The sequence below is a fragment of the Lentibacillus sp. genome (assembly GCF_035301925.1).
Classification (GTDB): Bacteria; Bacillota; Bacilli; order Bacillales; family Amphibacillaceae; genus Lentibacillus.
This window is the reverse complement of sequence record NZ_DATGTI010000084.1, coordinates 1-56,522: the sequence shown is the minus strand read 5'-3', so window position 1 is coordinate 56,522 and position 56,522 is coordinate 1. Positions and strand designations below refer to the sequence as shown.

General features: G+C 43.7%; 71 protein-coding genes, 1 rRNA gene and 2 other annotated features. Of the genes, 69 read left to right on the top strand and 3 right to left on the bottom strand.

All coding sequences use genetic code 11. The features are described from left to right. The first annotated feature begins 222 nt into the window (after nt 1-222). The 66 genes from rrf (at nt 223) to rpsI (ending at nt 52,865) form a co-directional block, all read left to right on the top strand. Nucleotides 223-338: ribosomal RNA gene (gene rrf / locus VK080_RS07415) — 5S ribosomal RNA — on the top strand. 415 nt (nt 339-753) lie between these two features. Further along, complete coding sequence (locus VK080_RS07410) at nt 754-1,449, top strand: MgtC/SapB family protein (RefSeq protein ID WP_324224132.1); 696 nt, start codon at nt 754-756, stop codon at nt 1,447-1,449. A gap of 278 nt (nt 1,450-1,727) precedes the next feature. After that, nucleotides 1,728-2,195 carry a CtsR family transcriptional regulator gene (locus VK080_RS07405; RefSeq protein WP_324224131.1) on the top strand — a complete coding sequence of 156 codons (468 nt, stop codon included), beginning with the start codon at nt 1,728-1,730 and terminating at the stop codon, nt 2,193-2,195. Between the two features lie 17 nt (nt 2,196-2,212). Then, entirely contained in the window at nt 2,213-2,740 is a 528-nt protein-coding gene (locus tag VK080_RS07400; protein WP_324224130.1) for a UvrB/UvrC motif-containing protein, read from the top strand. Then, nucleotides 2,737-3,801 carry a protein arginine kinase gene (locus VK080_RS07395; RefSeq protein ID WP_324224129.1) on the top strand — a complete coding sequence of 355 codons (1,065 nt, stop codon included), beginning with the start codon at nt 2,737-2,739 and terminating at the stop codon, nt 3,799-3,801. The genes VK080_RS07400 and VK080_RS07395 overlap by 4 nt, the downstream gene beginning before the upstream one ends. Nucleotides 3,802-3,817: 16 nt before the next feature. Further along, on the top strand, nt 3,818-6,247 hold the full coding sequence (gene clpC, locus VK080_RS07390; RefSeq protein ID WP_324224128.1) for an ATP-dependent protease ATP-binding subunit ClpC: 2,430 nt from the start codon (nt 3,818-3,820) through the stop codon (nt 6,245-6,247). Nucleotides 6,248-6,456: 209 nt separating this feature from the next. Further along, nucleotides 6,457-7,830 carry a DNA repair protein RadA gene (gene radA / locus VK080_RS07385; protein WP_324224127.1) on the top strand — a complete coding sequence of 458 codons (1,374 nt, stop codon included), beginning with the start codon at nt 6,457-6,459 and terminating at the stop codon, nt 7,828-7,830. 198 nt (nt 7,831-8,028) lie between these two features. Continuing rightward, nucleotides 8,029-9,126: a PIN/TRAM domain-containing protein gene (locus VK080_RS07380; protein WP_324224134.1), complete on the top strand. Its 1,098-nt coding sequence runs from the start codon at nt 8,029-8,031 to the stop codon at nt 9,124-9,126. 113 nt (nt 9,127-9,239) lie between these two features. Beyond that, the gene (gltX, locus tag VK080_RS07375) at nt 9,240-10,709 is read left to right on the top strand and encodes a glutamate--tRNA ligase (RefSeq protein WP_324224126.1); all 1,470 of its coding nucleotides are present in this window, start codon (nt 9,240-9,242) and stop codon (nt 10,707-10,709) included. Nucleotides 10,710-10,766: 57 nt separating this feature from the next. Next, nucleotides 10,767-10,987, top strand: a binding site (T-box leader). A gap of 120 nt (nt 10,988-11,107) precedes the next feature. Beyond that, on the top strand, nt 11,108-11,776 hold the full coding sequence (cysE, locus tag VK080_RS07370; protein WP_324224125.1) for a serine O-acetyltransferase: 669 nt from the start codon (nt 11,108-11,110) through the stop codon (nt 11,774-11,776). Beyond that, the gene (gene cysS, locus VK080_RS07365; protein ID WP_324224124.1) at nt 11,757-13,169 is read left to right on the top strand and encodes a cysteine--tRNA ligase; all 1,413 of its coding nucleotides are present in this window, start codon (nt 11,757-11,759) and stop codon (nt 13,167-13,169) included. The genes cysE and cysS overlap by 20 nt, the downstream gene beginning before the upstream one ends. Further along, nucleotides 13,159-13,557 carry a Mini-ribonuclease 3 gene (locus VK080_RS07360; RefSeq protein ID WP_324224123.1) on the top strand — a complete coding sequence of 133 codons (399 nt, stop codon included), beginning with the start codon at nt 13,159-13,161 and terminating at the stop codon, nt 13,555-13,557. Before cysS ends, VK080_RS07360 begins: the two co-directional genes overlap by 11 nt. 2 nt (nt 13,558-13,559) lie before the next feature. Beyond that, complete coding sequence (rlmB, locus tag VK080_RS07355) at nt 13,560-14,309, top strand: 23S rRNA (guanosine(2251)-2'-O)-methyltransferase RlmB (protein ID WP_324224122.1); 750 nt, start codon at nt 13,560-13,562, stop codon at nt 14,307-14,309. Continuing rightward, on the top strand, nt 14,306-14,815 hold the full coding sequence (locus tag VK080_RS07350; protein ID WP_324224121.1) for an NYN domain-containing protein: 510 nt from the start codon (nt 14,306-14,308) through the stop codon (nt 14,813-14,815). Before rlmB ends, VK080_RS07350 begins: the two co-directional genes overlap by 4 nt. A 215-nt stretch (nt 14,816-15,030) precedes the next feature. Further along, nucleotides 15,031-15,684, top strand: a complete 654-nt coding sequence (gene sigH, locus VK080_RS07345; protein WP_324224120.1) for an RNA polymerase sporulation sigma factor SigH — start codon at nt 15,031-15,033, stop codon at nt 15,682-15,684. A gap of 67 nt (nt 15,685-15,751) precedes the next feature. Continuing rightward, complete coding sequence (rpmG, locus tag VK080_RS07340; RefSeq protein ID WP_324224119.1) at nt 15,752-15,901, top strand: 50S ribosomal protein L33; 150 nt, start codon at nt 15,752-15,754, stop codon at nt 15,899-15,901. Between the two features lie 36 nt (nt 15,902-15,937). Further along, entirely contained in the window at nt 15,938-16,114 is a 177-nt protein-coding gene (gene secE, locus VK080_RS07335) for a preprotein translocase subunit SecE (protein ID WP_324224118.1), read from the top strand. Between the two features lie 196 nt (nt 16,115-16,310). Next, nucleotides 16,311-16,844 (top strand): transcription termination/antitermination protein NusG, encoded by a 534-nt coding sequence (gene nusG / locus VK080_RS07330; protein ID WP_324224117.1) that lies wholly within the window; start codon nt 16,311-16,313, stop codon nt 16,842-16,844. Between the two features lie 270 nt (nt 16,845-17,114). Continuing rightward, complete coding sequence (rplK, locus tag VK080_RS07325) at nt 17,115-17,540, top strand: 50S ribosomal protein L11 (protein WP_324224116.1); 426 nt, start codon at nt 17,115-17,117, stop codon at nt 17,538-17,540. A gap of 161 nt (nt 17,541-17,701) precedes the next feature. Continuing rightward, the gene (rplA, locus tag VK080_RS07320; protein WP_324224115.1) at nt 17,702-18,397 is read left to right on the top strand and encodes a 50S ribosomal protein L1; all 696 of its coding nucleotides are present in this window, start codon (nt 17,702-17,704) and stop codon (nt 18,395-18,397) included. A gap of 91 nt (nt 18,398-18,488) precedes the next feature. Continuing rightward, nucleotides 18,489-18,637, top strand: a sequence feature (ribosomal protein L10 leader region). A gap of 31 nt (nt 18,638-18,668) precedes the next feature. Continuing rightward, entirely contained in the window at nt 18,669-19,175 is a 507-nt protein-coding gene (gene rplJ / locus VK080_RS07315; RefSeq protein ID WP_324224114.1) for a 50S ribosomal protein L10, read from the top strand. A 50-nt stretch (nt 19,176-19,225) separates the two neighbouring features. Next, entirely contained in the window at nt 19,226-19,591 is a 366-nt protein-coding gene (gene rplL / locus VK080_RS07310; RefSeq protein ID WP_324224113.1) for a 50S ribosomal protein L7/L12, read from the top strand. 229 nt (nt 19,592-19,820) lie between these two features. Beyond that, entirely contained in the window at nt 19,821-20,420 is a 600-nt protein-coding gene (locus VK080_RS07305; protein ID WP_324224112.1) for a class I SAM-dependent methyltransferase, read from the top strand. Between the two features lie 403 nt (nt 20,421-20,823). Then, a complete protein-coding gene (gene rpoB / locus VK080_RS07300; protein WP_324224111.1) occupies nt 20,824-24,360 on the top strand; it encodes a DNA-directed RNA polymerase subunit beta in 3,537 nt (1,178 codons plus the stop codon). A 111-nt stretch (nt 24,361-24,471) separates the two neighbouring features. After that, nucleotides 24,472-28,095, top strand: a complete 3,624-nt coding sequence (gene rpoC / locus VK080_RS07295) for a DNA-directed RNA polymerase subunit beta' (protein ID WP_324224110.1) — start codon at nt 24,472-24,474, stop codon at nt 28,093-28,095. A 295-nt stretch (nt 28,096-28,390) separates the two neighbouring features. Further along, nucleotides 28,391-28,642, top strand: a complete 252-nt coding sequence (locus VK080_RS07290; protein ID WP_324224109.1) for a 50S ribosomal protein L7ae-like protein — start codon at nt 28,391-28,393, stop codon at nt 28,640-28,642. Nucleotides 28,643-28,781: 139 nt separating this feature from the next. Then, nucleotides 28,782-29,201, top strand: coding sequence for a 30S ribosomal protein S12 (rpsL, locus tag VK080_RS07285; protein WP_324224108.1), 420 nt, complete (start codon nt 28,782-28,784; stop codon nt 29,199-29,201). A 39-nt stretch (nt 29,202-29,240) separates the two neighbouring features. Beyond that, nucleotides 29,241-29,711, top strand: coding sequence for a 30S ribosomal protein S7 (gene rpsG / locus VK080_RS07280; protein ID WP_324224107.1), 471 nt, complete (start codon nt 29,241-29,243; stop codon nt 29,709-29,711). Nucleotides 29,712-29,752: 41 nt separating this feature from the next. Beyond that, on the top strand, nt 29,753-31,831 hold the full coding sequence (gene fusA / locus VK080_RS07275; protein WP_324224106.1) for an elongation factor G: 2,079 nt from the start codon (nt 29,753-29,755) through the stop codon (nt 31,829-31,831). Nucleotides 31,832-31,952: 121 nt separating this feature from the next. Next, nucleotides 31,953-33,143 carry an elongation factor Tu gene (gene tuf, locus VK080_RS07270; RefSeq protein ID WP_324224105.1) on the top strand — a complete coding sequence of 397 codons (1,191 nt, stop codon included), beginning with the start codon at nt 31,953-31,955 and terminating at the stop codon, nt 33,141-33,143. A gap of 347 nt (nt 33,144-33,490) precedes the next feature. After that, nucleotides 33,491-33,799: a 30S ribosomal protein S10 gene (gene rpsJ / locus VK080_RS07265; RefSeq protein ID WP_176448903.1), complete on the top strand. Its 309-nt coding sequence runs from the start codon at nt 33,491-33,493 to the stop codon at nt 33,797-33,799. A 29-nt stretch (nt 33,800-33,828) separates the two neighbouring features. Beyond that, nucleotides 33,829-34,458: a 50S ribosomal protein L3 gene (gene rplC / locus VK080_RS07260; protein ID WP_324224104.1), complete on the top strand. Its 630-nt coding sequence runs from the start codon at nt 33,829-33,831 to the stop codon at nt 34,456-34,458. 26 nt (nt 34,459-34,484) lie between these two features. Continuing rightward, nucleotides 34,485-35,111 (top strand): 50S ribosomal protein L4, encoded by a 627-nt coding sequence (rplD, locus tag VK080_RS07255; RefSeq protein WP_324224103.1) that lies wholly within the window; start codon nt 34,485-34,487, stop codon nt 35,109-35,111. Beyond that, entirely contained in the window at nt 35,108-35,395 is a 288-nt protein-coding gene (gene rplW, locus VK080_RS07250; RefSeq protein ID WP_324224102.1) for a 50S ribosomal protein L23, read from the top strand. Before rplD ends, rplW begins: the two co-directional genes overlap by 4 nt. Before the next feature lie 28 nt (nt 35,396-35,423). Then, nucleotides 35,424-36,254 carry a 50S ribosomal protein L2 gene (rplB, locus tag VK080_RS07245; RefSeq protein WP_324224101.1) on the top strand — a complete coding sequence of 277 codons (831 nt, stop codon included), beginning with the start codon at nt 35,424-35,426 and terminating at the stop codon, nt 36,252-36,254. 57 nt (nt 36,255-36,311) lie between these two features. Beyond that, entirely contained in the window at nt 36,312-36,590 is a 279-nt protein-coding gene (rpsS, locus tag VK080_RS07240; protein WP_324224100.1) for a 30S ribosomal protein S19, read from the top strand. A gap of 18 nt (nt 36,591-36,608) precedes the next feature. Beyond that, a complete protein-coding gene (gene rplV, locus VK080_RS07235; RefSeq protein ID WP_324224099.1) occupies nt 36,609-36,950 on the top strand; it encodes a 50S ribosomal protein L22 in 342 nt (113 codons plus the stop codon). A 3-nt stretch (nt 36,951-36,953) separates the two neighbouring features. Then, on the top strand, nt 36,954-37,595 hold the full coding sequence (gene rpsC / locus VK080_RS07230) for a 30S ribosomal protein S3 (RefSeq protein ID WP_324224098.1): 642 nt from the start codon (nt 36,954-36,956) through the stop codon (nt 37,593-37,595). 18 nt (nt 37,596-37,613) lie between these two features. Then, nucleotides 37,614-38,048, top strand: coding sequence for a 50S ribosomal protein L16 (rplP, locus tag VK080_RS07225; RefSeq protein ID WP_324224097.1), 435 nt, complete (start codon nt 37,614-37,616; stop codon nt 38,046-38,048). Further along, a complete protein-coding gene (gene rpmC, locus VK080_RS07220) occupies nt 38,038-38,238 on the top strand; it encodes a 50S ribosomal protein L29 (RefSeq protein WP_324224096.1) in 201 nt (66 codons plus the stop codon). Before rplP ends, rpmC begins: the two co-directional genes overlap by 11 nt. Before the next feature lie 23 nt (nt 38,239-38,261). After that, on the top strand, nt 38,262-38,525 hold the full coding sequence (rpsQ, locus tag VK080_RS07215) for a 30S ribosomal protein S17 (RefSeq protein WP_324224095.1): 264 nt from the start codon (nt 38,262-38,264) through the stop codon (nt 38,523-38,525). A gap of 43 nt (nt 38,526-38,568) precedes the next feature. After that, on the top strand, nt 38,569-38,937 hold the full coding sequence (gene rplN / locus VK080_RS07210; RefSeq protein ID WP_324224094.1) for a 50S ribosomal protein L14: 369 nt from the start codon (nt 38,569-38,571) through the stop codon (nt 38,935-38,937). Between the two features lie 37 nt (nt 38,938-38,974). After that, on the top strand, nt 38,975-39,286 hold the full coding sequence (gene rplX, locus VK080_RS07205; protein ID WP_324224093.1) for a 50S ribosomal protein L24: 312 nt from the start codon (nt 38,975-38,977) through the stop codon (nt 39,284-39,286). A 27-nt stretch (nt 39,287-39,313) separates the two neighbouring features. After that, the gene (gene rplE / locus VK080_RS07200; protein WP_324224092.1) at nt 39,314-39,853 is read left to right on the top strand and encodes a 50S ribosomal protein L5; all 540 of its coding nucleotides are present in this window, start codon (nt 39,314-39,316) and stop codon (nt 39,851-39,853) included. Nucleotides 39,854-39,869: 16 nt separating this feature from the next. Next, nucleotides 39,870-40,055 carry a type Z 30S ribosomal protein S14 gene (locus tag VK080_RS07195; RefSeq protein WP_324224091.1) on the top strand — a complete coding sequence of 62 codons (186 nt, stop codon included), beginning with the start codon at nt 39,870-39,872 and terminating at the stop codon, nt 40,053-40,055. A 30-nt stretch (nt 40,056-40,085) separates the two neighbouring features. After that, complete coding sequence (rpsH, locus tag VK080_RS07190) at nt 40,086-40,484, top strand: 30S ribosomal protein S8 (RefSeq protein ID WP_324224090.1); 399 nt, start codon at nt 40,086-40,088, stop codon at nt 40,482-40,484. Between the two features lie 31 nt (nt 40,485-40,515). Continuing rightward, nucleotides 40,516-41,052 carry a 50S ribosomal protein L6 gene (gene rplF, locus VK080_RS07185; RefSeq protein WP_324224089.1) on the top strand — a complete coding sequence of 179 codons (537 nt, stop codon included), beginning with the start codon at nt 40,516-40,518 and terminating at the stop codon, nt 41,050-41,052. A 32-nt stretch (nt 41,053-41,084) separates the two neighbouring features. Further along, complete coding sequence (gene rplR, locus VK080_RS07180) at nt 41,085-41,447, top strand: 50S ribosomal protein L18 (protein ID WP_324224088.1); 363 nt, start codon at nt 41,085-41,087, stop codon at nt 41,445-41,447. A 24-nt stretch (nt 41,448-41,471) separates the two neighbouring features. Further along, the gene (gene rpsE / locus VK080_RS07175; protein ID WP_324224087.1) at nt 41,472-41,975 is read left to right on the top strand and encodes a 30S ribosomal protein S5; all 504 of its coding nucleotides are present in this window, start codon (nt 41,472-41,474) and stop codon (nt 41,973-41,975) included. Nucleotides 41,976-41,988: 13 nt separating this feature from the next. Further along, complete coding sequence (gene rpmD, locus VK080_RS07170; RefSeq protein WP_324224086.1) at nt 41,989-42,171, top strand: 50S ribosomal protein L30; 183 nt, start codon at nt 41,989-41,991, stop codon at nt 42,169-42,171. A gap of 30 nt (nt 42,172-42,201) precedes the next feature. Beyond that, entirely contained in the window at nt 42,202-42,642 is a 441-nt protein-coding gene (gene rplO / locus VK080_RS07165; RefSeq protein ID WP_324224085.1) for a 50S ribosomal protein L15, read from the top strand. Next, on the top strand, nt 42,642-43,934 hold the full coding sequence (gene secY, locus VK080_RS07160; protein WP_324224084.1) for a preprotein translocase subunit SecY: 1,293 nt from the start codon (nt 42,642-42,644) through the stop codon (nt 43,932-43,934). The genes rplO and secY overlap by 1 nt, the downstream gene beginning before the upstream one ends. Before the next feature lie 33 nt (nt 43,935-43,967). After that, nucleotides 43,968-44,612, top strand: coding sequence for an adenylate kinase (locus tag VK080_RS07155; protein WP_324224083.1), 645 nt, complete (start codon nt 43,968-43,970; stop codon nt 44,610-44,612). 169 nt (nt 44,613-44,781) lie between these two features. Then, entirely contained in the window at nt 44,782-45,102 is a 321-nt protein-coding gene (locus VK080_RS07150) for a KOW domain-containing RNA-binding protein (RefSeq protein WP_324224082.1), read from the top strand. Then, on the top strand, nt 45,095-45,313 hold the full coding sequence (gene infA, locus VK080_RS07145) for a translation initiation factor IF-1 (protein ID WP_010529010.1): 219 nt from the start codon (nt 45,095-45,097) through the stop codon (nt 45,311-45,313). Before VK080_RS07150 ends, infA begins: the two co-directional genes overlap by 8 nt. Before the next feature lie 38 nt (nt 45,314-45,351). Then, the gene (gene rpmJ, locus VK080_RS07140) at nt 45,352-45,465 is read left to right on the top strand and encodes a 50S ribosomal protein L36 (RefSeq protein ID WP_068446074.1); all 114 of its coding nucleotides are present in this window, start codon (nt 45,352-45,354) and stop codon (nt 45,463-45,465) included. Between the two features lie 25 nt (nt 45,466-45,490). Continuing rightward, entirely contained in the window at nt 45,491-45,856 is a 366-nt protein-coding gene (rpsM, locus tag VK080_RS07135; RefSeq protein WP_324224081.1) for a 30S ribosomal protein S13, read from the top strand. A gap of 21 nt (nt 45,857-45,877) precedes the next feature. Further along, complete coding sequence (gene rpsK / locus VK080_RS07130) at nt 45,878-46,270, top strand: 30S ribosomal protein S11 (RefSeq protein WP_324224080.1); 393 nt, start codon at nt 45,878-45,880, stop codon at nt 46,268-46,270. 266 nt (nt 46,271-46,536) lie between these two features. Further along, entirely contained in the window at nt 46,537-47,481 is a 945-nt protein-coding gene (locus tag VK080_RS07125; RefSeq protein ID WP_324224079.1) for a DNA-directed RNA polymerase subunit alpha, read from the top strand. Between the two features lie 44 nt (nt 47,482-47,525). Beyond that, nucleotides 47,526-47,879: a 50S ribosomal protein L17 gene (rplQ, locus tag VK080_RS07120; protein WP_324224078.1), complete on the top strand. Its 354-nt coding sequence runs from the start codon at nt 47,526-47,528 to the stop codon at nt 47,877-47,879. A 462-nt stretch (nt 47,880-48,341) separates the two neighbouring features. Beyond that, nucleotides 48,342-49,181 carry an energy-coupling factor ABC transporter ATP-binding protein gene (locus tag VK080_RS07115; protein ID WP_324224077.1) on the top strand — a complete coding sequence of 280 codons (840 nt, stop codon included), beginning with the start codon at nt 48,342-48,344 and terminating at the stop codon, nt 49,179-49,181. Continuing rightward, on the top strand, nt 49,157-50,029 hold the full coding sequence (locus VK080_RS07110) for an energy-coupling factor ABC transporter ATP-binding protein (RefSeq protein WP_324224076.1): 873 nt from the start codon (nt 49,157-49,159) through the stop codon (nt 50,027-50,029). Before VK080_RS07115 ends, VK080_RS07110 begins: the two co-directional genes overlap by 25 nt. Next, on the top strand, nt 50,022-50,822 hold the full coding sequence (locus VK080_RS07105; protein WP_324224075.1) for an energy-coupling factor transporter transmembrane protein EcfT: 801 nt from the start codon (nt 50,022-50,024) through the stop codon (nt 50,820-50,822). Before VK080_RS07110 ends, VK080_RS07105 begins: the two co-directional genes overlap by 8 nt. A 15-nt stretch (nt 50,823-50,837) precedes the next feature. Further along, a complete protein-coding gene (truA, locus tag VK080_RS07100) occupies nt 50,838-51,596 on the top strand; it encodes a tRNA pseudouridine(38-40) synthase TruA (RefSeq protein WP_324224133.1) in 759 nt (252 codons plus the stop codon). A 418-nt stretch (nt 51,597-52,014) separates the two neighbouring features. Further along, the gene (gene rplM, locus VK080_RS07095; protein ID WP_324224074.1) at nt 52,015-52,452 is read left to right on the top strand and encodes a 50S ribosomal protein L13; all 438 of its coding nucleotides are present in this window, start codon (nt 52,015-52,017) and stop codon (nt 52,450-52,452) included. A 20-nt stretch (nt 52,453-52,472) separates the two neighbouring features. Further along, the gene (gene rpsI / locus VK080_RS07090) at nt 52,473-52,865 is read left to right on the top strand and encodes a 30S ribosomal protein S9 (RefSeq protein WP_324224073.1); all 393 of its coding nucleotides are present in this window, start codon (nt 52,473-52,475) and stop codon (nt 52,863-52,865) included. Between the two features lie 147 nt (nt 52,866-53,012). Here rpsI and VK080_RS07085 read toward each other — a convergent pair whose 3' ends face one another. The 3 genes from VK080_RS07085 to VK080_RS07075 form a co-directional block, all read right to left on the bottom strand. Continuing rightward, entirely contained in the window at nt 53,013-54,035 is a 1,023-nt protein-coding gene (locus VK080_RS07085; RefSeq protein ID WP_324224072.1) for a tyrosine-type recombinase/integrase, read from the bottom strand. 142 nt (nt 54,036-54,177) lie between these two features. Beyond that, nucleotides 54,178-54,627, bottom strand: a complete 450-nt coding sequence (locus tag VK080_RS07080) for an ImmA/IrrE family metallo-endopeptidase (protein ID WP_324224071.1) — start codon at nt 54,625-54,627, stop codon at nt 54,178-54,180. 8 nt (nt 54,628-54,635) lie between these two features. Continuing rightward, nucleotides 54,636-55,106: a helix-turn-helix transcriptional regulator gene (locus tag VK080_RS07075; RefSeq protein ID WP_324224070.1), complete on the bottom strand. Its 471-nt coding sequence runs from the start codon at nt 55,104-55,106 to the stop codon at nt 54,636-54,638. A gap of 176 nt (nt 55,107-55,282) precedes the next feature. On the opposite strand from VK080_RS07075, the gene VK080_RS07070 reads away from it, so the two are divergent. The 3 genes from VK080_RS07070 to VK080_RS07060 form a co-directional block, all read left to right on the top strand. Further along, nucleotides 55,283-55,513: a helix-turn-helix transcriptional regulator gene (locus VK080_RS07070; protein WP_324224069.1), complete on the top strand. Its 231-nt coding sequence runs from the start codon at nt 55,283-55,285 to the stop codon at nt 55,511-55,513. A 39-nt stretch (nt 55,514-55,552) separates the two neighbouring features. Beyond that, entirely contained in the window at nt 55,553-55,762 is a 210-nt protein-coding gene (locus VK080_RS07065; RefSeq protein WP_010529026.1) for a hypothetical protein, read from the top strand. Between the two features lie 13 nt (nt 55,763-55,775). Next, nucleotides 55,776-56,522, top strand: a 747-nt coding sequence (locus VK080_RS07060) for a DnaD domain protein (RefSeq protein WP_324224068.1), incomplete at its 3' end; no start/stop codon positions are given.

The window sequence follows — 56,522 nt, the reverse complement described above, 5'->3', positions numbered from 1 at the left end:
GATAGGTCCGGGGTGGAAGCGTGGTGACACGTGAAGCTGACGGATACTAATCGATCGAGGACTTAACCAAAGCTTAATAGTGTTTGAATGACCGCTCTTATTTAGTTTTGAGGGTGCAAATTAAATTTACCCTTGCATTTTTCATAAAAAATGCCTATAATAATTCTTGTCCCGAAAATAACAGGTCCTGAAAGGACCACAGAATAACATGCATCAGAGAAGTCTGGCAGCAATAGCGGAGAGGACACACCTGTTCCCATGCCGAACACAGCAGTTAAGCTCTCCAGCGCCGATGGTAGTTGGGGTTTTACCCCTGCAAGAGTAGGACGCCGCCAGGCATGACAAAAGAGGCTGAGCCAAAATAAATTGGATCAGCCTCTTTATCTTTCTATTATGGGAGTCCGTCCATTTATTAATATGGAACAATGGCTTAAATCGTTTTATTAACAGTTAGGATAAAAGAAAAAACGAATAGCTGCAAAGTAATTATGTCATCAGCCTACTTTATACACGATTAAATCATAGGAATTGATGTGACATCGCTACATATTCGTCAGCACTCTTGTCGATGTATCGAATTTTAGCCGGATATTTGTGTTATAGTAACATTAATACACGCCAAGTCTTCCTCATATACTTCTGGAATATCCTCGGAAATTAGTCAACAAATCCCTATCACTTTTGATATGTTTGTTTATGTCAACGACATGTTTTTAGAGTAATCGAATAAATAGCGGGAGGGAGGTTAACTAAATGATTGACTATTTAGATGGATTAATTAGCGATCATTTTAATATTATGATGATACGTATTTTAACCGCTTTAGTCTTGTCCGGACTGATTGGGTTTGAACGGGAATTAAAGAACCATTCTGCAGGGTTCAGGACACATATACTGGTTGGTGTCGGCGCATGTTTGATGATGCTGCTGTCCTTATATGGCTTTGAAGCATTTATTGAATTATATGATAACATCCGTTTCGATCCGGCCCGGATTCCTTCTTACGTTATAAGCGGCATCGGTTTTTTGGGTGCTGGTACAATTATCGTTAATGGTATGACCATTCGCGGCTTGACCACGGCTGCCTCCATTTGGACGGTTGCCGGGCTTGGTCTTGTTGTTGGGGCTGGTATGTACGCTGCAGCTGTTTTTACAACATTCATTATCTTATTAAGTCTTATCTTTTTAAATAACTTTGAAAAATTATTCAGGAAGGAAAAATCTCATCGCATTGAAATAACAGCTCTTCCTGGATTAAAACTTGATCATATCGTTTCAGCCATTGAGTCCTATTCGCTGGCGATTAAACAAGTGGAAATTGAGCGGATTGACGATGAGATGCGCCATATTGTCGTTAAAATTGAACCGAACAAAAATTTAGACTGGATAGCTCTTTTTGAGGATATATCTAAAATTGAATTTGTCAAAAATATATCGGAACGGCAATAATAAAGTGAATGCTTATACCTGACTGCAAATTAGGTATCATATTATGAGGCTCGCATCCGCGTTATTTTGCGCTATTCCTTATTACAGATTATACCGGTTCTGTTATGGACGTAAGGATGTTTCATTTCTTTTCAAGTTGTCCAAGCTAATGATAAGATTCACTTGCATCTTTGCATGTATAACGTATAATATAAGTATAGTCAAAGTTAGTCAAAGTCAAAGCACTAAACGCTCAAATCGAAATACAAGAACATCAATGATGAAGAGGATGAGGGGATATGCGTAATATTTCTGATATCATTGAACAGCATTTAAAACAGATTTTGGAGTCTGCCGGCAAGGATATGATTGATATTAAGCGAAGTGAATTAGCTGAAGAGTTTCAATGTGTACCATCACAAATCAATTATGTGATTAAAACACGTTTTACTGTGGAAAAAGGATATATAGTGGAAAGTAAACGAGGCGGCGGCGGGTATATTCGGATTATACGCGTTAAACATCAGGATAAAGCGGCACTAATCGATGATATCATAGACATGATTAATCCGAATGTTTCGCAGCAGGCAGCGTTGGATGTGCTTGAGCGGCTGCTTGAAGAGGAACTTATTACGAAACGTGAAGTAAAAATCATGTTAAGTGCCATAGACAGGGAGACGCTTGCATTTCAGCTGCCATTGCGTGATGAAGTACGCTCACGTATTTTAACATCAATGCTAACAACACTGAAGTATTTAAACAAGTAATCAAGGGGGGAGCTAACGTGGAATGCCAGGAATGCCACAAGCGACCGGCAACACTTCATTTCACACAGGTTATCAATGGCGAAAAAGAAGAGGTATACGTGTGTGAAGTCTGCGCAAAAGAAAAAGGTTATATGAGTTATCCGGAAGAAGGGTATTCATTGCACCACTTATTATCCGGATTGTTTAATTCAACGTTTGAAAGTCCAAAAAACACTTCCAGCCAGCAGACGAAGGAATTGCAATGCCCAAAGTGTGACATGACTCTTTCAGAATTTAAGCGGGTCGGCAAGTTTGGCTGTCCATCCTGCTATGAGACGTTTTCGGATAATCTTGACCCCGTTTTCAGCCGTGTTCATAGCGGCAATACAAAGCATTATGGCAAAATACCTGCACGCATTGGCGGGAACATGCGCATCAAAAGGCAAGTTGATGCCTATAAGGAAGAGCTGCAGCGATTGATTAAAAATGAAGCTTTTGAAGAAGCCGCTACTGTCCGGGACAAAATCAAGGAATTAGAAGAACAAACGCGGGGTGATGACACATGACATTGCAGCACTTTATGAAGGAGGCCATCAGTCCATGGATGCGTGAAGACGGACCCGACAGTGATATCGTGTTAAGCAGCAGGATCCGTCTGGCACGAAACTTCGCCCAATATACGTTCCCGATTCTGGCCAATGAATCTGATTTGCAGTATATCAGCGATTTCATCCGTCGGGAGTATGAGCATCAATCTTTCCAGGACTACCAAGATTTTGCCTTTATCCCGATTCAGGATTTGACTCCTGTGGAAAGACGTGTTTTAGTTGAGAAACATTTGATAAGTCCGCATTTGGCAGAAAAAAATCATGTTTCAGCAGTCCTTATATCTAAAAATGAACAGGTTTCGATCATGGTTAATGAAGAGGATCACCTGCGCATACAGCTTTATTATCCAGGATTTCAGCTGAATAAGGCATTACAAAAAGTGTTCGACCTGGATGATTGGCTGGAAGAGAAAATTGATTATGCATTTGACGAAGAGCGCGGGTATTTAACCGGTTGTCCGACTAATGTTGGGACTGGTATGCGCGCATCTGTCATGATGCATCTGCCCGCTCTGTCCTGGACCCAGCGGATCAGCCGGATGATACCGGCCATTAACCATCTTGGTCTGGTTGTCCGCGGTATTTACGGGGAAGGCAGCCAAGCGACGGGGAATGTTTTTCAAATATCCAATCAAATAACACTCGGAAAATCAGAAGAGGACATCGTGGAAGATCTGCAAAGTGTTGTCCGCGAGCTTATTGAACATGAACGCACAGCAAGAAAACACATTATGGCACAGTCGCCAACAAGACTGGAAGACCGGATTTACCGTTCTTACGGTGTATTGACATTCAGCCGGATCATCGAATCAAAAGAAGCGGCCAAATGTCTGTCTGATGTCCGGCTCGGAATAGATTTGGGAATCATTGAAAATGTATCGCGAAACATATTGAATGAATTGATGGTGCTTACACAGCCCGGTTTCCTGCAGCAGTATGCGAACAAGACATTGACACCTAATGAACGGGATGTATTAAGGGCGTCACTTATTCGCGAACGGATGCAATTAGAGAACTAGGTGGGAGGAATCGTATATGATGTTTGGACGGTTTACAGAACGAGCGCAAAAAGTATTGGCGTTGTCTCAGGAAGAAGCAGTCAGACTTGGACACAATAATATTGGGACAGAACATATCTTGCTGGGACTTGTCCGTGAAGGGAATGGTATAGCAGCTAAAGCACTCGAGTCACTAGGTTTGGAAGTTTCCAAAATTCAACGGGAAGTGGAAAAGTTGATTGGCACCGGAAAACAGCCGATGCAAACAATCCATTATACACCACGTGCCAAAAAAGTTGTTGAATTATCGCAGGATGAAGCACGCAAACTCGGTCATTCATATGTCGGGACAGAACATATCCTGCTGGGTTTGATACGTGAAGGAGAAGGTGTTGCAGCGCGTGTGCTCAATAACCTCGGTGTCAGTCTCAATAAAGCACGCCAGCAAGTGTTGCAGCTTCTGGGAAGCAATGAGTCACAGGCAGGACGACATAACCGCGGCGCTCAGTCATCAAATGCCAACACACCAACGCTTGATTCATTGGCACGGGATCTGACTGAAAGTGCGAAAGAAGGTAACGTTGACCCGGTTATTGGTCGCAGTCAGGAAATTGAGCGGGTCATCCAAGTGTTAAGCCGACGGACGAAAAATAATCCGGTGTTGATTGGTGAACCCGGTGTTGGTAAAACAGCTGTTGCGGAAGGTCTTGCCCAACAAATTGTAAACAACGAAATCCCGGAGATTTTGCGCGATAAGCGGGTGATGACTCTTGATATGGGAACGGTTGTTGCCGGAACAAAATACCGGGGTGAGTTTGAGGACCGTCTTAAAAAGGTGATGGAAGAAATTCGCCAGGCGTCCAACATCATCTTGTTTATTGATGAACTGCATACACTGATCGGTGCAGGTGGTGCAGAAGGGGCGATTGATGCCTCCAATATTTTAAAACCGGCATTGTCCCGGGGAGAACTGCAATGTATTGGTGCCACAACGCTTGATGAATACCGTAAATATATCGAAAAAGATGCAGCACTTGAGCGCCGTTTCCAGCCGATCCAGGTTGATGAGCCAACGATGGAAGAAACAATAAAGATTTTAAAGGGACTGCGTGACCGGTATGAAGCCCATCATCGGGTAACCATTACGGATGAAGCCATTGAAGCAGCAACAAACTTATCAGACCGGTATATCACCGACCGTTTTCTGCCCGATAAGGCAATTGACCTGATTGATGAGGCCGGTTCAAAAGTTCGTCTGCGCTCCTATACGGTGCCACCAAACTTAAAAGAGCTTGAACAGAAACTTGATGATGTGCGCAAAGAAAAGGATTCCGCCGTTCAAAGCCAGGAATTCGAAAAAGCTGCTTCATTACGTGATTCCGAACAGCGCTTGCGTGAGGAATTGGATGAGACGAAAAAGGAATGGAAAGAAAAGCAAGGTCAGGAAGATTCTGAAGTTACGGTAGAAGACATTGCAAAAGTCGTTTCCACTTGGACAGGTGTGCCGGTAGCTAAAATGACAAAAGATGAAAGTGAGCGGCTCCTGAACCTGGAAGACACGCTGCATAATCGTGTGATTGGCCAGGAGGAAGCGGTGGAAGCAGTGGCTAAAGCTATCCGCCGGGCTCGTGCCGGACTGAAGGATCCCAAACGCCCAATCGGATCATTCATTTTCCTTGGTCCGACCGGTGTTGGAAAAACTGAACTTGCCAGGGCTTTGGCGGAAGCAATGTTTGCCGATGAAGAAGCCATGATCCGGATCGATATGTCAGAGTATATGGAAAAACATGCGACATCCCGTTTGGTTGGTTCACCTCCTGGATATGTCGGCTATGATGAAGGCGGACAGTTGACTGAGAAAGTCCGGACAAAGCCATATTCGGTTGTATTATTGGATGAAGTGGAAAAAGCACACCCTGAAGTATTCAATATTTTACTGCAAGTCCTTGAAGATGGACGGCTGACGGATGCAAAAGGCCGTGTGGTTGATTTCCGCAACACTGTTCTGATCATGACATCGAACGTCGGCGCAAATGAACTTAAACGGAATAAATACGTCGGGTTCACCCTTGATGATGAAGAACAGGATTATCAGCAAATGAAGACCAAGGTGACTGACGAACTGAAAAAAGCATTCCGACCTGAATTTTTAAACCGGATTGATGAAACCATTGTATTCCATTCATTGGAGCGGAAACATATGAAACATATTGTTTCGCTTATGATCAAACAATTGCAACATCGCCTGAAAGAGCAGGAGATTGAATTTTCCTTAACGGATAAAGCCGTTGACAAAATTGCCAATGAAGGGTTCGATCCGGAATACGGCGCACGCCCATTGCGCAGATCCATTCAGAAAAATATCGAGGATCTGCTCTCCGAAGAATTACTGAAGGAAAGTTTTAAAAAAGGTGAAAAAGTAAAAATCGGTTTAAATAATAAAGGTGAATTTATTATATTGCCGTAGAAAACGAATTTTAGCGGATAATTTGTGTCCAAAAAGCTGGAAGGAAGCATCCTTTCAGCTTTTTGTGCTGTAACGGTTGAGGAAAAGAAGTGTTATAATGGTTTTGTGGAATAAATATGGAACGATTTTTATGGAAATGATAGAAAGCTGTAACTTTCATGTGATGTCAGTCGTATATAATAGAGATATAGCGAAGGGGAAGGTTAGTAGTGGCTAAACGGAAAACGAAGTATGTTTGTCAGGAATGTGGCTATGAATCTGCTAAATGGATGGGAAAATGTCCGGGCTGTCATAATTGGAATACACTGGTTGAGGAAATTGAGGCATCATCTATGGGCAGCAGGCATACAATGGGCAGGGATACGAAATCAGTCGGCCAGCCGGAAAGCATTACATCGATTGAAATGCAAAAGGAACCCCGTATCACAACCGCGATGAAGGAATTTAATCGGGTGCTTGGCGGGGGCATTGTCCCTGGATCACTTGCACTGATTGGCGGTGATCCCGGCATCGGGAAGTCAACATTGCTCTTGCAAATATCCTCGCAGCTGGCAGAAAAACAGCTGCCTGTTCTTTATATATCCGGCGAGGAATCAACCCGGCAGACAAAGCTGAGAGCGGACCGTCTCGGTGTCAATTCAGATTTATTGTATGTGTTGTCAGAGACAAACCTGTTGGATATCATCAATCAGATTGAACAAATAAAACCAGCGTTTGTTGTGATCGATTCGATCCAGACGGTTTACCGTGAAGAAGTGACGAGTGCCCCTGGCAGTGTTTCCCAGGTACGGGAAAGCACCGGTGAATTGATGCGTGTTGCCAAATCGTATGGCATCCCAATCTTTATTATCGGACACGTGACCAAAGAAGGTGCAATCGCCGGGCCGCGAATGCTGGAGCACATGGTGGATGCTGTCCTTTATTTTGAAGGAGAACGTCATCATACATACCGTATCGTGCGCAGTGTGAAAAATCGTTTCGGCAGTACGCATGAGATGGGTATTTTTGAGATGAAAGAAGAAGGCTTGATAGAAGTTATGAACCCTTCTGAAATCTTTTTGGAAGAGCGCTCACAGGGGGCAGCAGGTTCTACTGTTGTTGCTTCAATGGAAGGAACACGTCCGGTTCTGGTGGAAATACAGGCTCTTATTTCACCGACGAGTTTCGGTAATCCGAGACGCATGGCGACCGGGATTGATGCCAATCGTGTACCGCTTTTGATGGCGGTGCTGGAAAAACGCGTCGGGCTCATGCTTCAAAATCAGGACGCCTACATTAAAGTAGCCGGCGGGGTGAAGCTTGATGAGCCGGCAATTGACTTGGCTGTAGCCGTCAGTATTGCATCCAGTTTCCGGAATCAGCCGACAAGGCCGGAAGATATTGTGATTGGCGAAGTTGGTCTGACAGGTGAAATAAGAAGGGTATCCCGAATCGAACAGCGTGTGCAGGAAGCGGCAAAGCTTGGCTTTAAACGGGTCATCTGTCCAAAGCGAAATCTGGAAGGCTGGTCCGCCCCTAAGTCGATTCAAGTGGTGGGTGTCAATACCGTACAGGAGGCGCTGGATGAAGGCCTGACACGTTAGTGTGATAGTTTTTCCATGATTCGGTTCCGTTAAAATATATTGACACTTCATATTAAATGTGATAGAATATATTCTTTTACAAATTGACTCATGTTTATAGTTATGGTAGAATTTAGGTGATACTATATATCAAAATCCGTTTAATGACGGTTATTATATAAAAAATGGGTAATAATAAACGATAGGAGGTGAACAGTGGTGCTAAAAAAAATTGTCCATTTATTTTTTATCATTAGTGGAGGTACCATTGGATTTTTATACATCCCGGAAATTGTCAGGCTGCTGGACGTTACGAACGCGGCATGGGCTGCATCCCCTTATTTAGGCATGGCCTTAGGTGCAATTATATTATTTGTTTTTTCTTATTTTGTTGCGGGGTATATCGTCAATTTCTTAAGGTGGATTGAAGAAGCACTGATCAAAATTCCGGTAAGTGATTTGCTTTTTGGAAGTTTTGGCTTGGTTGGCGGTTTGGTGATTGCCTATTTGGTGAATATCCCGCTGACAGATATCAATATTTACCTAGTCTCGCAGGTTCTGCCGCTTTTCATCACCATTTTACTTGGTTATTTCGGTTTTCAGGTAGGTTTCAGACGGCGGGATGAATTAATGAATCTGCTTAATTTTAACCGTAAAGAAAAGGAGAAGAAACGTACTCCCGATAATGAAGCCCTTCAGGAAAAGTGGCCGAAATCCAAAATTTTGGATACCAGTGTCATCATTGATGGCCGTATCGCTGATATTTGCCAGACAAATTTCTTGGAAGGGACGATCGTCATTCCCCAATTTGTCCTTGGGGAGCTGCAGCATATAGCGGATTCGTCCGATGTGCTGAAACGTAACCGCGGGCGCCGTGGGCTTGATGTCCTTAACCGTATCCAAAAGGAATTGCCGGTGAATGTTGAAATTTACGAAGGCGATTTTGAAGATATTTCTGAAGTTGACAGCAAACTGATTAAATTGGCAAAAGTGATTGACGGGATTGTTGTAACGAATGATTTCAACTTGAATAAAGTATGCGACTTGCAGGGTGTCTCCGTCCTGAATATCAATGACCTGGCAAATGCCGTTAAACCGGTCGTCCTGCCGGGCGAAGAATTAATGGTGCATGTCATTAAAGACGGCAAGGAACATAATCAGGGCATTGCCTATTTGGATGATGGCACGATGATTGTGGTGGAAGAAGGTCACGATTACATCGGCAAGAAGATAGAGGTCTTGATTACAAGTGTCCTGCAGACATCGGCAGGCAGAATGATTTTTGCAAAACCAAAATTACTTGAAAAAGCATTGTAAAAACGGTATAACTTAGGAAGGAAACAAAAAGTGATAACGTCAAATGTTATCACTTTTTATACGTATGATATATTTGTCACTATTCTTAGCATATAAAAGAAAGGAGCACCACCATGACAAATCAGGTCCGTGTACGTTATGCGCCGAGTCCGACCGGTCATTTGCATATTGGGAATGCACGTACAGCCTTATTCAATTATTTATATGCGAAACATTTTGACGGACAATTTATTATCCGGATTGAAGATACCGATGCCAAGCGAAATGTCGCTGGCGGGGAAGAGAGTCAGATGAAGTATTTGAAATGGCTCGGCATTGAGTGGGATGAAGGTGCTGATATCGGTGGTGATTATGGTCCGTACCGTCAGATGGAGCGGCTCGATATCTACCAGAAATATGTTGATGATCTGCTGGAAAGAGGATTGGCCTACAAATGCTATATGACCGAAGAAGAATTGGAGCAAGAGCGTGAAGAACAGCGTGCCAAAGGACAAGTTCCAAAGTATTCCGGAGCCCATCGGAATCTGACAAAGGAACAAATTGAGCAATTTGAACAGGAGGGACGCACGCCAAGTATCCGGATGCGTGTTCCTGACAACAAGTCGTATACATTTCACGATATTGTACGGGGGAATATTACGTTTGAATCCAGTGATTTTGGCGATTGGGTGATTGTTAAGAAAAATGGTGCACCAACATATAACTTCGCTGTTGCGATTGATGATCATCTGATGGAAATTACGGATGTTTTGCGTGGTGAGGAACACATTTCAAACACTCCAAAGCAAATGATGGTCTATGAAGCATTTGGCTGGGAGCCGCCTAAATTCGGGCACATGACCTTGATTCTGAACGAAGAGCGTAAAAAGTTAAGCAAACGGGACGAACATATTGTGCAATTCATTGAGCAATACCGTGATCTGGGTTATTTGCCTGAAGCATTATTTAATTTTATTACATTGCTCGGCTGGTCACCGGTCGGAGAAGAAGAGATTTTCACGAAGGATGAACTGATTGAAATGTTTGATCCTGAACGTCTGTCAACTTCGGCTGCTATTTTTGATCAACCTAAACTGAAGTGGATGAATAATGAGTACATTAAAGCTGCTGATACTGAAAGAATAATTGAGCTGGCGATGCCGTATCTGATTGAGGCAGGGAAATTGCCGGAAAATATGGATGCAGCAACAAAGGAATGGGCCGAGAAAATCATTGCGCTGTATCAGGAACAACTCCGGTATGGGTCTGAGATTGTTGAGTTGACAGAGCTGTTTTTCAATGATGCCATCAGTTATGATGAAAAGGCCATGGATGTGCTGCAGCAGGAACAGGTCCCTGAAGTTTTACAGGTCTTGACGGATAAATTGATTCACTTGGATGACTTTGAGAAAGACAACATCAAACAGCAAATAAAAGCCACCCAAAAAGAAACAGGCCACCGCGGTAAAAAACTGTTCATGCCAATCCGCGTTGCGACGACCGGGCAGACACATGGACCGGAGCTGCCAATGGCCATCGAGCTATTAGGCAGGAATACCGTCCTGAGCCGTCTCGATAAATTGTTGAAACAGCTTGGAGCTTAATTGATTCACATTTGCGGATCATTGTAATATAGTAATAACACAGTCAAACAACCTTTATAAAGAGCGTTGACAAGGAAAAGTAAAAAACGCACCTGCTTATCCAGAGAGAATCATCATCGGCTGTAAGTGATTCTAAGCACCGTTTTTGAAATGCACCTTGGAGCCCGTTATGGAAAGTCAGTATATAACGGCGGTTCTCTACCGTTAACAGAGCATAAAGCTGGGAGGAAGCCGATCTTCTCCAAACAGAGTGGGACCGCGTGACAAGCGCCTCTGTGTAATGATTACACAGTGGCGCTTTTTCTTGTCAGACATAAATTCACTTCGGCACACCTTGAAAGACAGGTAAATGCTGGTTTTCCAAAAAAATTCAGAACAAGGGAGGGGGAGTCAAAACAATGGGTATTTTTAAGCGGATGAAAGAAGACATGGATGTCGTGTTTGACCAGGATCCGGCAGCGCGTTCGTATATCGAAGTGTTTCTGACGTACTCCGGGCTGCATGCGATTTGGGCGCATCGGATTGCTCACTTTTTCTTTAAACGCCGCTTGTTTTTTATAGCACGTGCGATTTCGCAAATCAGTCGTTTCTTTACAGGCATTGAAATTCATCCCGGTGCAAAAATCGGCCGAAAGTTTTTTATAGACCACGGTATGGGGGTTGTCATTGGCGAGACATGTGAAATCGGTGATAACGTTACCCTTTTCCAGGGTGTGACCCTTGGGGGAACCGGTAAAGAAAAAGGGAAACGACACCCTACCATCAAAGATAATGCCATGATCACAACCGGTGCGAGAGTTCTCGGCAACATCACCATTGGCAACAGTTCAAAAGTAGGTGCCGGATCGATTGTTTTAAAAGATGTACCTGACTATTCGACTGTCGTCGGCGTGCCTGGGCGTGTGGTCGTCCAGAACGGAAAAAAAGTGAAGAAGAATCTGGATCATCAAAAACTACCTGATCCTGTTGCAGACCGCTGTGAACAGCTGCAGGAGGAAATTGACGCCTTAAAAGCGGAGATAGCACAGTTAAAGGAAGTGAAGCAGAATGGCAATCACGATCTATAATACATTGACACAGGAGAAAGAACCTTTTAAACCACTTGAGAATGGGAAAGTGCGCATGTATGTCTGCGGACCGACCGTCTATAACTACATTCATATCGGCAATGCCCGGCCTGCCATTGTGTTTGATACAGTCAGACGCTACCTTGAATACAAAGGGTATGACGTGGATTATGTATTGAATTTTACTGATGTGGACGACAAGATTATCAATGCAGCCAATGAACTGGGTGAGGCAGTACCGGATGTTGCCAATCGGTTTATCGATGCGTATTTGGCTGATGTGGAAGCACTTGGGGTCAAAAAGGCAACCTATAACCCGCGTGTAACGGAAACGATGGAAGACATTATACATTTTATCTCAAAGCTGATTGATAAAGGCCATGCCTATGAAGTTGATGGGGATGTTTATTTCAAGCCCCGTTCGTTTGACGGCTATGGGAAGTTATCACATCAGTCCATCGATGAACTACGTGCCGGTGCCCGTATTCAAGTTGGCGAGAAAAAAGAAGATCCACTCGATTTTGCTTTGTGGAAAAAAGCCAAAGATGGCGAAATTGCGTGGGAATCGCCGTGGGGCCAGGGACGTCCGGGCTGGCATATCGAATGCTCTGCAATGGCCAGGAAGTATCTCGGGGAGACAATTGACATTCATGCAGGCGGACAGGATCTGACATTTCCGCATCATGAGAATGAAATTGCGCAATCGGAAACGATGAATGAAAAACCATTTGCTAATTACTGGATGCATAATGGGTATATTAATATTGATAATGAGAAAATGTCCAAATCACTTGGAAACTTTGTGCTGACAAAAGATATTATTGCTAGTCACAATCCGCAAGTCATCCGCTTTTTCATGCTGAGTGTTCATTACCGGAATCCGATTAATTTCTCGGAAGAACTGCTCCAGGGAGCGAAAAACAGTCTTGACCGGGTTAAAAATGCTTACACAAATCTGGAACATCGAAGCCAAACAAGTATGGACCTTGCTGATGAGTCTGATGAGTGGCTGGAAATTATCAACCGGCTTAACCATGCGTTTGAAGCGGCGATGGATGATGACTTTAATACGGCAAATGCCATTTCGGTTTTATTCGAACTGACAAAAGAAGCGAATCGGTACCTCGAAAAAAAACAAACAGCCACAGATGTCATCAAGGCATTTCAGGAAAGCATGGAATCGGTGCTTGACGTATTAGGTGTCCGAATCGGAACAGAGGAAGACCTACTGGATGAAGAAATTGAAGCATTGCTGAAAGAGCGGACTGAAGCCAGGAAGAAGCGTGATTTCAGCCGGGCAGATGAAATTCGTGATAGCCTAAAAGCGAAAAACATTATTTTGGAAGACACCCCTCAAGGCACCCGGTGGAAAAGAGCAAGCCATGAGTCTTGATGTCAGGCAGATGAAAAGTCTTGCACTCGCCTATATGGGGGATGCCGTTTATGAAGTCCATGTTCGGGAGCACCTATTAAAAACCGGTCGGGTAAAACCGAACCGTCTGCATAAAGAAGCTGTCACATTCGTTTCCGCCAAGACACAAGCAGCGATTATTCTGCATTGGCTGAAGACTGGTTATCTTTCAAGTGAAGAACAAGGCGTCGTAACACGGGGCAGGAATGCAAAATCTGGAACTGTCCCCAAAAACACAAGTGTACAAACGTACCGTTATAGTACAGCGTATGAGGCGCTGATCGGTTATCATCATTTGCTGGAGAATACGGAGCGTTTAACCGAACTGCTGAATGCTGCTGTGGCGTTCGTCGAAGGAAGGAAGGACTGATAATGGACCAGGAAGTCATCATGGGCAAGAACCCTGTTATAGAGGCGTTAAAATCCGGGCGGCCGGTTAATAAAGTGCTGGTCTCAGAACATTTAAACAAAACTGTATTCGGCAAACTGCAGCACTTGAGCAAAAACGCCGGAACGATTCTGCAAAAAGTGCCTAAACATAAACTCGAACAAATCGCTTCCGGGAATCATCAGGGTGTTGTTGCATATGTTGCCTCTTACGGCTATGCATCGCTGGATGATTTGTTTGCTAAAGCAGAAAACCGGAATGAAGCACCTTTTTTCATCATTTTGGATCAGCTGGAGGATCCTCATAACTTGGGGTCCATTCTAAGAAGTGCAGATGCAACAGGTGCTCATGGGGTGATCATCCCAAAACGGCGTTCGGTCGGGTTGACGGGGACGGTTTCCAAAACGGCTGCAGGCGCGTTGGAACACGTCCCGGTCGCCCGGGTCACCAATATTGCCAATACGATAGATGAGCTGAAAAGCCGTCACGTATGGGTTGTCGGTACCGAAGCAGATGGTGACGAGGATTACCGATCATTGGACGGCCAATTGTCAATTGCACTTGTGATCGGCAATGAAGGCAAGGGTATGAGCCGACTTGTAAGAGACAAATGTGATTGGACAGTCAGTCTGCCGATGATAGGACATGTTTCTTCCCTTAATGCGTCTGTTGCTTGCGGTTTGTTATTGTACGAGGTGTTCCGCAAACGATATCCAGCTGGTGAAGCGTTATGAATGTATTGGTGGTTGATGGCTATAATATCATCGGTGCCTGGGATGAATTACAACGGTTGAAACGGACGAGTATTGGACAAGCACGTGACCGACTGATTGAGATGCTTGCTGAATATCAGGCATATTCGGGTATGCGGGTTATAGTGGTATTTGATGCCTACTATGTAAAAGGGATTGAAACCAAGCTAAAGGAATATCAAGTTGAAATCATTTATACAAAGGAAAGCGAAACTGCAGATGAATGTATTGAACGAATTGTTAAAGGATTAAAAAACGTGATTAACCAGGTTTATGTGGCAACATCTGATTATGCTGAGCAGCGGACAATCTTTGGCCGGGGTGCTTTAAGAAAATCAGCCCGGGAACTTTATATCGAATTGACGGACATCGGTAGAGAAATAGAAGCGCAAATAGAGAAACATCAAAAAGTTCAGCCCCAGATTAAAATCCCTTTGAAACAGGAGGTCCTGGAGAAATTTGAAAAGTGGCGGCGGGGTGATAAGTAAGCCCTTGTAAGGCATTCAATTTGCAACCGATGTGGATGTAAAAAGCTTTTACAGGGGCACATTGAACGATATAAGTGCCCTCCATTTTTCGGGGGACACGTTGTGTTTAACGTTCTTTACTGGTACGCTACTTCTGTTTCTATGTTGACTATTAGGAAACGCTTACTGTATAATACTTTTAAATTGACTGCAGTGCAGCCGGGGGGTCTTTTTTGGTGAGTGTCAAGCTGGCAGAGAGAGAGAATCGGGTTCTGGAGTCACTTCATGATGATGAGATTATTCGCTTGATTCATCAGGGGGATAGCAACGCACTGGACTTTCTGATACATAAATATATTAATTATGTGCGGGCAAAAGCGCGTACATACTTTATCATCGGTGCAGATAAAGAGGATATCATTCAAGAGGGCATGATCGGTCTTTATAAGGCGATTCGTGATTATGATGGGGACAAGCTCTCATCATTTAAAGCATTTGCCGAACTCTGTGTAACGAGGCAAATCATTACCGCCATCAAAACAGCCACAAGGCAGAAACATACGCCTCTCAATTCGTATGTATCGCTGGATAAACCAATTTATGATGAAGAATCCGACCGCACTTTACTGGATGTCATTGCCGGTTCAAAAACGTTTGATCCACAGGAATTGCTGGAAAACAGGGAAAAGTTTTTTGATTTGGAAGAAAAATTATCAGAATTATTAAGCGAGTTGGAAAAAGAGGTTTTGCGTTTATATATGGACGGCTGCACCTATCAGGAAATTTCTATTAAATTAAAGCGGCATGTTAAATCAATCGATAATGCACTGCAGCGTATCAAACGGAAAATGGAGCTGCTCATGGAAACGAACGAAGCCGGAACGCGATAGGTCGTTGACACATTATGGCAACCATGCTACATTTATATGAGTGCAAACCCTTTGATGGGGTGGTAAAGTGACGAAAAACGTGATACTGGCTTGTACTGTGTGTGCAAGCAGAAATTATACAACGCGCAAAAATGCATCCAAACAGCCTGAACGACTGGAAATGCACAAATACTGCAAAACATGCGGTAAACATACCTTGCATCGCGAGACAAAATAAGGGCATGCTTCAGGCAAAGTCTGGAGGGGACAAGCTGTGAAAATCATTAAATTTTTCAAGAATGTTTCAAGAGAGATGAAAAAGGTCAGCTGGCCTAAAGGCCGTGAACTGACAAGCTATACCATAACAGTATTAACGACAGTAACATTTGTAGCTGTGTTTTTTGCAATTATTGATCTTGGTATTTCACAAATTTTAAATTTATTTTTTTGACCACATATCTTGAATAACAAGCCTGCATTTATGCTATAATGGAATATAATACGATTTCGATTAAAAAACCCGGGAGGTATCGGGTTTTTTAATATGCCCGATTTTCAGAGACGTATAAAGCCTGAAAGTACGTGTTTAAAAAACTTCTAAAACAGTCAATAAGGGAGGGAAGGGCAAGGCAATTTGTCCTGTTTACATGGAAAAAAACTGGTACGCTATCCATACTTATTCCGGCTATGAAAATAAGGTGAAAACAAATCTTGAAAAACGTGTGGATTCAATGGGTATGGAGGATAAAATCTTTCGTGTGCTTGTTCCGGAAGATGAAGAAACGGAAATTAAAAATGGCAAGAAAAAAGTGGTCAAAAAGAAATTTTTCCCTGGTTACGTTCTGGCTGAAATGATTATGACGGATGATTCCTGGTATGTAGTGCGCAATACGCCCGGTGTCACCGGTTTTGTCGGATCGAGCGGCCATGGGACAAAACCGACGCCGTTATTGCCTGATGAAATAGATGCCGTACTGAAACGGATGGGTGTAAGCGATCCTGTCACACAAGTTGACTTTGAATTGAAAGAAAATGTCCGGGTTACAGATGGACCATTCAGTGAATTCACAGGTACGATTGAGCAAATCGACCCCGATCAGCAGAAAGTGAAAGTCCATGTCAACATGTTCGGCCGCGAAACGCCTGTCGAACTCGAATTTTCACAGATTGAAAAATTATAGTAGAAACGCAGGCCAAGCGGGTATATGTTTCCAGTGAAAGTTTGTCACCGTTTGTTGTTCTATCGGCAAACACATTATTTGTATGTTTTCGCTGCGGTTTTCATATAAAGCGTCTTTCTATAAAAATCGCAGTCAATACCTTGCATAATTTTATGATACATGCTAAAATTTTTGTGTTATTTGCGTCCCCTGAATAGATGGGGGATTGCAAAGCTGAGTGGGAGGGGAATACCCTATTACCACATCACGGACGTTAAGGAGGTGTGTCTCGTGGCTAATAAAGTGATTAAAGTTGTTAAATTGCAGATTGAAGCCGGCAAAGCAAACCCTGCACCGCCAGTAGGTCCGGCATTGGGTCAGGCCGGTGTGAATATCATGGGATTCTGTAAGGAATTTAACGCACGTACACAGGATCAGGCTGGTATGATAATCCCTGTTGAGATTACTGTTTTTGAAGATCGTTCATTTACATTTATTACGAAAACACCGCCTGCCGCTGTGTTATTGAAAAAAGCAGCCGGAATTGATACGGCATCAGGCGAACCAAACCGTAGTAAAGTTGCTTCGATCAAACGTGATCAAGTTCAGGAAATTGCGGAAACAAAAATGCCTGATTTGAACGCGGCTGATTTAGATGCTGCCGTACGCATGGTTGAAGGAACTGCACGCAGTATGGGTATTTCGATTGAAGACTAATGCTCATTGAACATGAATAGATACAGGTTGCGTTAAATGGCTTGCCATACGTGCGCAACTTTTTTCATGAAAAATGCATTGATGCTGGTACCGCCAGATCGATGACATTTTTCAGGTGGGAGGTCTTACCGCTAAAAACCACAACCTGAGGAGGAAGTAAAATGGCAAAAAGAAGCAAAAGATATCAGGAAGCTTCGAAGCTTGTTGACCGTTCAAAAGCGTACGAAGCTGAAGAGGCCGTTGCTTTGTTGAAGGAAACGGCCAAAGCAAATTTTGACGAAACGGTTGAAGCTGCATTCCGTCTGGGCGTTGACCCGAAAAAAGCTGACCAGCAGATCCGCGGCGCAATGGTACTGCCACACGGAACTGGTAAAACACAGCGCGTCCTTGTGTTTGCTAAAGGTGACAAGGCAACCGAGGCGGAAAATGCTGGTGCAGATTATGTCGGAGAGCAGGATCTAATTAGCAAAATCAATCAAGGCTGGTTTGATTTTGATGTTGTTGTAGCAACACCTGATATGATGGCCGAAGTCGGTAAACTTGGCCGGGTATTGGGACCAAAAGGACTCATGCCAAACCCGAAAACCGGTACTGTAACATTTGAAATTGAAAAAGCTGTTAATGAAATCAAAGCCGGTAAAGTGGAATATCGGGTTGACAAATCTGCGAACATCCATGTTCCACTTGGGAAAATCTCATTTGATAATGAAAAATTGGTTGAAAACTTTGAGGCGATTGCCGATACACTTGTGAAAGCCAAGCCACAGGCATCAAAAGGTGTTTATATGCGCAACGCATCAATTACGTCCACGATGGGACCTGGAATAAGAGTGGATGTGTCAGGTTACCGTGATTAGAGTCGGATGGATGCCGTCACATAACCTGTAAATCTTAATCAGATTTTCCGGTTGACTTTTTGTGACTGATCACGTACAATGAATGTCGTTATAAGTTGAATACGTTATACCGTAGACAGCAGGTGCGAGACATCGCTTAATTTCCTGCCGAGGTGTTTGGTTGCAAATGGAATATCCTGCGCGGTCCACCATTTGTCATACAAGCCTCCATGTCTCTATGGAGGCTTTCTTAATAGATACGGTATGATGGCAACAAACAGGAGGTGGAATGATGTCCAATAGCAATATTATCGAGCAAAAAAAGCAGCTTGTACAGGAAATCGCTGATAAATTCCGCGATAGCCAGTCAACAGTGCTGGTGGATTACCGTGGACTTGATGTTGCAGAAGCTAATGAACTGCGTAAACAGCTGCGCGAGGCAAACGTTGAGTTTAAAGTTTACAAAAATACGATGACTCGCCGGGCTGTGGAAGCTGTTGATTTGAGTGAACTGTCTGATACGCTTGTCGGCCCGACTGCTGTAGCGTTCAGCAAGGATGACGTTGTAGCCCCGGCTAAAATCTTGAATAACTTTGCCAAAGAACACGAGGCATTGGAAATTAAAGGCGGCGTTATTGAAGGTGAGATAGCAACGCTTGAACAAATTAAAGAACTTGCCGATTTGCCAAATTACGACGGCATGGTTTCGATGCTGCTTAGCGTACTGCAAGCACCTGTACGTAACTTTGCATATGCGGCAAAAGCTATTGCAGATCAAAAAGAAGAACAGGGCGCATAAATCGGGAATGGCAGTTTAAATAATTAATTGATAAAAATGGAGGTATCATAATGGACAATCAACAAATTATTGATGCAATTAAAGAAATGTCTGTTTTGGAATTAAATGATTTAGTTAAAGCAATTGAAGAAGAATTTGGCGTAACCGCTGCAGCGCCAGTTGCTGTTGCAGGTGGAGGCGGCGGTGAAGAAGCTGCTGAGGAGCAAACAGAATTTGATGTCGAACTTCAGGATGCTGGTGATTCTAAGATCAAAGTCGTTAAAGCAGTTCGTGAAATCACTGGTCTTGGTCTTAAAGATGCAAAAGACCTGGTAGACAACGCTCCTAAAGCTGTTAAAGAAGGTGCGACAAAAGAAGAAGCTGAAGAAATTAAAGGTCAGCTTGAAGAAGCAGGCGCAACTGTAGAACTTAAATAATTGGATTTTAACGCGAAACTTCATTCAGCGGGGTTTCTCCCAGTTGTTTGTTAGTTGAGCCGAATCGGACATTTACTGGCAGTTGCCCCACACAATTCTTACCAGAATCACTTGCTGGATTGAAGTGAGGGGCTTACTGCCAGTTAGATGCGGGATAATGAGCTCGTCGGGATTACGACGGGCTCTCTCTATATCTTTACTTCACATTACACACGAAGCGGGTGTCCAAATGTCTGAGCATTACTTTTCACAAAACCCTCAATCCAAAAGTTCACCTAAGAAATGGCATTACCAGCTGAGAGGCAAAGAATTCACCTTCGAAAGTGATCATGGCGTATTCTCAAAACATGAAGTGGATTACGGATCACGATTGCTGATTGAACGTTTTGAAGAGCCCCCCACTGCGGGCGGCCTCCTCGACCTGGGCTGTGGTTATGGCCCGATAGGAATTGCAGTTGCAGATCGTTATAAGAATCGCAATGTTATGCTGACAGACATTAATGAACGGGCAATCGCACTGGCGAAAAGAAATGCGCATCACAACGATGTCACGAATGTTGAATTTGCATTAAGTGACCGTTTTAACCAGCTCCAAGGCAGGCATTTCGCGGCCATTTTAACTAACCCCCCAATCAGGGCAGGCAAACGGATAGTCCATCAGATGTTTACAGAAAGCAAAAATGCCTTGCTGGAGGATGGTCACCTGTGGGTGGTCATTCAGAAGAAACAGGGTGCGCCATCGGCAATGGAAAAATTGAATGATTTATTTGGAAATGTTAAAGTAATTGACCGTAGTAAAGGGTATTATATATTGAGGGCAACTAAATGATTGACCTTACTAACCAATTATGATAGTATAATTAAATGCTAACATGGCACTTCTTTTGTCAAGAGAAGATTTCATTAAATATGGAACGTATAAATCACTGGTAAACGGGGACAATGATAGAATCGGCAAAATAAATGGCGGTATTATTGTGTTTTTGTCGTTTGTCCCCTTCTTAACGTTACCGGCTTTAAAATATGTTTCTGCAGTTTCCGGGCTGTGGTATTCGTTAAACGATTTTAGACAGTAGTACTTGTGCTATTGTTATTTTGTATCTTTTCCGTGGATTTAAAACAACTGGTATCATGAACATTATATCAGTTTGTTTTTCTAAATATATGAGTCATTTTTCACAGCAGCAATATGGGTCACATTTTGAAAAATGCTTGTTTAAGGGGTGAAGCAGTTGACAGGTCAACTAGTTCAGTACGGACGGCACCGCCAACGCAGGAGCTATGCACGTATCAGTGAAGTGTTGGAACTGCCAAATCTAATCGAAATTCAAACCGCTTCCTATGATTGGTTTTTAAAGGAAGGCTTAAGGGAGATGTTTCAGGATATCTCCCCGATTGAAGATTTCGCGGGTAACCTATCACTGGAGTTCATTGATTATAGTCTCGGTGAACCCAAATATCCTGTAGATGAATCAAAAGATCGGGATGTCACCTATAATGCTCCGCTTCGTGTAAAGGTCCGCTTGATCAATAATGAGACAGGTGAAGTGAAAGAACAGGAAGTGTTTATGGGTGACTTTCCACTGATGACAGACACAGGCACATTTATCATTAATGGTGCCGAACGTGTCATTGTCTCCCAGCTTGTACGCTCACCAAGTGTTTATTACAGTGAAAAATTTGATAAGAATGGCAAGCGTGGTGTCACGGCAACCGTTATTCCAAACCGCGGTGCATGGCTGGAGTTTGAAACGGATGCCAAAGATGTTGCATATGTAAGAATCGACCGTACACGTAAATTACCTGTTACGGTGCTTTTACGTGCGCTTGGATTTGGCACAGATCAAGAAATCATTGACCTCCTTGGGGACAATGAATACCTGAAAAATACACTTGAAAAAGATAATACTGAAACAACTGAAAAAGCACTGCTGGAAATCTATGAGCGCCTGCGTCCAGGTGAACCGCCAACGGTTGAAAATGCCAGAAGCTTACTGGTGTCACGTTTCTTTGATCCTAAAAGATATGACCTGGCACGTGTTGGCCGGTATAAAATGAATAAAAAATTAAACATTAAAAACCGTCTGTTCAACCAGGTTTTGGCAGAACCGATTGTCGACCCCGAAACCGGAGAAGTTCTGGCACAAAAAGGCGATCGGTTAGAACGGAAACTGCTGAATAAGATTATACCTTATCTGGAAAACCAGGAGAATATGCTTGGTGAAAAACAGGTTGAACCAAACGAAGGGGTACTGGATGAAGCTATCCGTCTGCAATCCGTGAAAATCATCGATCCGACAGATCCTGATGGCGAACGTGAACTTGAAGTTATCGGGAATGCGCATGTTGATCGAAATGTTAAGCATATTACCCCTGCAGACATTCTATCAGCTATCAGTTATTTCTTTAATTTACTGCATCATGTCGGAGGGACTGATGATATTGACCATCTGGGCAACCGGCGTCTGCGTTCTGTCGGTGAATTGCTGCAAAATCAATTCCGGATTGGTTTGTCCCGCATGGAACGCGTGGTGCGTGAACGGATGTCAATTCAGGATACATCAAGTATTACACCACAGCAGCTGATTAATATTCGTCCTGTTATTGCGTCAATTAAGGAATTTTTCGGAAGCTCACAGTTATCACAGTTTATGGATCAGACGAATCCATTAGGGGAATTGACCCATAAACGCCGCCTTTCTGCGCTTGGACCGGGAGGCCTGACACGTGAACGTGCCGGCTTTGAAGTTCGTGACGTCCACTACTCACACTATGGCCGTATGTGTCCAATTGAAACGCCAGAGGGACCAAATATCGGCTTAATTAACTCATTGTCCAGTTATGCGAAGGTCAATGAATTCGGGTTTATCGAAACGCCATATCGCCGTGTCGATCCGGAGACCGGCAAGGTAACAACAGAAACAGATTATCTGACAGCTGATGAAGAAGATAACTTTATTGTCGCACAGGCAAACGCCCGCTTAAATGAGGATAGTACATTTGCAGATGAAGAAGTCATTGCACGTTTCCGTGGTGATAACACGGTTGTGCCACGTGAAAAAATTGACTACATGGACGTGTCGCCAAAACAGGTTGTTTCGGCTGCAACAGCATGTATTCCGTTTCTGGAAAACGACGACTCCAACCGTGCGCTGATGGGTGCGAACATGCAGCGTCAGGCGGTACCATTGATGGAACCTGAAGCGCCAATTGTCGGAACGGGAATGGAGTATGTTTCCGGCAGGGATTCGGGTGCTGCCATCATTTGCCGCAATGATGGTGTCGTTGAGCATGTTGAAGCTAAAGAAATACGCATCCGCCGTATTTCCGAAGTGGATGGCAAGGAAGTAAAAGGTGACCTGGATGTTTATCGCCTGCAGAAATATATCCGTTCAAACCAGGGAACGTGTTATAATCAACGTCCGATTGTAAGCAAGGGCGATCGTGTAAACAAAGGCGAAATTCTGGCTGATGGTCCATCGATGGAAGATGGTGAATTGGCTTTGGGCCGTAATGCACTCGTTGGATTTATGACCTGGGAAGGTTATAACTACGAGGACGCTGTCATTATGAGTGAACGTCTCGTCAAAGATGATGTCTATACGTCCATTCACATTGAGGAATATGAATCAGAAGCCCGTGATACGAAGCTCGGACCAGAAGAAATTACACGGGATATTCCGAACGTCGGTGAAGACGCGCTGAAAAATCTGAATGAAAACGGCATTATCCGCATTGGTGCTGAAGTTTCCGACGGTGATATCCTGGTTGGCAAGGTGACACCTAAAGGGGTAACTGAATTATCGGCTGAAGAACGGCTGCTTCATGCCATTTTTGGTGAAAAGGCACGGGAAGTTCGGGATACGTCATTGAAAGTGCCGCACGGAGCCGGCGGTATTGTGCTGGAAGTTAAGATATTCAATCGGGAAGACGGCGATGAATTGCCGCCAGGTGTGAATAAGCTTGTACGTGTTTACATCGTTCAGAAACGGAAGATATCAGAAGGGGATAAAATGGCGGGAAGACACGGTAACAAAGGTGTCATTTCCAAGATTTTGCCTGAAGAGGATATGCCGTTCCTGCCTGATGGCACACCGCTTGATATGATGCTTAACCCATTGGGTGTACCGTCGCGTATGAATATCGGACAGGTGTTTGAACTGCATTTGGGCATGGCAGCAAGGCAGCTCGGAATGCATGTGGCTACACCGGTATTTGATGGTGCAACGGAAGAAGATGTATGGGAGACACTGGAAGAAGCAGGCATGCCGCGGGATGCCAAATCGGTTCTTTATGATGGCCGGACAGGTGAACCATTTGACAGCCGTGTTTCGGTCGGCGTCATGTATATGATCAAACTGGCACACATGGTTGATGATAAGCTGCACGCCCGTTCAACCGGACCATATTCACTCGTGACGCAGCAACCATTGGGCGGTAAAGCACAATTTGGCGGTCAGCGTTTTGGTGAGATGGAAGTCTGGGCACTTGAAGCATATGGTGCTGCCTATACACTTCAGGAAATCCTGACTGTAAAATCGGATGATGTCGTAGGCCGTGTGAAAGCTTATGAATCAATCGTAAAAGGTGATAGTGTCACAGAGCCTGGAGTACCAGAGTCGTTCAAAGTACTCATTAAGGAACTTCAGAGTCTTGGAATGGACGTCAAAATGCTTTCCAGCGACGAGTCGGAAATCGAAATGCGCGAACTGGAGGAAGAAGATACACAGGCAGCAAGCAAATTAAACCTGGAAGCTGAAGAAAGTTAATAGATTGCGCTTTGCATTGGCTGGTGATGACGATCGGATCAAGTGTAACGTCTCAGCAGAGCCGTTCCTTGATCCGATAAAAAATCGGACACAAAAAAGGGAGGTAGACCCTTGCTGGATGTAAATAATTTTGAGTATATGAAAATCGGATTAGCTTCATCAGAAAAAATTCGCTCATGGTCTCACGGTGAGGTCAAAAAGCCTGAGACAATCAACTACCGCACACTAAAGCCGGAAAAGGACGGCCTTTTCTGTGAACGTATTTTCGGGCCGACAAAGGACTGGGAATGTCATTGCGGCAAATACAAGCGGGTACGCTATAAAGGAGTCGTTTGTGACCGGTGTGGCGTGGAGGTTACAAAAGCAAAAGTCCGTCGCGAACGCATGGGCCACATTGAATTGGCTGCTCCTGTATCACATATTTGGTATTTTAAAGGGATTCCAAGCCGCATGGGCCTCGTATTGGATATGTCACCCCGTGCTTTGGAAGAAGTCATTTACTTTGCTGCATACATTGTTACGGAAACCGGTGATACACCGCTGGAAAAGAAACAGCTTCTTTCTGAAAAAGAATATCGTGCCTACTATGAGAAATATGGCAACAACTTCAAAGCTCAAATGGGTGCTGAGGCAATCCGTAAGCTTCTAAAGGATATTGATCTTGAAAAAGAAGTTGAGACTCTGAAAGAAGAATTGAAAACAGCACATGGCCAACGCCGGACACGTGCGATCAAGCGTTTGGAAGTACTGGAGTCATTCCGTCATTCCGGTAATGATACATCCTGGATGGTTCTTGATGTCCTCCCTGTGATTCCGCCGGAAATTCGTCCGATGGTACAGCTTGATGGCGGACGGTTCGCAACATCCGACCTGAACGATTTGTATCGCCGTGTCATCAATCGGAACAACCGCCTGAAGCGCCTGCTCGATCTTGGGGCACCAAGCATCATCGTTCAAAATGAAAAGCGTATGCTCCAGGAATCAGTTGATGCGTTGATCGATAATGGCCGCCGCGGCCGTCCTGTTACAGGTCCCGGAAATCGACCATTAAAATCCTTGTCACATATGCTGAAAGGGAAACAAGGTCGTTTCCGTCAAAACCTGCTTGGTAAACGTGTCGATTACTCCGGACGTTCTGTCATCGTCGTTGGTCCGAACTTGAAAATGTACCAATGCGGGCTGCCAAAAGAAATGGCACTGGAATTATTTAAACCGTTTATTATGAAAGAGCTTGTTGAAAAGGGATTTGCCCATAATATCAAATCGGCCAAACGTAAAATTGAACGTGTTCATCCGGAAGTATGGGATGTATTGGAAGATGTGATTAAAGAACACCCAGTTCTTTTAAACCGTGCACCAACACTGCACCGTCTGGGTATTCAGGCATTTGAGCCCGTATTGGTGGAAGGCCGTGCGATCCGCCTGCACCCGCTGGTCTGTACTGCCTATAACGCCGACTTTGATGGTGACCAAATGGCTGTACACGTGCCACTATCAGCTGAAGCGCAAGCCGAAGCACGTATTCTGATGCTTGCTGCCCAGAACATCCTTAATCCTAAAGATGGCAAGCCGGTTGTCACACCATCACAGGATATGGTTTTAGGCAACTATTATCTGACGCTTGAGCGTGAAGGTGCCATTGGTGAGGGAAGCCGGTTCAAAGATACGGATGAAGCGCTCCTTGCCTATCAGAATGGTTACGTTCATCTGCACTCGAGAATCGCTGTCAAGGCATCGAGTCTGAATAAGAAATCCTTTACGGCAGAGCAGCAGGATCAAATGCTTCTGACAACAATCGGTAAACTGATTTTCAACGAGATTTTACCGGATTCGTTCCCATACATTAATGAACCGACAAAATATAATCTGGAAATTGAGACACCGGCAAAATATTTTGTTGAACAAGGAACAAATATCGTCGAGGAAATTAAAAAGCGCGATACGATTCCGCCTTTCAAAAAAGGGATACTGGGCGATATCATTGCTGAAGTGTTCAAACGATTCAAGATAACCGAGACATCAAAAATGCTTGACCGCATGAAAGACCTTGGGTTCAGCTACTCAACTAAAGCAGGCATGACGGTTGGTGTTTCTGATATTGTAGTCCTAAAAGAAAAAGAAGAAATTCTTGAAGAAGCTCAAAATCAAGTCGATAAAGTGCTGAAACAGTTCAGGCGCGGCTTGATTACAGACGAAGAGCGGTATGATCGGGTCATTGCCATATGGTCACAAGCCAAGGACGATATTCAGGATCGCCTGATGGAATCACTGGATAAGCGGAACCCAATCTTCATGATGAGTGATTCCGGTGCCCGGGGTAATGCTTCCAACTTCACACAGCTTGCCGGGATGCGCGGCTTGATGGCCAACCCTGCCGGCGAGATTATGGAGCTGCCGATCAAGTCCAGCTTCCGTGAAGGCCTGACAGTGCTGGAATACTTTATTTCAACGCACGGTGCTCGTAAAGGTCTTGCTGACACAGCACTGAAGACAGCCGACTCAGGCTATCTGACCCGCCGTCTTGTGGATGTCGCCCAGGATGTGATTATCCGTGAAGATGACTGTGGCACTGACCGTGGCTTGACGGTGTCAGCATTGAAAGATGATAACGAAATCATCGAGCCGTTGCTTGACCGCTTAATCGGACGTACGGCATTTGAAAATGTGCGTCATCCTGAGACTGGCGAGGTCATTGCAGAGAAAAACGCAGTGATGTCGGAAGATCAGGCAAAACAAATCGTTGAAGCTGGAATTGAAGAGGTCATTATCCGCTCTGCGTTTACATGTAACACGAAACATGGTGTCTGTAAGAAATGCTATGGCCGCAACCTGGCAACTGGTGACGAGGTTGAAGTTGGTGAAGCAGTCGGTATCATCGCAGCACAATCCATTGGTGAGCCTGGTACACAGCTGACAATGCGTACCTTCCACACAGGCGGTGTTGCAGGTGATGACATCACACAAGGTTTGCCGCGTATTCAAGAGCTGTTTGAAGCGCGAAATCCAAAAGGTCAGGCAGTGATCACTGAAATTTACGGCACTGTTCGGGAAATCAAAGAAGTGAAAGATAAACAGGAGATTATCATTCAAGGTGATGTCGAAGAGCGCACATACCCTGTCCCTTACAATGCTCGCATGAGGGTATCTGAAGGCGATGAAGTCATTGCCGGGCAGGCCCTTACGGAAGGTTCTGTTGATCCGAAAGAACTTCTCCGCGTGCAAGGTATTGATGGGGTACAGCAATACCTTCTGCGTGAGGTGCAGAAAGTATACCGGATGCAAGGTGTTGAGATTGGAGACAAACACGTTGAAGTGATGGTCCGGCAGATGATGCGCAAAATTCGTGTTGTTGAGTCTGGGGATACGGATGAACTGCCAGGGTCATTACTGGAAATCCACCAGTTCCGGGATGCAAATCAGCGCGTTCTGCTGGAAGGCAAACAGCCGGCGATCGGTGAGCCTGTATTGCTTGGCATCACAAAAGCATCACTGGAAACTGATTCATTCTTATCTGCTGCGTCCTTCCAGGAGACAACACGTGTATTGACCGATGCCGCTATTAAAGGTAAACGTGATGAACTGCTGGGACTTAAGGAAAATGTCATTATCGGTAAACTGGTTCCTGCCGGTACTGGAATACAGCGTTATCGAAAGCTTGAAACCGCATTGGATGAACCTGAAGAAAGTTCAGTGGAATCGGACGGAACAGAACCGGTACAAAATATACTTTCGTAGGTAAGTCATTAAAGCGGAAGCACCCAAAAATCAACTAAAAGTGCGTGTTCAAAAAGGCGGATAACAAGGACCAAGAAGTTCGAGGCGGCACCGTTTCGAGCAGCAGGCTTCTCGCGTGTGTGAGTTCTGCGTTGGCGACTGTCGTTGACGGTTTTAGCAGAAGGTCCTCTATTCGATGTGTCATTGTTACCGGACTTTTTGAACATCCTCTGAAATATCGTTGACAATACCCATCAGGCATGGTAATATATCCAGGGTGCTTCCGATTATACTTGTTACTTTGGAGGATATGCGGATGTCTTATGAAAAAGTGACCCAGTTTCGATCAAAATTGATAATCGGAACGAAACAAACACTTAAAGCAATCAAACGTGGTGCTGTAAGTGAAGTGTTTATTGCTGACGATGCCGACCGGCGGATCACACAGCAGGTGGAACGTTTGGCTCAGGAGAGAAGTGTTCCTTGCCATCGTGTAGATTCCATGCAAAAGCTTGGAGCTGCTTGCGGTATTGATGTCGGTGCATCAGCTGTTGCAGTAAAACAATAAAGGTTTTGGCGATTATCTCGCGAAACTTTGTTTTTTTGCGAAAAAATGAACCACCTGGATATGTGGAATTACAAAAGCTGCAATGGGTGGCTATCCGTGTATCAAATTATTTTATGAAATTAGAGAGGAGGAAGATGGCATGCCTACAATTAATCAACTGGTACGCAAAGGTCGTGTGAATAAACCTAAAAAGTATGACTCACCTGCACTGAATAGAGGCTATAACAGCTTTAAAAAACAATTCACGGCTCAAAATGCACCACAAAAACGTGGCGTTTGCACACGTGTTGGCACATTGACACCTAAGAAGCCGAACTCTGCACTGCGGAAGTATGCACGTGTTCGTTTGTCAAACAACATGGAAGTGACGGCATACATTCCCGGAATTGGACACAATCTGCAGGAACACAGTGTTGTGCTGCTTCGTGGCGGCCGTGTAAAAGACCTGCCAGGTGTTCGTTATCATATTGTGCGCGGTGCGCTTGACACTGCAGGTGTTGAGGGTCGTGCACAAGGCCGGTCAAAATATGGCACTAAAAAACCAAAAGGTAAAAAATAATATAGTTGTGTGACAGATTCAGGGAAAGGAGGGGGACACATGCCACGTAAAGGACCAGTACCTAAACGCGATGTTCTGCCGGATCCGCTTTACAATTCAAAATTGGTGACGCGCTTAATCAATCAGATCATGATTGACGGTAAACGGGGAAAAGCACAAAAAATCCTCTATAACGCATTTGAACTTGTTAAAGAACGAAGCGGCCAGGAACCAATGGAGGTTTTTGAACAAGCGATGAAAAATGTTATGCCAGTTCTGGAAGTCCGCGCACGCCGAGTAGGTGGCTCGAACTACCAGGTGCCGATGGAAGTGCGTCCAGAGCGCCGTCAGGCATTAGGTTTGCGCTACATTGTCAACTATGCACGTCTCCGTGGAGAAAAAACAATGGAAGAGCGCCTTGCCAATGAAGTTCTGGATGCTTCGAACAACACTGGGGCATCGGTTAGAAGACGCGAAGAATTACACAAAATGGCAGAGGCAAATAAAGCTTTTGCCCACTATCGCTGGTAATTAAAGCGAAATAAAGCTTTCAAGAGAAAGGAGAAGAATACATGGCCAGAGAGTTCTCCTTGGAAAAGACGCGTAATATTGGTATTATGGCACACATTGATGCAGGTAAAACCACTACTACTGAGCGTATTCTTTTCTATACAGGACGTATTCACAAAATTGGTGAAACCCATGAAGGTGCATCCCAGATGGACTGGATGGAGCAGGAACAAGACCGTGGTATCACGATCACATCTGCTGCCACCACTGCCCAATGGAAAAATCACCGTATAAACATTATTGATACACCGGGACACGTGGATTTCACAGTTGAAGTTGAACGTTCTTTGCGTGTCCTTGACGGTGCGGTGACAGTTCTGGATGCTCAATCAGGCGTGGAGCCACAGACAGAAACTGTATGGCGTCAGGCGACAACATATGGTGTACCAAGGATCGTCTTCGTTAACAAGATGGATAAAGTTGGTGCAGACTTCCTGTATGCAACCAATACATTGAAGGAACGCCTGGGTGCCAACGCGCATGCCGTTCAACTGCCAATCGGTGCTGAAGATAATTTTGAAGGTATTATTGACCTGATCACGATGCAGGCATATTATTACGAGGATGAATTGGGAACACGTGCGGAGGCTCGTGAAATTCCTGATGAATATAAGGAAAAAGCTGAAGAATTACGTGGCGAATTAATCGAAGCTGTAGCGGAAGTTGATGAAGACCTCATGATGCAATATCTTGAAGGTGAAGAGATTTCCAATGAAGACCTTAAAAAAGCAATCCGCACAGCAACATTGAATGTTGAATTTTATCCTGTATACTGTGGTTCAGCATTTAAAAACAAAGGTGTTCAATTAGTATTGGACGGTGTTATCGACTATCTTCCAGCTCCAACAGACGTACCACCGATTGAAGGGTTCGTCCCAGGTACGGAAGAAGAGACAACACGTCCGTCTGATGATAACGCACCTTTCTCAGCACTTGCATTTAAGGTGATGACAGATCCGTACGTCGGTAAACTGACATTTTTCCGAGTTTACTCAGGTACATTGGATTCCGGGTCATATGTTCGGAACTCTGTTAAAGATAAGCGTGAACGTGTGGGACGTATCCTGCAGATGCACGCCAACTCCCGGCAGGAAATTAAAACAGTTTATGCCGGTGAGATTGCAGCGGGTGTAGGTCTTAAGGACACATCAACAGGGGATACGCTTTGTGATGAAAAGGATCTTGTCGTTCTTGAATCCATGGATTTCCCTGAGCCGGTTATATCGGTTGCCATTGAGCCTAAAACAAAGGCCGACCAGGATAAGATGGCTGTTGCATTGGGTAAACTCGCAGAAGAAGACCCTACATTTAAGACGGAAACAGATGAAGAAACCGGTCAGACGATTATCTCTGGTATGGGTGAATTGCATCTGGATGTTATCGTTAACCGCCTAAAAACTGAATTTAAAGTTGAAGCACAGGTTGGTGCACCACAAGTAGCCTACCGTGAAACCTTCCGCGAATCTGCAGAGGTTGAAGGGAAATTCATTCGTCAATCCGGTGGCCGTGGACAGTATGGACATGTTTGGGTTAAATTTGAACCAAATGATGAAGGTGCAGGCTATGAATTCGAAAATAAAATCGTCGGTGGTGTTGTACCGCGTGAATACATCCCATCCGTTGATGCAGGTATTCAAGAGTCCATGGAAAATGGCGTGTTAGCAGGTTACCCGCTTATTGATGTTAAGGCAACGCTGTTTGACGGAAGCTACCATGATGTTGACTCGAACGAAATGGCCTTCAAAATTGCCGGATCAATGGCGCTCAGAGAAGCTAAAGCTAAATGCAAGCCAGTTTTGCTTGAACCAATGATGAAAGTCGAAATTGTTGTTCCTGAAGAGTACATGGGTGATATTATGGGTGATGTAACCTCACGCCGCGGACGTGTGGAAGGAATGGAACCACGCGGGCCTGCACAAGTTGTGAGAGCTTTTGTACCGTTGGCTGAAATGTTCGGCTACGCAACATCATTAAGATCCAACACCCAAGGACGCGGAACATTCACGATGCACTTTGATCACTATGAAGAAGTGCCTAAGAGCATCTCTGAAGAAATTATTAAGAAAAATGCAGGCGAATAATTGATTTTTTGCTTAATCTAACGTATAACTTTTATTGAAGGCTAAGGATAAGCCTTGACGGTTTATCCGCGGCTGTCAATAAATAAAAAATTCATTTATTTATTTAAAGGAGGAACTATACATGTCTAAAGAAAAATTTGACCGCTCGAAAAGTCACGTAAATATTGGTACAATCGGACACGTTGACCATGGTAAAACGACTTTAACTGCCGCTATCACGACGACATTGCATAAAAAATCCGGTAAGGGTACTGCAATGGCATATGACCAAATTGACGTTGCTCCGGAAGAAAAAGAACGTGGCATTACAATCGCAACTTCACACGTTGAGTATGAAACTGACACGCGTCACTATGCGCACGTTGACTGCCCCGGACACGCTGACTATGTTAAAAACATGATCACCGGTGCGGCACAAATGGATGGTGCTATTCTGGTAGTATCCGCTGCTGACGGTCCAATGCCGCAAACACGTGAACACATCCTGCTTTCAAAAAACGTTGGTGTTCCGGCAATTGTTGTCTTCCTTAACAAAGTTGACATGGTTGACGACGAAGAACTTCTGGAACTCGTTGAAATGGAAGTTCGTGACCTATTGACTGAATATGACTTCCCTGGAGACGACATTCCAGTTGTTAAAGGTTCAGCTCTGAAAGCACTTGAAGGTGACTCAGAATATGAAGAAAAAATCTATGAATTGATGGATGCAATCGATGAATACATTCCAACTCCTGAGCGCGACCATGACAAGCCATTCATGATGCCTGTTGAGGACGTATTCTCCATTACAGGCCGTGGTACGGTTGCAACAGGCCGTGTTGAGCGCGGAACAGTAAAAGTTGGTGACGAAGTTGAAATTGTCGGCCTTGCTGAAGACTTGAGCAAAACGACTGTTACAGGTGTGGAAATGTTCCGTAAGTTGCTTGACTATGCTGAAGCAGGTGACAATATTGGTGCATTGCTTCGCGGTGTTTCCCGTGATGAAATCAACCGTGGTCAAGTGTTGGCAAAGCCAGGTTCAATTACACCACATACAAAATTTAAAGCAGAAGTTTATGTATTGTCTAAAGACGAAGGCGGACGCCACACACCATTCTTTGCTAACTACCGTCCGCAGTTCTACTTCCGTACGACCGACGTAACAGGCGTTATCACACTTCCAGAAGGTGTCGAAATGGTTATGCCTGGTGACAACGTTGAAATGGAAGTTGAACTGATTTCACCAATCGCCATTGAAGATGGTACCCGCTTCTCCATCCGTGAAGGCGGCCGTACTGTTGGATCAGGCGTTGTAACAAACATTCAGGAATAAAAAAGATTTTCCAAACAATTTACCGGATCCGGATTTCAAACAGGCAGCACACAAATGCTGCCTGTTTTCCTTTTTCATCTATAAAGAACCATTAAATTTACGGTAAAAAATTGCTTACATCCCTTGCAATCATGGGAAAGAGTTTGTATAATACATAGATGTGCAATCTATTAATTATATACTCAAAGGTTGCATTGGACATGTATCTTTTGTACACTGTTAATGTTGGCCAAAAAAGCGATGAAGTGAAAGGTTGTTGATACACCCGGCCCCTTTGCCATGGCGGTGTCATCAAGAAATTTTCATGGAGCAGCTTCATTTAAAATGAGCGAAAAGGAGGGAAAATAATGGCAAAAGAAAAGATCAGAATTCGGTTAAAAGCGTATGATCATCGCATTTTAGACCAGTCATCCGAAAAAATTGTAGATACAGCAAAACGTTCCGGCGCTAATGTTTCCGGACCAATACCATTGCCTACAGAAAAATCTGTTTACACGGTATTGCGTGCGACACACAAATTTAAAGATGCCCGTGAACAGTTTGAAATGCGTACTCATAAACGTTTAATCGACATTGTGAATCCAACACCGCAAACAGTCGACTCACTAATGCGTCTTGACTTGCCGTCCGGTGTTGATATTGAGATCAAATTATAAACGATTGATTATTATAGGAGGTGTAACGGATGACGAAAGGAATCTTAGGTCGCAAAATCGGCATGACACAACTCTTTTCAGAAGAGGGTGAACTGACGCCGGTAACTGTCATTCAAGCTGAGCCTAACGTCGTTTTGCAGAAAAGAACAGCAGAGAACGATGGCTACGAAGCAGTGCAGCTCGGTTTTGCCGATAAAAAGGAATCACGTTCAAACAAAGCGGAAAAAGGTCATGCTGAAAAAGCAAACACAACCCCTAAGCGCTACGTTCGTGAAATCCGTAACGCAAACCCTGATGAATATGAAGTTGGTCAGGAAATTGGTGTTGATACTTTTGAGGTCGGTGACAAAATTGATGTAACAGGCACGACGAAAGGGAAAGGTTTCCAAGGGGCCATCAAACGTCATGGCCAGCGGCGTGGACCGGAAACACACGGCTCACACTATCACAGAGGACCTGGTACATTGGGTGATATTAACTCAATGCACGTTTTCAAAGGTAAAAAACTGCCTGGTCAAATGGGCGGTAAACAGGTTACCATCCAAAACCTTGAAGTCGTTAAAGTTGATACAGAACGCAATTTGCTTTTAATCAAAGGAAATATTCCTGGTGCAAAAAAATCATTCGTGAAAATAACGAGTGCAGTAAAGGCTAATTAATCATACACACGAAGGGAGGATATGTCATGCCTAAAGTAGCACTATTAAAACAAGACGGATCTCAAGCCGGAGACGTAGAATTGAATGACGCAGTTTTCGGTATTGAGCCTAATACACATGTATTGCATGAAGCTGTTCTGATGCAGCGTGCGTCAACGCGTCAGGGTACTCATGATGTGAAAAACCGTTCAGAAGTAAGAGGCGGAGGACGCAAACCATGGCGCCAAAAAGGCACAGGCCGTGCCCGTCAAGGTTCCATCCGTGCACCGCAATGGGTAGGCGGCGGAACTGCTTTTGGCCCGACACCACGCAGCTACAGTTATAAGCTGCCAAAAAAGGTTCGTCGTTTAGCGTTGAAATCTGCTTTCTCTTCTAAAGTGGAAGAAGATAATCTCGTTGTTTTGGAAGACATTGCAATCGATGCTCCAAAAACAAAAGAAGTTGTTAAAATGCTTAATGCATTGAATGTTGATACAAAAGCCCTGATTGTAACAGCTGATAAAGATGAAAATGTCACCCGTTCAGCCAACAATCTTCCAAATGCGCATGTGCTGACACTGGACGAAGTGAATGTGTTAGACTTGATGACGCATGACAAGCTGATCATCACCAAGGATGCAGCTGAAAAAGCAGGGGAGGTGCTTGCACAATGAAAGACCCACGTGATATTATAAAGCGCCCCGTCATTACAGAACATTCTGCCGATCTGATGGCGGAAAAGAAATATACGTTTGAAGTAAATCCAAAGGCGAATAAGACAGAAATCAAAGACGCTGTCGAACTTGTCTTTGACGTCAGAGTGGAACGCGTCAACACCATGAATCTCAAAGGTAAATTCAAGCGGATGGGCCGTTACGGCGGTTTTCGTCCAAATCGTAAAAAAGCGATTGTGCAGCTTTCTGAGGACAGTAAAGAACTCGACTTCTTTGAAGGCTAATTAATTAGAATGTGAAGGAGGGAAAACGATGGCGATCAAAAAATTTCAACCAACGTCAAACGGTAAACGTAATATGTCAGCATCAGATTTTGCGGAAATTACAACAGATCAACCGGAAAAATCCTTGTTGAGCCCACTGTATAAACGTGGCGGACGTAACAACCAAGGTAGAATGACAGTTCGTCATCAAGGCGGCGGCCATAAGCGTCAATACCGCATTATTGACTTTAAACGCGACAAAGATGGCATACCCGGACGCGTTGCTACGATCGAATATGATCCAAACCGTTCAGCCAATATTGCATTAATCCATTATGCCGACGGAGAAAAACGTTATATTCTAGCTCCTAAAGGCTTGAAAACAGGCCAACAGATTGTAGCGGGCGAAAACGCCGACATCAAGCTGGGAAACGCATTGAAACTAAAAGATATCCCTGTGGGTACAATTGTTCATAATGTAGAACTGAAGCCAGGACGCGGCGGTCAGCTGGTACGTTCAGCCGGTGCCGATGCACAGGTTCTTGGTCGTGAAGGCAAATACTCACTTGTACGTCTGGCATCAGGTGAAGTTCGCTTAATACTATCGGAATGCCGTGCTACTATCGGGCAAGTCGGCAACCTCGAGAATGAACTGGTCCGTGTAGGTAAAGCAGGACGCTCACGCTGGTTAGGCAAACGCCCTGCAGTCCGCGGTTCTGTTATGAACCCTGACGATCACCCTCATGGTGGTGGTGAAGGACGTTCTCCTATCGGTCTTAAATCACCTGTATCACCTTGGGGTCAGCCGACAATCGGTTATAAGACGCGTCAGCGCAATAAGCCATCAGATAAGTATATTGTTCGCGAGCGTAAAAAATAAGCGTATACATCGACGGATGATAAAAACCGTCGTTCAATTGCGAAAGGAGGTTTATCCATGGGTCGCAGTTTAAAAAAAGGACCTTTTGCAGATGACCATCTCATGAAAAAAGTTGAGAGTTTGAATGAATCCAATAAAAAGCAAGTTATTAAAACCTGGTCACGCCGTTCGACGATTTTCCCTGATTTTGTCGGGCATACGATTGCTGTTTATGATGGGCGTAAACACGTTCCAGTCTATGTAACAGAAGATATGGTCGGCCATAAATTGGGTGAATTCGCCCCAACTCGTACGTTTAAAGGGCATGCCGGTGATGACAGGAAAACAAAACGCTAATGAGAGGAGGCACTCTACATGCAAGCAAAAGCCGTAGCCAAATCTGTTCGTATCGCTCCTCGTAAAGTTCGTGTAGTCATAGATTTGATTCGAGGAAAAGAAGTCGGTGAAGCAATTGCCATTCTGCGTCATACTCAGCGTGGTGCTTCACCGGTTGTCGAAAAGGTTTTGAATTCTGCTGTTGCGAATGCCGAACACAACTATGAAATGGAACCGGACAATCTGATCATTTCCGAAGCATTTGTCGATGAAGGTGTGACATTGAAACGTTTCCGTCCAAGAGCACAAGGACGTGCAAGCCAAATCAATAAACGTACCAGCCACGTGACCATCGTGGTATCAGAAAAAGAGGAGGGATAGTCAGTGGGTCAAAAAGTAAATCCTAACGGTCTTCGTGTCGGCGTCATCCGTGACTGGGAATCGAAATGGTATGCCGGCAATGACTATGCAGACTTATTGCATGAAGATATTAAAATCAGAGAATACCTGGAAAACCGTCTGAAAACAGCGGCTGTTTCACAAATTGATATTGAACGTGCGGCCAACCGTGTCAATATTACGATCCATACCGGCAAACCGGGAATGGTGATCGGAAAAGGCGGCTCCGAAGTTGAAGCACTGAGAAAATCATTAAACAGTCTGACAGGCAAACGGGTTCACATCAATATTGTAGAAATCAAAAAAGTAGACTTGGATGCAACATTGGTTGCTGAAAACATTGCCCGTCAATTGGAAAATCGTATTTCGTTCCGCCGTGCGCAAAAACAATCGATCCAACGTGTTATGCGCGCAGGCGCAAAAGGAATCAGAACGCAAGTTTCCGGACGTTTGGGCGGTGCTGACATTGCCCGTAAGGAACATTACAGTGAAGGAACCGTTCCGTTGCACACACTGCGTGCTGACATTGACTTCGGTACAGCAGAAGCAGACACCACTTACGGTAAATTGGGTGTCAAAGTGTGGATTTATCGCGGCGAAGTCCTTCCAACGAAAAATGAAAATTAAGGAAGGGGGACATGCATTATGTTAATGCCTAAACGTGTGAAATATCGTAAAGAACACCGCGGCCGTATGAAAGGCCAAGCAAAAGGCGGCACGACCGTAGCTTTTGGTGAATATGGTCTGCAAGCTGTTGAACCAACTTGGATTACAAGCCGCCAAATTGAAGCGGCACGTATTGCCATGACACGCTACATGAAACGTGGCGGTAAAGTTTGGATTAAAATATTTCCTGACAAACCATATACTGCAAAACCCCTTGAAGTCCGTATGGGTTCCGGCAAAGGTGCCCCGGAAGGCTGGGTAGCAGTTGTCAAACCAGGAAAAATCATGTTTGAAATCGCAGGTGTACCGGAAGAAGTGGCACGAGAAGCGTTACGGCTTGCTTCCCATAAACTGCCGATTAAGACCAAATTCGTTAAACGTGAAGATATTGGTGGTGAACCAAATGAAAGCTAATGAGATTAGAGATTTAACCACTGCCGAAATTGAACAAAAAGTCAAATCGTTAAAGGAAGAACTATTCAATCTACGCTTTCAATTAGCAACCGGCCAATTGGAAAACACTGCACGGATTAGTGAAGTGAAAAAATCCATTGCCCGGATGAAAACGGTCGTACGCGAACGTGAACTAAGTGTCAATAATTAACCTGAGAGGAGGTTAACACCAAAATGAGTGAACGCAACAATCGTAAAGTGTACACAGGGCGTGTTGTATCGGATAAAATGGATAAGACCATCACGGTAGTAGTTGAGACGTATAAGTTTCACAAGCTGTATGGCAAGCGTGTCAAATACTCCAAGAAATTTAAGACGCATGATGAAAATAACCAGGCTAAAGTTGGCGACGTTGTAAAAATCATGGAAACACGTCCGCTATCAGCTACTAAGCGTTTCCGTCTGGTTGAAATCGTTGAAGAAGCGGTCATCATATAATTAAAGTTCGCTCGGAAGTTATCCGAAGGGAGGTCTCAACCGTATGATTCAGCAAGAAACGAATTTAAAAATTGCAGATAACTCTGGCGCTCGTGAAGTAAAAGCGATCAAAGTATTAGGCGGATCCGGACGCAAGACCGCCAATATCGGTGATGTTGTTGTTTGTACCGTTAAACATGCAACACCGGGAGGCGTTGTCAAAAAAGGTGACGTCGTGAAAGCTGTTATTGTTCGTTCGAAATCCGGTGTACGCCGTAATGACGGATCTTATATTCGTTTTGATGAAAATGCTGCCGTCATTGTCCGTGATGATAAAGGTCCACGAGGAACGCGTATTTTTGGGCCGGTTGCACGTGAATTACGGGATGCCAAATTCATGAAAATCGTATCTCTAGCACCGGAAGTTTTATAAAGAGTATGAAAAGCCTTGTCAAGGAGGTGCGCAGAATATGCATGTCAAAAAAGGTGACAAAGTGAAAGTAATAGCCGGTAAAGACCGCGGTAAAGAGGGAACAATTCTGGAAGTTTATCCAAAGAAAGAACGTGTATTAGTCGAAGGCATCAATATGATTAAAAAACACGCCAAGCCTTCACAGGATAACCCACAAGGCGGCATTCTGAACCAGGAAGCGGCCATTCATGTTTCCAACGTCATGCCGATCGATCCAAAATCCGGTGAACCAACGCGTGTCGGTTATGAGGATCGTGATGGCAAGAAAGTCCGTATTGCTAAAAAATCCGGAGAAGCAATCGATAAATAGTACGCAGGCGAAAGGAGGGCGCTCGTGATGAATGAATTGAAACAACAATATCGGGATGAGATACTGCCATCTTTGATGAATAAATTTAACTATGATTCTGTCATGCAAGTACCGAACATTGAAAAAATCGTCATTAATATGGGTGTCGGCGATGCCGTACAAAACTCAAAGGCACTGGACAATGCAGTTGAGGAGCTCGCATTGATTTCCGGACAAAAGCCAGTGGTTACCCGCGCCAAAAAATCCATTGCCGGATTCCGTCTGCGCGAGGGAATGCCTATTGGAGCGAAAGTGACACTTAGAGGCGATCGCATGTATGAGTTTTTGCAAAAGCTTATCGCCGTAGCACTTCCACGTGTGCGTGACTTCCGCGGTATTTCCAAAAAAGCGTTTGATGGCCGCGGCAACTACACATTAGGCATTAAGGAACAACTGATTTTCCCGGAAATCAACTACGATAAGGTAAGTAAAGTGCGTGGTATGGATATTGTTATCGTAACCACTTCTAACACCGATGAAGAAGCACGTGAATTATTGACTCAACTTGGCATGCCTTTCCAGAAATAAACAAGGAGGGAATATTTTGGCTAAAAAATCAATGATTGCGAAACAAAAGAAACCGCAAAAGTTTAAAGTGCGTGAATATACACGGTGCCAACGCTGTGGCCGTCCACATTCCGTCATCCGCAAATTTAAACTGTGCCGTATTTGTTTCCGTGAATTGGCCTATAAAGGTCAAATTCCCGGCGTTAAAAAAGCAAGCTGGTAAAACCCGATTCGGGAAGGAGGTAATGTAGTAATGGTTATGACAGACCCAATTGCAGATATGCTGACACGTATACGAAATGCCAACATGGTACGTCATGAAAAATTAGAGCTTCCGGCTTCCAAATTAAAAAGGGAAATCGCTGATATCCTGAAACGTGAAGGATTTGTACGTGATTATGAATTCATTGAAGATAACAAACAGGGTATTCTGCGTATATTCCTGAAATATGGTGCGAATGACGAACGGGTCATCACTGGCCTCAAACGCATCAGTAAGCCTGGGTTGCGTGTTTATGCAAAGGCAGAAGAAGTGCCTCGGGTACTCAATGGTTTAGGTATCGCGATCGTATCAACATCAAATGGCGTACTTTCCGACAAAGAAGCACGGAAACAGGCTGTTGGCGGGGAAGTACTGGCATACGTTTGGTAATTCATATTTTTTAAGACAGGAGGTGTACGGAATGTCCCGTATCGGACTGAAACCAGTTGAAATTCCAGAGGGTGTAGACGTAAAACTTGATGGAAATAACGTAACCGTAAAAGGTCCAAAAGGTGAACTGACCAGGAACGTTCATCCTGACATGAAAATTGTGATTGAAGACAATGTGCTGACTGTTGAACGTCCAACTGAAAGCAAGAAGCATCGGTCATTGCACGGAACAACACGCAGCTTAATTGCCAACATGATTGAAGGTGTTCATAAAGGCTTCGAGAAATCACTTGAAATCACGGGGGTTGGGTATCGAGCCCAAAAGCAAGGCAACAAAGTAGTTGTCAACGCCGGCTACTCACACCCGGTTGAAATTGAACCAATCGATGGCATCGAGATCGACGTTCCGCAAAATACAAAGGTGACTGTCAAAGGAATTGATAAAGAATTGGTTGGCGGCGTCGCAGCGAATATCCGGGCAATCAGACCACCGGAACCGTATAAAGGAAAAGGGATTCGCTATGAAGGCGAACAAGTACGCCTTAAAGAAGGTAAAACAGCTAAGTAAGTCTAGCTAGGGAGCAGAAAGGAGTGGCCTGAATGATCACAAAACCTGACAAAAATGATCTGCGCAAAAACAGACATGCACGTGTTCGCAAGAGTGTATTTGGGACACCGGAACGCCCGCGTCTGAATGTATATCGTTCAAATAAACACATCTATGCACAGTTAATCGATGATACTACCGGCACGACAGTGGCAAGTGCTTCCACCAATGATAATGAATTGAGCCTGGAAGCAACCGGCAATGTGGAAGCAGCTGAACAAGTCGGTACACTGGTTGCAAAACGCGCTCAGGATAAAGGTTATAAATCCGTTATATTTGATCGTGGAGGATACCTTTATCATGGACGTGTCAAAGCATTGGCAGACGCCGCTCGCGAGGCTGGTCTGGAATTTTAATCGAGAAATAAAGGAGGGACATGAATGGTTTCAAGTATTGATCCAAGCAAATTAGATCTTGAAGAACGCGTTGTTGCAATTAACCGCGTTGCGAAAGTTGTAAAGGGCGGACGGAATTTCCGTTTTGCCGCATTGGTTGTCGTTGGCGATAAAAATGGTCATGTAGGTTTTGGGACTGGAAAGGCTAAAGAGGTACCGGAAGCTATTAAAAAAGCAGTCGACGATGCGAAGAAGAACCTGATTGAGGTACCAATGGTTGGAACAACAATTCCACATGAGATCCATGGACAGTATGGTTCAGGGAATGTATTGATGAAACCAGCTGCAGAAGGTACGGGTGTTATCTCCGGCGGGCCTGTACGTGCTATCCTAGAGCTAGCAGGTGTTGGCGATATCCTGACAAAATCACTCGGTTCCAATACACCAATCAACATGATCCGCGCAACATTAAATGGACTGACAAATTTGAAGACCGCAGAAAATGTGGCTAAACTACGCGGCAAATCTGTCGAAGAACTGTTAGGATAAGGAGGGAAATACTATGTCTAAACAATTAGAGATCACCCTCACGCGCAGTGTTATCGGCCAAAAGGAAGGACAGCGCCAGACTGTTCAATCACTGGGCCTAAAAAAAATCCGTCAATCCGTCGTACGTGAAGACACACCGGCCGTACGTGGTATGATTGATAAAGTATCGCATCTTGTAACAGTTAAAGAAGTGTAATCATCATAAAGCGTAAGAGGAGGTGCACACATGAAACTTCATGAATTAAAGTCATCAGAAGGAAGCCGTAAAAAACGTAATCGCGTTGGGCGCGGCATGGCATCCGGAAATGGAAAAACTTCCGGGCGAGGACATAAAGGGCAAAAAGCACGTTCAGGCAGCAGTACACGCCCAGGTTTTGAAGGTGGACAAATGCCACTGTTCCAGCGTTTGCCGAAACGTGGTTTCACGAATGTTCATCGTAAAGAATTTGCCATCGTAAACCTGGATGCTTTAAATCGTTTTGAAGAGGGCACGGAAATCACACCAGAGCTATTACTTGAAGAAGGTGTCGTCAGCAAACCAAAATCCGGCATTAAAGTGCTCGGAAAAGGAAATGTTGAAAAGAAATTCACAGTAAAAGCTCATCAGTTCTCAGCTTCAGCCAAAGAAGCAATTGAGGCAGCGGGCGGTAAAACAGAGGTGGTTTAATGTTCCGTACAATCTCCAATTTAATGCGGGTAGGTGATATCAGGCGGAAAATTATATTCACACTGCTCATGCTGATTGTTTTCCGTCTTGGTACATTTATTCCAGTGCCTTATACAAATAAAGAGGCTATTGATTTTATGAACCAGCAAAATGTTTTCGGCTTTTTGAATACTTTTGGCGGCGGGGCATTGCAGAACTTCTCCATTTTTGCAATGGGGATTATGCCCTACATTACAGCAGCCATTATCATGCAATTACTGCAGATGGATGTTGTGCCAAAGTTTACTGAGTGGAAAAAGCAAGGCGAAATGGGGCGCAAAAAGATCGCACAGGTTACGCGCTATGGAACGGTTGCCCTTGCATTTATCCAGGCGATCGCCATGTCAATCGGTTTCAATGCAATGGCCGGAGGAATGCTGATAAGTGATCCAAGTATATGGAAGTTTTTGATTATTGCTATCGTATTGACGAGCGGAACAACATTCCTGATGTGGCTTGGTGAACAAATCACGGCAAATGGTGTCGGCAATGGCATTTCGATTCTCATTTTCGCTGGTATTGTTGCAGCCATTCCGAATGGCGTGAATCAATTATACAGCCAATACTTCGTTGATGCCGGGGATGAATTGTTCATTAATATTGTCATTGTTGCCTTAATAGCATTGGTAGTGGTGGCAGTTACGGTTGGGGTTATTTTTATCCAGCAGGCACTGCGTAAAATACCCATTCAATATGCCAAAAAGCTTGTGAATCGGTCGCCTGTCGGCGGTCACTCAACACACCTGCCGCTAAAAGTAAATGCAGCAGGCGTTATTCCGGTAATTTTTGCCATTGCTTTTATCATTGCACCACGGACTGTTGCAGGACTTTTTGAAGGAAATGAAATTGCAGCAACTGTCGAATCGATATTTGATTACACCCAGCCAATTGGAATGGTCATTTATGTTGCTTTGATTATTGCGTTTACGTATTTCTACACCTTTGTTCAAGTTAATCCTGAACAAATGGCGGAAAACCTGCAAAAACAAGGCGGATATATACCGGGCATTCGGCCTGGCAGAAATACAGAAACCTATCTGACACGTGTTATGTATCGACTGACATTTGTAGGCTCCATCTTTTTGGCCGCGGTTTCTGTTTTGCCAATCATTTTAAGTGGCCTGGCAAATCTGCCTCAAGCAGTACAAATCGGCGGCACAAGTTTACTGATCGTTGTAGGCGTTGCCCTTCAGACGATGAAACAGTTGGAAAGTCAGTTAGTGAAGCGGCATTATACAGGTTTCATTAAGTAAAGCAAGCTGCCAATGAGAGCGAGGGGAAAATTGTTGAATTTAATCTTGATGGGTCTGCCGGGTGCTGGTAAAGGCACACAGGCGGAAAAAATAAATGAACGATATAACATCCCTCATATCTCAACAGGAGATATGTTCCGGTTAGCAATTAAAGAAGGAACTGAACTGGGTCAGAAGGCTAAAGAATATATGGATCAAGGAGCACTTGTTCCAGATGACGTGACAATAGGCATCGTAAAAGATCGCTTGGGCAAGGATGACTGCAAAGACGGCTTCCTATTGGATGGATTTCCAAGAACTGTTGCACAGGCGGAAAGCTTACAATCACTATTAAAAGAAATGGACGAATCGATTGATTACGTCCTGCATGTAGATGTCCCGAAGGAAAATTTAGTGGAGCGTCTCGCGGGTCGCAGAATTTGTCCAACGTGCGGAGCAACTTATCATGTTATGTATAATCCGCCTCAAAAAGAGGGAGTATGTGACAATGATGGCTCCAGATTGATACAGCGCGAAGATGATCAGGCTGAAACCGTGAAAAACCGTCTGGAAGTGAACATTGAACAGATAAAGCCGTTGTTGGATTTCTATCACAATAAAGGATGTCTTGTTACAATTGACGGTGACCAGAAAATTGATCACGTATTTGAGGATATTCAGTCAGCAATCGAAAAATAAATTCATCGGATAATTGCCTATGGATGCAATCAGGCACACAAATCAGTATAATGAGTCGTGAGGTATTGACGACGTTGTGTAGCTATCTGATTTATCAGTGATGGAACTGACGAAAGCCATGTTATCGGATGACGCTTGTTTTAAATATAAGCCCAAGTGAAGGTGATCGTTGTTGAACGCTGATTCGATTCCGCGAGTAGGTCAAGTTGTTCGTATTCTGCAGGGACGTGAAGCAGGTCAATACGCAGTTGTGCTAAAACTGATCGATGACCGGTATGTTTTGCTGGCAGATGGTGAAAAACGCAAATATGATCGGCCGAAGAAAAAGAATCTGCAGCATATTGAAGTGATGGATTTTATATCTCCGGAAGTCCAAAACAGCCTTCTAGAAACTGGTCGTGTCACAAATGGCAAATTACGGTTTGCCATAACGAAATTTATCAATGAAGTTGTGACTGATTTGAAGAAGGGAGATCAACACGATGGCTAAAGACGATGTTATTGAAGTGGAAGGTACCGTAACCGAAACATTGCCGAATGCGATGTTCAATGTGGAACTGGAAAATGGTCATACAGTACTGGCTCATGTTTCCGGCAAAATCCGTATGCATTTCATCCGCATTTTACCCGGTGATAAAGTAACGGTAGAACTTTCGCCATATGATTTAACCAAGGGACGAATTACGTACCGTTATAAATAGACTTACGACGAGCTCCGATATAAAAGGAGGTAAAGATGATGAAAGTCAGAGCATCTGTAAAACCAATTTGTGAAAAATGCAAAATTATTAAACGTAAAGGTAAATTAATGGTTATTTGCGATAATCCAAAACACAAGCAAAAACAAGGCTAATCAATAAGGAGGTGCTGAAAAACTTATGGCACGTATTGCAGGTATAGATATTCCACGTGATAAACGTGTAGTCATTTCACTAACCTATATCCATGGGGTTGGCAAAAGCACTGCTCAAGAAATCCTTAAAGAAGCAGGTGTTTCCGAAGATACGCGTGTACGCGACCTGACAGAGGATGAATTAAGCAGTATTCGTAAAGCAATTGGCAACTATTCTGTTGAAGGTGATCTCCGTCGTGAAACATCTCTTAACATTAAGCGTCTGATTGAAATCGGATCTTACAGAGGAATGAGACACCGCCGCGGGCTGCCATTACGCGGTCAGAAAACGAAAAACAACTCACGTACCCGTAAAGGTCCGCGTCGTACAATGGCCAACAAGAGAAATTAATGTAAAGGAGGGTAAACATCTATGGCACGCAAACAAACGACAACACGCAAGCGCCGTGTGAAAAAGAATGTTGACACGGGTGTAGCACATATCCGTTCGACATTTAATAACACGATTGTAACCATTACGGATGTAAAAGGAAATTCGATCGGATGGAGCTCTGCAGGTGCACTTGGCTTTAAAGGTTCCCGTAAATCAACACCATTCGCTGCTCAGATGGCTGCTGAAACAGCTGCAAAAAATGCAGTTGAACATGGTATGAAATCGTTGGAAGTAACGGTAAAGGGTCCTGGAGCCGGCCGTGAAGCAGCAATTCGTTCATTGCAGGCAGCTGGATTGGAAGTTACAGCGATTCGTGATGTAACACCAGTACCTCATAATGGCTGCCGCCCGCCAAAACGTCGTCGTGTATAATGATACTGTACGTGTTCAAAAGGAGGATCTTTCTGAACAACTTCTGACCGTATAGAATTTGTCACCTTGTCTATAATGGGTTATGATAGCTTAAAGTAAAATTTGGCTATTGCGTTTTTAAGTGAACCTGAACAGCAAGACAAAGACAATCATGTACGAAATAGTGTTTTAGCGCAGAAACGCCGACTGCCTATTTGGGGAATTTCGGTTAGACATTGCGGATTGTCTAACCGGGGTTTCGACGTTTTAAAGGAGGGTTTTATAGAATGATCGAAATTGAAAAACCGGGAATAGAAACGGTAGAGATCACCGATGATGCGACATTTGGCAAGTTCGTCGTCGAACCGCTTGAACGTGGATATGGTACTACTTTAGGAAACTCCTTGCGTCGTATCCTGCTATCCTCACTTCCAGGTGCTGCTGTTACATCAGTTCAAATCGATGGGGCTCAGCATGAATTCTCAACAATCGATGGGGTTGTTGAGGATGTGACAACCATTATTTTGAACCTGAAAAAGCTCGCATTGAAGATTTACTCTGATGATGTCAAGACATTGGAGATCGATGTGCAGGGTGAAGGAAACGTTACGGCTGCAGATTTGACATATGACAGTGATGTAGAGGTGTTGAATCCCGATCTGCCAATTGCAACAATTAATGGCAATGGTTCGTTGCATATGAAGATAACGGCAGAGCGCGGCCGCGGATATCGTCCGGCTGAAGCAAACAAACATGATGAACAGCCAATTGGTGTCATTCCGATTGATTCCATTTTCACACCAGTATCACGTGTAACGTATCAAGTGGAAAACACCCGTGTAGGCCAAATTACAAACTATGATAAGTTGACATTGGATGTATGGACCGATGGCAGCATCCGTCCTGAAGAAGCCGTATCTTTAGGAGCAAAAGTGTTCAATGAACATCTTAATATTTTTATAGGCTTAACAGATGAAGCTCAAAATGCAGAAATCATGGTTGAAAAAGAAGAGGACCAAAAAGAAAAAGTCATGGAAATGACTATCGAAGAACTTGATTTATCTGTCAGGTCCTATAACTGTTTGAAACGCGCCGGAATCAACACCGTTCAGGAACTATCAAATAAATCCGAAGAAGATATGATGAAAGTGCGCAACCTTGGCCGTAAATCGCTCGAAGAAGTGAAAGAAAAACTGGCAGATTTAGGTTTAGGCTTGCGTGATGACGATTAATCATAAACATCTTTAGACTTTCAGTGAAAAGGGAGGGATACGCCATGGCCAGAAAATTAGGGCGTAAAACGGATCAGCGTATGGCAATGCTCCGTAACCTTGCTTCTGATTTGATCATCCAAGAACGTATTGAAACGACAGAAGCTAAGGCTAAAGATTTGAAATCAACCGTCGAGAAAATGATTACACTTGGCAAACGTGGTGATCTTCACGCACGTCGCCAAGCTGCTGCTTTCTTGTATGATCGGGAAGCAAACGAAGACGAAAAAGTGATTCAAAAATTGTTCGATGACGTCGCGGCACGCTATGAGGACAGACAAGGCGGATACACACGTGTCCTTAAGCTGGGACCTCGTCAGGGTGACGGAGCCAAAATGGCAATCATTGAACTAGTTTAATGCAGGCGATACTTTAAGTGTGTGTTCAAAAGGAGGATAAAAAGGACCGAGAATTTCTTGGCGCAGTTTCGAGCAGCAGGCCTCCACAGGATGTGGTGAGTTCTGCGCCCGCCACAGGACGTGGGCGGTTTTAGCAGAAGGTCTCCTATTCGACGTGTCATTTTTACCGGACTTTTTGAACACCCTCTTTAAGGGCAGGACAGAATCTCTTCCATGAGGTGAATCCAGGCCCTTTTTTTGCACTTGCGGGACATGGGGTCAGCCCCTTTGTCCCACTCATCGTTGTTGATTGAAGTGGGAGACGCAGAACGCCTCATGAAGCTGCTCGATCCCAAGTTCTTGTTTATAGCGAAAGATGAGCAGGCGAGGGGTGTGGCTTGATGCGAGAGAAAATCGAGCGTCTGGAACGGGGATCAACAGGGGAAGGGCTTCTATAATTCGCTGGGAAGAGGGGGAGCGGAAATGCGGAATAAAATAGTCGAGTTCAGGAATGTATCGTTCAGGTACGGCGAAGAGCAGCCCTGGGTGTTGAAAAACTGTTCGTTTGAAATCTATGAAAATGAAGCAATTGCTATCATTGGTCATAACGGATCAGGCAAATCAACGATTGCGAAGTTGATGAATGGACTGCTTTTCCCCCAGCAGGGAGAAATTGTCATTAATGGACGTGCAGTAACAAATGATTCAATTTGGGATATCCGAAAAGATGTCGGGATGGTCTTTCAAAATCCGGACAATCAGTTTGTCGGTACAACCGTTCAGGATGATGTTGCCTTTGGGATGGAGAACCGCGGTGTTAACCGTAACGAAATGATCAGACGTATTGAAGAAACGTTGTCAGCTGTTGGAATGCAGGAATACCGGCTGATAGAGCCGCACAAACTTTCCGGTGGTCAGAAGCAGCGGGTCGCGATTGCGAGCGTACTGGCGATTTTTCCGGATGTTCTGATTCTGGATGAGGCCACTGCGATGCTGGATCCCAGAGGCAGAGCAGACATTATGAAAACCGTGACAAGTGTGAAGGAGGAACGGAACCTTTCTCTGATCACCATCACCCACGATCTTCAGGAAGTCGTACAGGCCGAGCGGGTTATTGTTATGAATGAGGGCGAGATATGGGATGAAGCAGCACCAAGGGATCTGTTTGCTAAAAAGGCGGACTTGCGCCATATAGGTTTGGACATCCCGTTTGTTGCGGCCTTATCGGATGAACTGCGGAAAGCAGGCATTCCCATTAATCATGAGGCGCTAAATCACGAAGAGCTGCTGGAGGAACTATGGACATCATATTCAACAATGTAAGTTATATTTACCAGAAAAACACGCCTTTTGCACACAAGGCGATTGCGAATCTCTCGTTTCATATCCCATCCGGAACATTCACAGCGGTTATTGGCCATACGGGGTCCGGCAAATCGACTTTGATCCAGCATTTGAATGGGCTGGTGCGACCAAGTGAAGGGGAAGTAACGATTGGGGATTACCGATTGACGAATGATACAAAACCCGAAGATATGAAGACACTAAGAAATCGTGTTGGGGTTGTTTTCCAATATCCGGAACATCAATTATTTGAAGAAACCGTTAAGAAGGATATCGCATTTGGTCCGAAAAACTTTAATGTCCCGGAAGAAGAAGTTGAACAACGAGTCCGTGAAATCACGCAAGAGGTGGGGCTTCCGGAAGAGTTGCTGGAGCGCTCGCCATTCGATTTGAGCGGCGGACAGATGCGCAGAGTGGCTATTGCCGGTGTATTGGCGACAAAACCGGAAGTGCTTGTGTTGGACGAACCGACGGCAGGGCTAGATCCGAGGGGCCAGCAGGAAATGATGGATATGTTTTATGATCTGCACAAGCGGCAGGACCTGACAACCATCCTAGTCACTCATAGTATGGAAGACGCTGTTAAATATGCGGATCATGCGATGATTTTAAACAATGGGACCAAGTATATGGAAGGAAAACCGGAAGATGTCCTGACCCAGCGGGAGGCGCTTCACAACGTTCAGCTTGACGTACCCGAGATGGTACAGTTTCTTAATGCATTTTCGGAAAAGTTCGGCCGGCAGATTCCTTTCCGGCGGCAATCGGAAGCTGAACTTGCCAGGGAGATCCGGCAAGTCCTGAAGGGAGCCGGGTCAGATGAATAATGCATTGATCATTGGTCAGTATGTGCCCGGTGAATCGCTTGTTCATCGACTGGATCCGAGAACTAAAATCACGATCATTTTTTTCTTTGTTTTCATCGTATTTTTGGCAAATTCAGTATTGAGCTATAGTGCGCTCATTATTTTTGCACTGGCGAGCATGTTTACGACACGGATACCCGTCCGCTATATTTTAAAAGGGCTGACACCCGTCTGGTTTTTAATCGTGTTTACATTTATATTGCATTTGATTGTCACGAACGAAGGCACAGTGTTATTTGATCTATTTGGATTTAACATTTATTCAGGTGCACTTATTCAAGGTTTTGCAATATCCGTAAGGTTTTTTCTGCTCATATTGGTGACATCACTGCTGACATTGACGACAACACCGATTGAAATAACCGATGCGGTTGAGGATATGCTTCACCCTCTGAAAAAGGTGAAATTTCCTGTCCATGAACTGGCGCTGATGATGTCGATTTCACTGCGCTTTATTCCGACACTCATGCAGGAGACGGATAAAATATCGAAAGCACAGGCTTCACGTGGCGTCGATTTCCGGACAGGCCCGTTGAAAGAACGAATCAAAGCAGTCGTGCCATTGCTCGTGCCGTTGTTTGTCAGTGCCTTTAAACGGGCAGAGGAACTGGCAATGGCAATGGAAGCCCGCGGGTATCAGGGCGGTGAAGGCCGGACAAAACTGCGGGAGCTTAAGCTGGACAAACGTGACGTCATGATATTTATCTTATTTATTATCGTGACAGCAGCATTATTTTTGACGAGACATTATTAGAAAGGGCCGGGAATGATGGCTAAGATCAAATGTCACATTAGTTATGATGGTACCAATTTTTCGGGCTTACAGATCCAGCCCCGGGAACGGACAGTGCAGGGAGAACTGGAAAAAGCACTGGCGAAAATCCATAAGGGGGCGTATGTACAAGTTCACCCATCAGGCAGGACCGATAAAGGTGTTCATGCAAAAGCCCAGGCAGTCCACTTTGAATCAGATTATAACCTGACACCTGCTGACTGGAAGCGAGCGCTTAATGCAATGCTCCCGCCTGATATACATGTGAATCAAGCAGAACAGGTACCCGCCTCATTTCATGCCCGGTTTGACGTAGTGGAAAAGGAATATCGTTATTACATTTGGAATGAACCAGAACCGGACGTGTTCAACCGGAATTATCTTTATCATTATCCCTATCACGTCGATATCGGTAAAATGCAGGAAGCGGGGCGGTATTTCGAAGGTACGCATGACTTCACCACTTTTTCCTCTGCGAAAGCAAGTGTCAAAGGGTCCAGAGTTCGTACACTAATGGAAGTTTCCTGCCGCCGGGGCGGAAGTCAGATTGAATTTATCCTGAGAGGGCAGGGATTCTTATATAACATGGCCCGCATCATTGTCGGCACTCTTTTGGAGGTGGGCCGGGAAAGAATGCGGCCTGAGGAAATTCATGAATTATTTGATAAAAAAGACCGGCAGCTTGCTGGGGACACAGTACCACCACAAGGGTTATATTTATGGAATGTCCGGTATGAGGACGTTTATAAGCTTTAAAAACTTAACACAAATCGCATATAATGGCCAGTAACCCGCCCAAATACGGCGGCTAACTGGTCCTGAATGCCCGATTCTGTTCGGGCGTGCATGATGCAGGTCACAAAGGCGTTGCAACACGACGTTGCGAATTTAGCCTTTGTTCCTCTACTTCAGCGAAAACCAATGAATGCAGTTTCACTTTATCATTTCCCGGGAAATGATGACAATCATCAACAATATACGTCGAGTGTCTTGGGAAATATCAGGTTAACTTGCGAATAAACCTCTAAAAGCTTGACATTCATGCGGTTCTGGTATATGATGATTTGTGGCATTTTTATTTGAACCACGATTAGCCCCGGAAACTAATTGTGATGAGATATAAAAAGTAAAACGTACGATTGAAGTAAATGCTTGAAATTGGAGGGAAATGACCATGCGTACAACTTTCATGGCCAATGAAAATAATATTGAACGCAAATGGTTGGTTGTAGATGCTGAAGGCAAGCGCCTTGGACGTTTGGCCAGTGAAGTTGCTGCTATCCTGCGCGGCAAGCACAAACCAACATATACACCGCACGCTGATACCGGTGACCATGTAATCATTATCAATGCTGAAAAAGTGGCATTGACCGGCAAAAAATTGACAGATAAAATGTATTATCGTCATTCAAATCACCCAGGCGGACTGAAAGCACGTTCTGCAAATGAAATGCGCTCCAAATATCCTGAGCAGATGCTGGAGACAACAATTAAAGGCATGCTTCCAAAAGGTCCGCTGGGACGCAAAATGGGTAAGAAATTGCACGTATATAGAGGTTCTGAGCATAACCATCAAGCACAAAAGCCTGAAGTTTACGAACTTCGCGGGTAATCAAAAGGAGGTCATTCGATTTGGCACAAGTACAATATTACGGTACCGGACGTCGTAAAAGATCAACTGCACGTGTCCGTCTTGTTCCAGGGACCGGCCGTGTTGTTATTAACAAACGCAATGCAGAAGACTATTTTCCATATGAAACACAACGTATTATTTTAAGCCAGCCGTTAAAAGCGACCGAAACAGAAGGCACATATGACGTACTGGTTAACGTGAGCGGCGGCGGTTTCACCGGTCAGGCCGGTGCGATCCGCCACGGTATCGCACGTGCGCTGCTGGAAGTAGATCCCGAGTATCGCGCAACCCTTAAGCGTGAAGGCTATCTGACACGTGACGCACGCATGACCGAGCGTAAAAAATACGGTCTTCGAAGCGCCCGCCGCGCACCACAGTTCTCAAAACGTTAAGAAATCAAGTTTCACGAATCCCCCAACCACCTATGGCTGGGGGATTTTACTATATATACGTTGTTTTAAAAACAGGCAAAAATTCACACATAATATACAAGTAATATACGAGTAATATACAAGATTTTAAAGAGAAACAGTAGCTTCTCATAGCTTGTCAATCGCTATGAGAAGCTGTTCTATGTCTTTATGTGTATAGACTTTGTCTGTGATATCTTTAGATGCATGTCCTATTATACGCTTAATCGACAACTTATTGGCATTAACATTATCCATGAGTGTTGCAAAGGTATGGCGGCAATCGTGGGGTTTATGATTCAATTCCAACTGTTCCATAACTTTCTTCCATCTTTCGTGGTAATACGTGTAGTAACTCATTTTATTTCCATCCTGATTCACGATTAAGTATTCATTTTTCGAATCCATTCGAGCATCAATAAGCGAATGTATTTTTTTATGGATAGGAACCACTCTGTTTGTTCCAGCTTCTGTTTTAAAACCACCACGGAAATATCTTTCTTCAAGATAGATGTTTTTATTTTTCACCTCTACAAGCTCACCAGGTCGTAATCCAGTATATATCATGATGAGAACAGTATCGATATCATCCAAGCGATGGACATTGTCCCATAATTTTTCAATTTCATCGAGTGAAAACGGCTTGCGTGAGCTTTTGGAATCATTTTTCGGTAGTTCTACAAATCTTGAATAATCTTTTTGAGTTAAATCATTTTCCATTGCGTATTTATATAATTGATTGAACAAGACTTTGATTTTCCTTTTTGTACCATGTGATCTGTCGCAGTTGTCGATTACTGATTGTAGATGCGACTTTTTGATATTAACAAATTTTATGTCATGAAGGGCCTCTGCTTTTTTAAATGACGCAGTGTATCCAAGCACATTGGATCTTGAGATTTTTGGAAATTTCTCTTCTGAGAATCTTTCAAAAATTTCAGCGAAAGTAATTTTGCCAGCAGAAAGATCATATGGGTTACTGTTATAATCAGCTAATGCAATCATTGCTTCCTGTCTGGACGTATAGTACCCGAGGTATTCAAACTTTTGTTTTCCGTTATTATCCCAACCGGTTGTGATCCTTACAGCAAATGGTTTTCTTCGTTTACCAGATAATTTGAAAATCGAACCATAACCATTTGGGTTTTTCATAATCATCACCATCTTTAATTTTTAATTGTGGGTATAGTAACTAATGTAATTTCAATTGGCATTAAATTCAATTACTAATATAATCTAAAACAGAATATACGTTCTATTCCCGGGATAAAAAAATAGTACAACATTGTACGTTTTAATCTATATGGTCAATTTTTTTCAAGTGACACACTTCTTCTGGAACTCCAAATTTCTGAGCCACTTCTTTTATTGTAACTCTTGTATCCCTAAATTCATAAATAAATTCATCTGGAATGAGCAGTTCCACTGCAAATTTATTCGCTTCTAACTCAATTTTGTTTGTTGAAAAAAATGTATTCCTTTTTAAAAAAGGAGTATTTTCATTTTTGTGTAGAACTGAATGGCCTAATTCATGGGCACAAACAAATTTTTGCAGAACCTCATTGATACTATCATTAATATGAATTGATTGAATCCTTTTGTAGCAAGCATAGTACCCGAAGGAACCCCCCAGAGATTCGAAATAAATTGTGATACCCTTCTGTCTTGCAATCTCAAAAGGACAAGTCGTTCCATATTTTTTAACTAGCTTAATCGCTGTATTTCTAGGTATTAAATACGCCACAGAATATCTTACCTTCGATATTTATGGGGGGTAAACTTTTGTTTCGCCATTCGTTTAGCCATGCGCAGCGAATTTTCCAACGAAGCAATTAATAATTCTCTATCTTCCTTATCCATTTCATCTATCGCCCTTCCATCGAATTGTGAGTATGCATCGTCATTAGATAAATTTTTTATCATTTTTTCTAAGTCCTTAGCTATATCACGTTCGTCCTTCTCTGACAGCTCAGGAAGCTCTTGCTCTTGTTGTTTGGTGTCACTTGGTTTGTAATAGCCAGCCACCCGCATTATTTCATCGTAAGGTACGGATAGTGATTCCGCAAGTTTCTGGATATTTTCAACTTTAGGAACTCCTCTTTTCCCATTTTCAATTCTAGACAACTGAGCAGCACTAATACCTGAATATAGAGATAGTTGGTTGATGGTAAAGCCTTTTTCATCCCTTTTTTCTTTTAAATATTTTCCAAATTGATTGGTCATCGTTTTCTTCTCTCCTAATACACTGATACCCTTCTTACTCCTATTTTACTAAAATTCGTTACCAAAAGGAAATTTATACAGGAAAAACATTAAAAAGTATTGCCAAAAGGTAAAACAAATGTTAATTTATTACCATAAGGTAATTACCAAAAGGCAAAAGGAGGGAGAGTTTACTTATGGAAAGAGCAAAAGCCATATTAGTTGATGTAGATTTTCTACAAACATATTTGGAGAACAAAGGTATTTCTCAATGCCAATTTGCAGAAGAAGTAGGAGTTGCGCAAAGTACTGTCAATCGGATTATGAATGGCAAGAGGAATCCGGGAGGTAAATTTGTCACAGGTGTCCTTCAAGGCTTTAATGATCTAAGTTTTGATGAAGTGTTCTCTTGTAGTGATAATTTCTAAAAATAACTACCTTATATTTATTTCATTGGAGGGATTCTTATGTTCACAGACAATGATGACAAAGAAAAAATGAATATAAAAGTATCAGAGGCAGCAAAAAGATTAGGGAAATCTGAGCAATTTGTTCGAATTGGTTTACAGAGAGATATTTTACCCATTGGCATAGCGGTCCAAATGTCTAGTAAATGGACATATCACATCTCGCCGAAGTTATTAAAAGAGTACTTAGGTGATGAAAAAAATAGGTAATAGGAGTGCTTCTGTGGCTAATTACGAAAAGAATAAAAGATTTTATTGGTTACAGTTAAAAGAGGATTTTTTTGAAGAAGACGCTATAGATTGGTTAGAGGAACAGCCGAATGGTAAGGAATACTCTTTATTTTATTTAAAACTGTGCCTAAAATCATTAAGATCCAATGGGATTTTAATAAGAAAAGTTGGTAAAATGCTAATTCCCTATGACCATAAAAAGTTGGCTGAACTAACTAAAACAAATTCAGATACAGTTGTTGTTGCTATGAAATTATTAACAAAGATTGGTTTAGTGGACATTTTAGAAAATGGGGAAATTTATCTAAAGCAGGTGGAGGAAATGATTGGTATGCAAAGCGTTGGGGCTTTTAAGAAACAGCAACAAAGAATAACTAAAAATAAGCAAAAAAATGGTGCGAACTTACTGGGTGGACAAGGGGTGGACAAATGTCCACCAGATACAGAGAAAGAATTAGAGAAAAATAAAGATACAGATAAAGAACAACACCAAACGTCAGAAATCATTCAATTTTGGGATGAAAATGGATTCGGATTAAATAATATTCAGGGAAAAAACCAGTTGTTGTCGTGGTTGGATGATTCATCATTTAAACAACCTGAAAAAATGATACTCAAGGCTATGAAAATTGCATGTGCCAATAATAAAAGACAATTGAATTACGTTGAGGGGATTCTCCGAAACTGGGAAAACCAATCGTTATTGACGCTGGAAGAAATCGAAAACAATAAAAAGGAA

Bases quoted from the DNA above. Each gene is read 5' to 3' on its own strand.
- rpsJ (WP_176448903.1), top strand. From the start codon at position 33,491: ATGGCAAAAGAAAAGATCAGAATTCGGTTAAAAGCGTATGATCATCGC.
- rpsM (WP_324224081.1), top strand. From the start codon at position 45,491: ATGGCACGTATTGCAGGTATAGATATTCCACGTGATAAACGTGTAGTC.
- rplF (WP_324224089.1), top strand. From the start codon at position 40,516: ATGTCCCGTATCGGACTGAAACCAGTTGAAATTCCAGAGGGTGTAGAC.
- VK080_RS07110 (WP_324224076.1), top strand. From the start codon at position 49,157: ATGGACATCATATTCAACAATGTAAGTTATATTTACCAGAAAAACACG.
- VK080_RS07290 (WP_324224109.1), top strand. From the start codon at position 28,391: ATGTCTTATGAAAAAGTGACCCAGTTTCGATCAAAATTGATAATCGGA.
- VK080_RS07395 (WP_324224129.1), top strand. From the start codon at position 2,737: ATGACATTGCAGCACTTTATGAAGGAGGCCATCAGTCCATGGATGCGT.
- rpmC (WP_324224096.1), top strand. From the start codon at position 38,038: ATGAAAGCTAATGAGATTAGAGATTTAACCACTGCCGAAATTGAACAA.
- rplB (WP_324224101.1), top strand. From the start codon at position 35,424: ATGGCGATCAAAAAATTTCAACCAACGTCAAACGGTAAACGTAATATG.
- rplM (WP_324224074.1), top strand. From the start codon at position 52,015: ATGCGTACAACTTTCATGGCCAATGAAAATAATATTGAACGCAAATGG.
- VK080_RS07350 (WP_324224121.1), top strand. From the start codon at position 14,306: ATGAATGTATTGGTGGTTGATGGCTATAATATCATCGGTGCCTGGGAT.
- rplD (WP_324224103.1), top strand. From the start codon at position 34,485: ATGCCTAAAGTAGCACTATTAAAACAAGACGGATCTCAAGCCGGAGAC.
- rpsQ (WP_324224095.1), top strand. From the start codon at position 38,262: ATGAGTGAACGCAACAATCGTAAAGTGTACACAGGGCGTGTTGTATCG.
- nusG (WP_324224117.1), top strand. From the start codon at position 16,311: ATGGAAAAAAACTGGTACGCTATCCATACTTATTCCGGCTATGAAAAT.
- rpsK (WP_324224080.1), top strand. From the start codon at position 45,878: ATGGCACGCAAACAAACGACAACACGCAAGCGCCGTGTGAAAAAGAAT.
- rplA (WP_324224115.1), top strand. From the start codon at position 17,702: ATGGCAAAAAGAAGCAAAAGATATCAGGAAGCTTCGAAGCTTGTTGAC.
- gltX (WP_324224126.1), top strand. From the start codon at position 9,240: ATGACAAATCAGGTCCGTGTACGTTATGCGCCGAGTCCGACCGGTCAT.
- rplO (WP_324224085.1), top strand. From the start codon at position 42,202: ATGAAACTTCATGAATTAAAGTCATCAGAAGGAAGCCGTAAAAAACGT.
- rpsS (WP_324224100.1), top strand. From the start codon at position 36,312: ATGGGTCGCAGTTTAAAAAAAGGACCTTTTGCAGATGACCATCTCATG.
- cysS (WP_324224124.1), top strand. From the start codon at position 11,757: ATGGCAATCACGATCTATAATACATTGACACAGGAGAAAGAACCTTTT.
- rpmD (WP_324224086.1), top strand. From the start codon at position 41,989: ATGTCTAAACAATTAGAGATCACCCTCACGCGCAGTGTTATCGGCCAA.
- rpsH (WP_324224090.1), top strand. From the start codon at position 40,086: ATGGTTATGACAGACCCAATTGCAGATATGCTGACACGTATACGAAAT.
- VK080_RS07065 (WP_010529026.1), top strand. From the start codon at position 55,553: ATGTTCACAGACAATGATGACAAAGAAAAAATGAATATAAAAGTATCA.
- rplJ (WP_324224114.1), top strand. From the start codon at position 18,669: ATGTCCAATAGCAATATTATCGAGCAAAAAAAGCAGCTTGTACAGGAA.
- VK080_RS07070 (WP_324224069.1), top strand. From the start codon at position 55,283: ATGGAAAGAGCAAAAGCCATATTAGTTGATGTAGATTTTCTACAAACA.
- rplL (WP_324224113.1), top strand. From the start codon at position 19,226: ATGGACAATCAACAAATTATTGATGCAATTAAAGAAATGTCTGTTTTG.
- rplR (WP_324224088.1), top strand. From the start codon at position 41,085: ATGATCACAAAACCTGACAAAAATGATCTGCGCAAAAACAGACATGCA.
- secY (WP_324224084.1), top strand. From the start codon at position 42,642: ATGTTCCGTACAATCTCCAATTTAATGCGGGTAGGTGATATCAGGCGG.
- rlmB (WP_324224122.1), top strand. From the start codon at position 13,560: ATGGACCAGGAAGTCATCATGGGCAAGAACCCTGTTATAGAGGCGTTA.
- rpsE (WP_324224087.1), top strand. From the start codon at position 41,472: ATGGTTTCAAGTATTGATCCAAGCAAATTAGATCTTGAAGAACGCGTT.
- VK080_RS07085 (WP_324224072.1), bottom strand. From the start codon at position 54,035: ATGAAAAACCCAAATGGTTATGGTTCGATTTTCAAATTATCTGGTAAA.
- VK080_RS07360 (WP_324224123.1), top strand. From the start codon at position 13,159: ATGAGTCTTGATGTCAGGCAGATGAAAAGTCTTGCACTCGCCTATATG.
- rplQ (WP_324224078.1), top strand. From the start codon at position 47,526: ATGGCCAGAAAATTAGGGCGTAAAACGGATCAGCGTATGGCAATGCTC.
- rplC (WP_324224104.1), top strand. From the start codon at position 33,829: ATGACGAAAGGAATCTTAGGTCGCAAAATCGGCATGACACAACTCTTT.
- VK080_RS07115 (WP_324224077.1), top strand. From the start codon at position 48,342: ATGCGGAATAAAATAGTCGAGTTCAGGAATGTATCGTTCAGGTACGGC.
- truA (WP_324224133.1), top strand. From the start codon at position 50,838: ATGGCTAAGATCAAATGTCACATTAGTTATGATGGTACCAATTTTTCG.
- rpmJ (WP_068446074.1), top strand. From the start codon at position 45,352: ATGAAAGTCAGAGCATCTGTAAAACCAATTTGTGAAAAATGCAAAATT.
- rplW (WP_324224102.1), top strand. From the start codon at position 35,108: ATGAAAGACCCACGTGATATTATAAAGCGCCCCGTCATTACAGAACAT.
- cysE (WP_324224125.1), top strand. From the start codon at position 11,108: ATGGGTATTTTTAAGCGGATGAAAGAAGACATGGATGTCGTGTTTGAC.
- clpC (WP_324224128.1), top strand. From the start codon at position 3,818: ATGATGTTTGGACGGTTTACAGAACGAGCGCAAAAAGTATTGGCGTTG.
- rplN (WP_324224094.1), top strand. From the start codon at position 38,569: ATGATTCAGCAAGAAACGAATTTAAAAATTGCAGATAACTCTGGCGCT.
- VK080_RS07305 (WP_324224112.1), top strand. From the start codon at position 19,821: ATGTCTGAGCATTACTTTTCACAAAACCCTCAATCCAAAAGTTCACCT.
- infA (WP_010529010.1), top strand. From the start codon at position 45,095: ATGGCTAAAGACGATGTTATTGAAGTGGAAGGTACCGTAACCGAAACA.
- rplV (WP_324224099.1), top strand. From the start codon at position 36,609: ATGCAAGCAAAAGCCGTAGCCAAATCTGTTCGTATCGCTCCTCGTAAA.
- VK080_RS07410 (WP_324224132.1), top strand. From the start codon at position 754: ATGATTGACTATTTAGATGGATTAATTAGCGATCATTTTAATATTATG.
- rplE (WP_324224092.1), top strand. From the start codon at position 39,314: ATGAATGAATTGAAACAACAATATCGGGATGAGATACTGCCATCTTTG.
- rpsG (WP_324224107.1), top strand. From the start codon at position 29,241: ATGCCACGTAAAGGACCAGTACCTAAACGCGATGTTCTGCCGGATCCG.
- VK080_RS07125 (WP_324224079.1), top strand. From the start codon at position 46,537: ATGATCGAAATTGAAAAACCGGGAATAGAAACGGTAGAGATCACCGAT.
- rplX (WP_324224093.1), top strand. From the start codon at position 38,975: ATGCATGTCAAAAAAGGTGACAAAGTGAAAGTAATAGCCGGTAAAGAC.
- tuf (WP_324224105.1), top strand. From the start codon at position 31,953: ATGTCTAAAGAAAAATTTGACCGCTCGAAAAGTCACGTAAATATTGGT.
- VK080_RS07075 (WP_324224070.1), bottom strand. From the start codon at position 55,106: ATGACCAATCAATTTGGAAAATATTTAAAAGAAAAAAGGGATGAAAAA.
- rpsL (WP_324224108.1), top strand. From the start codon at position 28,782: ATGCCTACAATTAATCAACTGGTACGCAAAGGTCGTGTGAATAAACCT.
- fusA (WP_324224106.1), top strand. From the start codon at position 29,753: ATGGCCAGAGAGTTCTCCTTGGAAAAGACGCGTAATATTGGTATTATG.
- rplP (WP_324224097.1), top strand. From the start codon at position 37,614: ATGTTAATGCCTAAACGTGTGAAATATCGTAAAGAACACCGCGGCCGT.
- VK080_RS07405 (WP_324224131.1), top strand. From the start codon at position 1,728: ATGCGTAATATTTCTGATATCATTGAACAGCATTTAAAACAGATTTTG.
- VK080_RS07105 (WP_324224075.1), top strand. From the start codon at position 50,022: ATGAATAATGCATTGATCATTGGTCAGTATGTGCCCGGTGAATCGCTT.